The 57671-nt window shown below is 57.6% G+C and carries 48 protein-coding genes and 1 pseudogene (2 of these 49 cut by a window edge); 15 read left to right on the top strand and 34 right to left on the bottom strand.

Annotated elements, in window-relative coordinates; genetic code table 11:
• The 5 genes in view from ACIOMO_RS06650 to ACIOMO_RS06630 are tightly spaced (at most 21 nt apart) and all read right to left on the bottom strand, a layout consistent with a single transcriptional unit that may run on beyond the window.
• A protein-coding gene (locus ACIOMO_RS06650; RefSeq protein WP_053119138.1) for a polysaccharide biosynthesis/export family protein crosses the window boundary here: on the bottom strand, nt 1–957 show its 5' portion. It extends 69 nt beyond the left edge of the window; the window shows 957 of its 1026 coding nt (coding positions 1–957); it begins with the start codon at nt 955–957; its stop codon lies beyond the left edge, outside the window.
• Nucleotides 958–978: 21 nt separating this feature from the next.
• Nucleotides 979–1626 (bottom strand): CpsD/CapB family tyrosine-protein kinase, encoded by a 648-nt coding sequence (locus ACIOMO_RS06645; RefSeq protein ID WP_008084477.1) that lies wholly within the window; start codon nt 1624–1626, stop codon nt 979–981.
• Complete coding sequence (locus tag ACIOMO_RS06640; RefSeq protein WP_053119140.1) at nt 1626–2372, bottom strand: sugar transferase; 747 nt, start codon at nt 2370–2372, stop codon at nt 1626–1628. Before ACIOMO_RS06640 ends, ACIOMO_RS06645 begins: the two co-directional genes overlap by 1 nt.
• Before the next feature lie 18 nt (nt 2373–2390).
• Complete coding sequence (locus ACIOMO_RS06635; protein ID WP_401239185.1) at nt 2391–3428, bottom strand: NAD-dependent epimerase/dehydratase family protein; 1038 nt, start codon at nt 3426–3428, stop codon at nt 2391–2393.
• The gene (locus tag ACIOMO_RS06630) at nt 3425–4777 is read right to left on the bottom strand and encodes a UDP-glucose dehydrogenase family protein (protein ID WP_401239182.1); all 1353 of its coding nucleotides are present in this window, start codon (nt 4775–4777) and stop codon (nt 3425–3427) included. Before ACIOMO_RS06630 ends, ACIOMO_RS06635 begins: the two co-directional genes overlap by 4 nt.
• Nucleotides 4778–5167: 390 nt before the next feature.
• Between ACIOMO_RS06630 and ACIOMO_RS06625 the strand changes: the two genes are divergently transcribed.
• Complete coding sequence (locus tag ACIOMO_RS06625) at nt 5168–6874, top strand: sulfatase-like hydrolase/transferase (RefSeq protein WP_401239179.1); 1707 nt, start codon at nt 5168–5170, stop codon at nt 6872–6874.
• A 109-nt stretch (nt 6875–6983) separates the two neighbouring features.
• Here ACIOMO_RS06625 and ACIOMO_RS06620 read toward each other — a convergent pair whose 3' ends face one another.
• Complete coding sequence (locus ACIOMO_RS06620) at nt 6984–8000, bottom strand: helix-turn-helix domain-containing protein (RefSeq protein ID WP_401239176.1); 1017 nt, start codon at nt 7998–8000, stop codon at nt 6984–6986.
• A 71-nt stretch (nt 8001–8071) separates the two neighbouring features.
• Here ACIOMO_RS06620 and ACIOMO_RS06615 point away from each other — a divergent pair, with 71 nt between their 5' ends.
• Nucleotides 8072–9007 (top strand): LysR family transcriptional regulator, encoded by a 936-nt coding sequence (locus ACIOMO_RS06615; protein ID WP_400646226.1) that lies wholly within the window; start codon nt 8072–8074, stop codon nt 9005–9007.
• Nucleotides 9008–9269: 262 nt separating this feature from the next.
• Here the strand turns inward: ACIOMO_RS06615 and ACIOMO_RS06610 are convergent, their stop codons facing one another.
• Nucleotides 9270–10190, bottom strand: a complete 921-nt coding sequence (locus ACIOMO_RS06610; protein ID WP_053119153.1) for a LysR family transcriptional regulator — start codon at nt 10188–10190, stop codon at nt 9270–9272.
• Between the two features lie 96 nt (nt 10191–10286).
• Here ACIOMO_RS06610 and ACIOMO_RS06605 point away from each other — a divergent pair, with 96 nt between their 5' ends.
• From ACIOMO_RS06605 to ACIOMO_RS06585, 5 genes are all read left to right on the top strand, one after another.
• A complete protein-coding gene (locus tag ACIOMO_RS06605; protein ID WP_401239171.1) occupies nt 10287–11129 on the top strand; it encodes an AraC family transcriptional regulator ligand-binding domain-containing protein in 843 nt (280 codons plus the stop codon).
• A 98-nt stretch (nt 11130–11227) separates the two neighbouring features.
• Entirely contained in the window at nt 11228–13054 is a 1827-nt protein-coding gene (locus ACIOMO_RS06600) for a DUF1302 domain-containing protein (protein ID WP_401239169.1), read from the top strand.
• A gap of 11 nt (nt 13055–13065) precedes the next feature.
• On the top strand, nt 13066–14403 hold the full coding sequence (locus tag ACIOMO_RS06595; protein WP_053119160.1) for a DUF1329 domain-containing protein: 1338 nt from the start codon (nt 13066–13068) through the stop codon (nt 14401–14403).
• A 137-nt stretch (nt 14404–14540) separates the two neighbouring features.
• Nucleotides 14541–15890: a DUF1254 domain-containing protein gene (locus tag ACIOMO_RS06590; protein WP_401239166.1), complete on the top strand. Its 1350-nt coding sequence runs from the start codon at nt 14541–14543 to the stop codon at nt 15888–15890.
• Complete coding sequence (locus tag ACIOMO_RS06585) at nt 15887–17263, top strand: DUF1254 domain-containing protein (RefSeq protein ID WP_401239163.1); 1377 nt, start codon at nt 15887–15889, stop codon at nt 17261–17263. Before ACIOMO_RS06590 ends, ACIOMO_RS06585 begins: the two co-directional genes overlap by 4 nt.
• An 84-nt stretch (nt 17264–17347) precedes the next feature.
• Here the strand turns inward: ACIOMO_RS06585 and ACIOMO_RS06580 are convergent, their stop codons facing one another.
• Complete coding sequence (locus tag ACIOMO_RS06580; protein ID WP_401239161.1) at nt 17348–19330, bottom strand: alkyl/aryl-sulfatase; 1983 nt, start codon at nt 19328–19330, stop codon at nt 17348–17350.
• Nucleotides 19331–19468: 138 nt separating this feature from the next.
• Here ACIOMO_RS06580 and ACIOMO_RS06575 point away from each other — a divergent pair, with 138 nt between their 5' ends.
• From ACIOMO_RS06575 to ACIOMO_RS06550, 6 genes are all read left to right on the top strand, one after another.
• Nucleotides 19469–20122, top strand: coding sequence for an ABC transporter ATP-binding protein (locus ACIOMO_RS06575; protein ID WP_401239158.1), 654 nt, complete (start codon nt 19469–19471; stop codon nt 20120–20122).
• The gene (locus tag ACIOMO_RS06570; protein WP_401239155.1) at nt 20119–22590 is read left to right on the top strand and encodes an ABC transporter permease; all 2472 of its coding nucleotides are present in this window, start codon (nt 20119–20121) and stop codon (nt 22588–22590) included. Before ACIOMO_RS06575 ends, ACIOMO_RS06570 begins: the two co-directional genes overlap by 4 nt.
• Nucleotides 22580–23647 (top strand): lipocalin-like domain-containing protein, encoded by a 1068-nt coding sequence (locus ACIOMO_RS06565; protein ID WP_401239152.1) that lies wholly within the window; start codon nt 22580–22582, stop codon nt 23645–23647. Before ACIOMO_RS06570 ends, ACIOMO_RS06565 begins: the two co-directional genes overlap by 11 nt.
• Nucleotides 23648–23813: 166 nt before the next feature.
• Entirely contained in the window at nt 23814–24056 is a 243-nt protein-coding gene (locus ACIOMO_RS06560; protein ID WP_053119173.1) for a hypothetical protein, read from the top strand.
• An 11-nt stretch (nt 24057–24067) separates the two neighbouring features.
• Complete coding sequence (locus ACIOMO_RS06555; protein WP_053119175.1) at nt 24068–24247, top strand: hypothetical protein; 180 nt, start codon at nt 24068–24070, stop codon at nt 24245–24247.
• 85 nt (nt 24248–24332) lie between these two features.
• Nucleotides 24333–24917, top strand: a complete 585-nt coding sequence (locus tag ACIOMO_RS06550) for a hypothetical protein (protein ID WP_053119178.1) — start codon at nt 24333–24335, stop codon at nt 24915–24917.
• 322 nt (nt 24918–25239) lie between these two features.
• Here the strand turns inward: ACIOMO_RS06550 and ACIOMO_RS06545 are convergent, their stop codons facing one another.
• The 13 genes and pseudogenes from ACIOMO_RS06545 to ACIOMO_RS06485 all read right to left on the bottom strand — a co-directional run bounded on the left by ACIOMO_RS06545 (nt 25240) and on the right by ACIOMO_RS06485 (nt 39493).
• Nucleotides 25240–26067, bottom strand: coding sequence for a glycosyltransferase family 2 protein (locus ACIOMO_RS06545; protein ID WP_053119180.1), 828 nt, complete (start codon nt 26065–26067; stop codon nt 25240–25242).
• A 300-nt stretch (nt 26068–26367) separates the two neighbouring features.
• A complete protein-coding gene (locus ACIOMO_RS06540) occupies nt 26368–26757 on the bottom strand; it encodes an Imm50 family immunity protein (RefSeq protein ID WP_082341418.1) in 390 nt (129 codons plus the stop codon).
• A gap of 309 nt (nt 26758–27066) precedes the next feature.
• Nucleotides 27067–27564, bottom strand: coding sequence for a hypothetical protein (locus ACIOMO_RS06535; protein ID WP_401239146.1), 498 nt, complete (start codon nt 27562–27564; stop codon nt 27067–27069).
• Between the two features lie 397 nt (nt 27565–27961).
• Nucleotides 27962–28354, bottom strand: a complete 393-nt coding sequence (locus ACIOMO_RS06530) for an Imm50 family immunity protein (protein ID WP_082341419.1) — start codon at nt 28352–28354, stop codon at nt 27962–27964.
• On the bottom strand, nt 28351–28569 hold the full coding sequence (locus ACIOMO_RS06525; RefSeq protein WP_401239452.1) for an HNH/endonuclease VII fold putative polymorphic toxin: 219 nt from the start codon (nt 28567–28569) through the stop codon (nt 28351–28353). Before ACIOMO_RS06525 ends, ACIOMO_RS06530 begins: the two co-directional genes overlap by 4 nt.
• A gap of 152 nt (nt 28570–28721) precedes the next feature.
• Nucleotides 28722–29066: a hypothetical protein gene (locus ACIOMO_RS06520; protein WP_156316135.1), complete on the bottom strand. Its 345-nt coding sequence runs from the start codon at nt 29064–29066 to the stop codon at nt 28722–28724.
• 685 nt (nt 29067–29751) lie between these two features.
• Nucleotides 29752–30198, bottom strand: a complete 447-nt coding sequence (locus ACIOMO_RS06515) for an SMI1/KNR4 family protein (RefSeq protein ID WP_401239143.1) — start codon at nt 30196–30198, stop codon at nt 29752–29754.
• An 89-nt stretch (nt 30199–30287) separates the two neighbouring features.
• Nucleotides 30288–30675, bottom strand: a pseudogene (locus ACIOMO_RS06510) (IS21 family transposase); the annotation flags it as partial.
• 142 nt (nt 30676–30817) lie between these two features.
• Entirely contained in the window at nt 30818–31129 is a 312-nt protein-coding gene (locus tag ACIOMO_RS06505; protein ID WP_053119199.1) for a hypothetical protein, read from the bottom strand.
• Nucleotides 31129–36117, bottom strand: a complete 4989-nt coding sequence (locus ACIOMO_RS06500; RefSeq protein WP_401239140.1) for an RHS repeat-associated core domain-containing protein — start codon at nt 36115–36117, stop codon at nt 31129–31131. Before ACIOMO_RS06500 ends, ACIOMO_RS06505 begins: the two co-directional genes overlap by 1 nt.
• On the bottom strand, nt 36114–36854 hold the full coding sequence (locus ACIOMO_RS06495) for a DUF4123 domain-containing protein (protein WP_401239138.1): 741 nt from the start codon (nt 36852–36854) through the stop codon (nt 36114–36116). The genes ACIOMO_RS06500 and ACIOMO_RS06495 overlap by 4 nt, the downstream gene beginning before the upstream one ends.
• Complete coding sequence (gene tssI / locus ACIOMO_RS06490) at nt 36844–38886, bottom strand: type VI secretion system tip protein TssI/VgrG (RefSeq protein WP_401239135.1); 2043 nt, start codon at nt 38884–38886, stop codon at nt 36844–36846. Before tssI ends, ACIOMO_RS06495 begins: the two co-directional genes overlap by 11 nt.
• Before the next feature lie 91 nt (nt 38887–38977).
• Nucleotides 38978–39493 carry an Hcp family type VI secretion system effector gene (locus tag ACIOMO_RS06485; protein ID WP_007919523.1) on the bottom strand — a complete coding sequence of 172 codons (516 nt, stop codon included), beginning with the start codon at nt 39491–39493 and terminating at the stop codon, nt 38978–38980.
• A 410-nt stretch (nt 39494–39903) separates the two neighbouring features.
• On the opposite strand from ACIOMO_RS06485, the gene ACIOMO_RS06480 reads away from it, so the two are divergent.
• Nucleotides 39904–40581, top strand: coding sequence for a type 1 glutamine amidotransferase domain-containing protein (locus ACIOMO_RS06480; protein WP_400647787.1), 678 nt, complete (start codon nt 39904–39906; stop codon nt 40579–40581).
• Between the two features lie 92 nt (nt 40582–40673).
• Here the strand turns inward: ACIOMO_RS06480 and ACIOMO_RS06475 are convergent, their stop codons facing one another.
• From ACIOMO_RS06475 to ACIOMO_RS06450, 6 genes are all read right to left on the bottom strand, one after another.
• On the bottom strand, nt 40674–42059 hold the full coding sequence (locus ACIOMO_RS06475; RefSeq protein WP_401239132.1) for a VOC family protein: 1386 nt from the start codon (nt 42057–42059) through the stop codon (nt 40674–40676).
• Nucleotides 42060–42147: 88 nt separating this feature from the next.
• On the bottom strand, nt 42148–43368 hold the full coding sequence (gene glcF, locus ACIOMO_RS06470) for a glycolate oxidase subunit GlcF (protein WP_401239129.1): 1221 nt from the start codon (nt 43366–43368) through the stop codon (nt 42148–42150).
• Nucleotides 43369–43370: 2 nt separating this feature from the next.
• A complete protein-coding gene (gene glcE / locus ACIOMO_RS06465; RefSeq protein ID WP_401239127.1) occupies nt 43371–44411 on the bottom strand; it encodes a glycolate oxidase subunit GlcE in 1041 nt (346 codons plus the stop codon).
• Nucleotides 44411–45910 carry a glycolate oxidase subunit GlcD gene (gene glcD / locus ACIOMO_RS06460; RefSeq protein ID WP_053119213.1) on the bottom strand — a complete coding sequence of 500 codons (1500 nt, stop codon included), beginning with the start codon at nt 45908–45910 and terminating at the stop codon, nt 44411–44413. The genes glcE and glcD overlap by 1 nt, the downstream gene beginning before the upstream one ends.
• Nucleotides 45911–46136: 226 nt before the next feature.
• Nucleotides 46137–47063 (bottom strand): alpha/beta fold hydrolase, encoded by a 927-nt coding sequence (locus ACIOMO_RS06455; RefSeq protein ID WP_053119215.1) that lies wholly within the window; start codon nt 47061–47063, stop codon nt 46137–46139.
• Nucleotides 47064–47084: 21 nt separating this feature from the next.
• Nucleotides 47085–48539: a flavin-containing monooxygenase gene (locus ACIOMO_RS06450; RefSeq protein ID WP_401239122.1), complete on the bottom strand. Its 1455-nt coding sequence runs from the start codon at nt 48537–48539 to the stop codon at nt 47085–47087.
• Nucleotides 48540–48811: 272 nt separating this feature from the next.
• Between ACIOMO_RS06450 and ACIOMO_RS06445 the strand changes: the two genes are divergently transcribed.
• Nucleotides 48812–49885 (top strand): diguanylate cyclase, encoded by a 1074-nt coding sequence (locus ACIOMO_RS06445; RefSeq protein ID WP_053119219.1) that lies wholly within the window; start codon nt 48812–48814, stop codon nt 49883–49885.
• A 170-nt stretch (nt 49886–50055) separates the two neighbouring features.
• Here the strand turns inward: ACIOMO_RS06445 and ACIOMO_RS06440 are convergent, their stop codons facing one another.
• The 7 genes from ACIOMO_RS06440 to ACIOMO_RS06410 form a co-directional block, all read right to left on the bottom strand.
• The gene (locus tag ACIOMO_RS06440) at nt 50056–50925 is read right to left on the bottom strand and encodes an oxaloacetate decarboxylase (RefSeq protein WP_053119221.1); all 870 of its coding nucleotides are present in this window, start codon (nt 50923–50925) and stop codon (nt 50056–50058) included.
• A gap of 435 nt (nt 50926–51360) precedes the next feature.
• Nucleotides 51361–52395: an arginine N-succinyltransferase gene (gene astA / locus ACIOMO_RS06435; RefSeq protein WP_053119223.1), complete on the bottom strand. Its 1035-nt coding sequence runs from the start codon at nt 52393–52395 to the stop codon at nt 51361–51363.
• Nucleotides 52396–52429: 34 nt separating this feature from the next.
• Nucleotides 52430–53446 (bottom strand): arginine N-succinyltransferase, encoded by a 1017-nt coding sequence (locus ACIOMO_RS06430; protein WP_401239118.1) that lies wholly within the window; start codon nt 53444–53446, stop codon nt 52430–52432.
• Between the two features lie 118 nt (nt 53447–53564).
• A complete protein-coding gene (locus ACIOMO_RS06425; protein ID WP_159812482.1) occupies nt 53565–54914 on the bottom strand; it encodes an APC family permease in 1350 nt (449 codons plus the stop codon).
• 79 nt (nt 54915–54993) lie between these two features.
• Nucleotides 54994–55746, bottom strand: coding sequence for an N-formylglutamate amidohydrolase (locus tag ACIOMO_RS06420; RefSeq protein ID WP_401239116.1), 753 nt, complete (start codon nt 55744–55746; stop codon nt 54994–54996).
• Nucleotides 55730–57061: a glutamine synthetase gene (locus ACIOMO_RS06415; protein ID WP_401239114.1), complete on the bottom strand. Its 1332-nt coding sequence runs from the start codon at nt 57059–57061 to the stop codon at nt 55730–55732. Before ACIOMO_RS06415 ends, ACIOMO_RS06420 begins: the two co-directional genes overlap by 17 nt.
• On the bottom strand, nt 57058–57671 hold the 3' portion of the coding sequence (locus ACIOMO_RS06410) for an isochorismatase family cysteine hydrolase (protein WP_401239112.1). It continues 31 nt past the right edge of the window; the window shows 614 of its 645 coding nt (coding positions 32–645); its start codon lies beyond the right edge, outside the window — the gene reads right to left on this strand; the stop codon is at nt 57058–57060. The genes ACIOMO_RS06415 and ACIOMO_RS06410 overlap by 4 nt, the downstream gene beginning before the upstream one ends.

Below are 57671 nucleotides of genomic sequence, written 5' to 3'. Positions count from 1 at the left end.
CACGTCGGCCAGTTGACGGGCGAGTTCGCCGGCGCTGGCCAGTTTGGTTTTCGGCACGTAGAGCATGTCGTCCGGTTGCAGGTAGGCGATTTGCGGCGCCTCGCCCGACAGGGCCTTCTCGACGTCGTAACGCACGGCCTGCACCTGATTACCGTTGCGGCGCATGATCACCACCGAATCAAGGCGTGCCTTGACGTTGGTGCCACGAGCCAGGGTCAGCGCTTCAAGCACCGAGACCGGCCGGCGGATCGGGTAGGAACCCGGTTGGCCGACTTCGCCGAGCACATAGATTTCGTTGCCGGCGGTGGATTTCAGCAGCACGTCCACGGTCATCCGGCCCGGCAGTTGCGCGTACTTCTTGTTGAGGAAGGTTTCCAGTTGATTGACGGTCATGCCTTGCAGCGGCACAGCACCGATTTCCGGGAAACTCGCGTAGCCGTCAGTGCCGACGGTGATCTCGCGGCTCATGCCGGTGGCCGGATGGTTCAGCGCGCTTTTCAGATTCTGCTCATTGGTCAGCGGGCTGATGATCTGCACGGTCAACTGATTGCGGTTGGGCTGAAACAGTTGTTTGCGCTGATAGGCACGCTGGATTTCTTCGCGAGCCTGATCACTGGTCAGCCCGGCGATTTTCACCGAAGTGTTGGCGCCCGGCAGTTCGATGCTGCCATCGGGCAGCACCAGTTGATTGCCGTTGAGCTGGCTGGCGGCGGTGAAGTTCAGGCCGATCTGGTCACCCGACTGCACGCGGTAAGCGTCCGAGCCACTGGTGCTGATATGGAAGATTACGTCGAGCACATCCTGCGGGCGCAGGGTTTGCTCGATCTTCGGCATATCCGTCGCTTGGGCGTTGGCCGGCGCGGCGGTGAGGATATTCACCGGCATGTTTTGCGTTTCAGAATTGCTGGAGCAACCCGCAAGCGGCAGCAACAGCAGGACAAGCATTTTGGCGTTCATGGCGTCATCCTTCGCGGTTGCTTACAGGTTTTTGTAAAGCCATTTGGGCATGTAGTACTTGCGCCGGTTGAACACGCTGCCGACCACTTTCGCGCCAGCCTGCGTCAGCCGTTGCACGGCGGCCTGAGCGACTTCCCAGCGGGTGTCTTCAGCGCGAACCACAAACACCACGCCATCGACCTGAGTGCTGATCACCAGGGTGTCGGCGGCGGAATACACCGCGTCGCCATCGATCACCACGAAGCGATACTGGCTGCCCAGTTGATCAAGCAACGGGCTCAGACGCTCGGCGGTCAGGTGCTCCATGGTGCGGATCGGCCGGCCATTCGGCAGTACGTGGAACGGCAGGCTTGAGACCTGCACCACGCAGTCCTGCAACAGCGGCGGGTTGTCCGGGTTGAACAGCAAGTCACGCAGGCCGCGCTCTTTGCTCAGGTTCAGCTGCTGGGTCAGATTGCTCGCCGACTGGCTGGCGTCGACCAGCAGCACCTGGCCGCTGCTCATTTGCGCCAACTGGCTGGCCAGCGCCAACGCACTGGTGGTGGTGCCGGCGCCCGGGTTGGCGGCGGTCAGGAACAGGATCCGCAGATCAAGATCCAGCACGGTCGAGGTCAGGTTCGATTCGCTGGGGTTGGCAATGCTCAGGCTTTTGTTGGTTGAACCGTCCATTAGCTTGCTCCGTGGCCGCTGAATACTTTGAAGGGGGTTTTCAACAGAATCTTCAGATCAAGCAAAAGGCTCTGCTCGGCGATGTAGCTGAGGTCCAACTCAACGCGCTGGTCGAAGTCGATGTTGCTGCGCCCGGAGATCTGCCAGAGGCCGGTCATTCCGGGATAAATCGCCAGACGGGCGAGGTGACTGTCCTTGTAGCGATAGGCGTTGAACGAGGTCGGACGCGGGCCGACCAGGCGCATGTCGCCGGTCACTACATTGATCAGGTTGGGCAGTTCATCGAGGCTGGTGCGCCGCAGAAAACCGCCGATACCGGTGATGCGTGGATCCTGATCAATCTTGAAGTCGATGGCGTCGGCACCGTGCTTGTTCAGGTGGCGCAGCGACTCTTTCAATTCTTCGGCGTTGGCGACCATGGTGCGGAATTTGTACATGCCGAACTTGCGACCGCGATAACCGGTGCGTTTCTGCACGAACATCACCGGGCCTTTGCTGGAGTACTTGATGGCCAGCGCCAGCCCGAGCAGCAGCGGCGAAATCAGCAGCAGAATCATCAGCGCGCCGAGGCAGGCAACCACGCGGTTGGTGCGCGACAGTTGCCATGGGCGACCGCCGTCACGGCCGGTGAACCAGCCACGGCCCTGACGGTGAATCGCTGCATCGAGGCGCATTCGTTGTTCCGGATCCATGCGTTTATCACGCTGCAGTTGTTGGATCGGTACACCTTTTTCATGTCCAGTCATAAAGTCCTCCGCTGATGTTCAGCCGCGAGCGGCGCGTGGGCGATAGGCAGTCGGGTAGTAATCGCGAAACCATGCGATGAAGCGTCCAAGTCCTTCGTCCAGCTCTATGCGTGGCTGGAACCCGGTGGCCTGGGCCAGATCGCTGGCGTCGGCACAGGTGTTGAGCACGTCGCCCGGTTGCAGCGGCAACAGCTCGACAATGGCGTTCTGGCCGAGGTGTTTTTCCATCAGCGCCAGATAGGTTTTCAGCTCGACCGGGTGTTGCCCGCCGATGTTGAACAGTCGCCACGGCGCCATGCTGCTGGCCGGGTCAGGCTGCTCGCGATCCCACTGCGGTTGCGCTTGTGGTGGGCGATCGGTGAGGCGGGCAATGCTTTCGATGATGTCGTCGATGTAGGTGAAGTCGCGTTGATGCTCGCCGTAATTGAACAGCTTCAGCGGCTCGCCTTCGCTGATTGCCCGGGCGAACTGGATCGGCGACATGTCTGGCCGGCCCCAAGGGCCGTACACGGTGAAAAAGCGCAGGCCGGTACAGGGAATGCCGAATAGATGGCTGTAGCTGTGCGCCATCAGTTCATTGGCTTTTTTGGTGGCGGCGTACAGCGACAGCGGATGATTGACGCCGTCCTTCACGGAGTAGGGCGTGTGCTGGTTGGCGCCGTACACTGAACTCGACGAGGCGTAGATCAAGTGCTCGACCGGGTGATGCCGGCAGCTCTCCAGAATGTTGAGGAAACCATTGAGGTTGCTGTCCAGATACGCCCGTGGATTTTCCAGCGAATAACGCACCCCGGCCTGCGCCGCGAGGTGAATCACCACCTGCGGGCGTTCACGGACAAACAGCGCGTCGACGGCTGCGGCATCGGCCAGGTCAACCGTCGCGAGCTGGAAATCGCCGACCTGCTCGCGCACCCATTGCACGCGGTCGTGCTTGAGTTGCGGGTCGTAGTAGCTGTTGAAATTATCCAGGCCGACCACCGAGTGGCCGTCGCGCATCAGCCGCAATACGCAATGAGCGCCAATGAAACCGGCCGCACCGGTGACCAGCACCTTCATGGCCGTGGTCCTTCGGGCGCGATATGGCGCAGGCCGATGCCGCTGTAGTGCAGGCCGGCGGCGGCGACGTGTTCCGGGTTGTAGAGGTTGCGGCCATCGACGATGACTTTCGAGCGCAGCTTTTCGGCGAGCAATTCGAAATCGACCACGCGGAAGTTTTTCCACTCGGTGCAGATCACCAATGCATCGGCGTCTTCAAGGGTGTCGTCGCGGGTGGCGCACAGGTGCAGATCGTTGCGGTAGCCATAGAGGCGCCGGCATTCGGACATCGCTTCCGGGTCGTAGGCCTGCACGCTGGCGCCTTCGGCCCACAGTGCATCCATCAGATAACGGCTCGGGGCTTCGCGCATGTCATCGGTGTTCGGTTTGAACGCCAAACCCCAAATGGCGATGGACTTGCCGGCCAGGCCTTGCGGAAATTGCGCTTTGAGTTTGCTGAACAGGATGTGCCGCTGCAGGTCGTTGACGTCGGTGACGCTGCGCAGCAATTTCAGCGGCATGCCGTTGTGTTCGGCGGTGTGCAGCAGGGCGCGCAGATCCTTGGGAAAGCACGAGCCACCGAAGCCGCAGCCCGGATAGATGAAGTGGTAACCGATGCGCGGATCAGAACCGATGCCTTTGCGCACGGCTTCGATATCGGCACCGAGCAGTTCGGTGAGGTTGGCCAGTTCGTTCATGAAGCTGATACGCGTGGCGAGCATCGCGTTGGCGGCGTACTTGGTCAGCTCGGCGCTGCGGTTGTCCATGAACATCAATTTTTCGTGGTTGCGGCAGAACGGCGCGTACAACTCGCTCATCTGCTCGCGGGCCGCTTCGTCGCGGGTACCGACGATGATCCGGTCGGGGCGCATGCAATCGGCGAGGGCGCTGCCTTCCTTGAGGAACTCAGGGTTGGAGACCACGCGCACGTTCAAAGCGGTTTTGTCGCGTCGCTGCAGTTCACTGTTGGCTGCGGCGAGCACCTGATCCGCCGTGCCGACCGGCACCGTTGATTTGATGATCAGCGTACGATCGGCCTCCATGTGCGAGGCGATCTGGCGAGCGACATTGAGCACGTGGCTCAGGTCAGCAGAGCCATCCTCATCGGCCGGCGTGCCCACGGCGATGAAGATCAGCTCAGCATGTTCAACCGCATCACTGGCCTGGGTGCTGAACAATAAGCGCCCGGCTTTGATGTTTTCTTCCAGGGTGCTGGATAAACCCGGTTCACTAATCGGAGGAACTGCTTGTTGCAGTTGCTTGATTTTATTCGGATCAATATCCACGCATAAAACGCGGTGTCCAACATCGGCAAGTGCTGCTGCTTGTATCAGGCCAACATAGCCCGTACCAAATACGCTCACGTCCATATTGGCGTGCCTCGTAAGACGGTGGAAAGAGTTCGAAATGAGACTGTCAAAAGGGGTATAGCGCAGGGTGAGAAAAGCGTGTCAGCAAAATGACATGTTGCACCTGTATAACAGGCCCATTTTTGGGGGCGAATGGCCATCAAGTGCTTGCTATTGCTGGATTTGTCCCGTTCTTGACGCTTTTTTCACAATTCCATTAATGCGATAAACGGTCGCAGGCCGCGAAATTAGAGGCTTGCAGCAACTGGAGTGTGTCAGATTTGAGTCAACGTTTTTTTGACGCTTTAGGGAAAAGTCAGCCATTTCTTGCGCTTTGATGGCCGGGTGCTAGTGTCAGTTTTTGACCGACAAAACCTTGACCCTTTGCCGTTTCGAGTGACCGGAAAAGCCATGTTTCGATACCTGAAAGAACTGCTTTTAATTATTTATCTGCTGCTTTATTGCGAATATTACATTGAGCGGTTAAATGCTATCGGCCTCGGTTTTCCTGTACTTCTTTTTGGCGCGATGTTTTTGGCGCTTACTTTAGCGTTATATCTAACGGCCTATATACGCCAGACACTCATACGACATCTATTCGCATTGGCAATGTTTGCCTCGGCGGTATTTTTTGATGTGTATACCCGCGTTACCGCGGACTACCTGAACTACAGCAGCTTCGTCTCGCTGGTCTATTCCGGCGGCTTTATTCAGGAAGCGGCGTATCAGTACCGCGATGCGATCCTGCGTGGGGTGCTCAGTGGGCTGTTGTTACTGTTCGGCATCGGCCTCAAACCTCGGCATGCGCTGGTGGTGCCGAACGCCTTGCGCGTGGCCGCACCGATTTGTGGGGTTTTGCTGCTCAGCGCCGTGCTGTTTTTACGCGCGGGCGAGGGCGCCCGTGGCTTGCCGATCATGTACACGCCGCTGGCCTATCTGAACCTGTTTGCCTATGAGGCGCTGCACAACACCGTCGGCCCGCGTGAACCAGTGACGCTGGCGCGCGTCTCGCAACCGGTCGGCCATGACATCGTGCTGATCATCGACGAAAGCATCTCCGGCAATTATCTGGACATCAACGCGCCTTTTGGCGTGCACAGCAACCTCAAGCAGGCGCACGCTGGCGTCGACGTTTTCAATTACGGCTACGCCGCCTCCATCGCCAATTGCAGCGCCGACACCAACGTCACCCTGCGCTACGGCGGCACCCGCGCCGATTACATGCGCATCAACAGCACGCTGCCGTCGATCTGGCAGTACGCGAAAAAGGCCGGGCTACGCACGGTGTACATCGACGCCCAGCGCACGGGCGGCAATCTGCAGAACCTGATGACCGACACCGAGAAAAAGGACATCGACGAATTTGTGCAATTCGATAAAACCAGCGTGCGCGACCGCGACATGGCGGCAGCGGCGAAGCTGATCGAGCTGCTCAACGACGACAAAGCGGAGCTGGTGGTGATCAACAAGGTCGGCGCGCATTTTCCGGTGCACGACAAATACCCCGACGCATTCATGGCGTACCGCCCGACGTTACCGCGCGGTCAGTTCACTGAAGTGGCGGACACTGGTGAGCGCACCGGTTTCAATGGTCAGCCCGATGATTGGGTGCTGTACCGCAATGCCTACAAGAACACCGTGCTGTGGAACGTCGGCGAGTTTTTTGCGCGGGTGTTTGCGCAGGCCAATCTGAACAATGCGTTGCTGATTTATACGTCTGATCATGGCCAGGATTTGCATGAGCGCGGCAATCCCGGGTTGAACACCCATTGCGGTGGCGATCCCGTAGAGGAGGAGGGCTTGGTGCCGTTGGTGGTGATTCAGGGCAGCGATCTGAAAACGCTGGATTGGTCGGCGCAGTTGGAGGAGAACAAGGATCGCTCCAGCCACTACAACATTTTCCCGACGCTGTTGCAGTTGATGGGGTATGACCTGGCAGGGGTTGAGGCGGTGTATGGCAAGCCGCTGAGCGTGGCGACTGGCGATGAGTTCACGTTTAACTACCGGTTTAATGCGCGGTTAGGGGCGAAGCCGGAGTGGAAGCATATTGATTTGGGCAGCATTGTCACGCCGACACAGGCGCCGGCGAGTGTGGCGGCGGGGCAGCCCTCACGGTAAGGCTTCTGAGGTCTGCAGCCTTAAAAGATCGCAGCCTTCGGCAGCTCCTACAGGAGAGCGCATTTCCATGTAGGAGCTGCCGAAGGCTGCGATCTTTTGATCTGGCTTTTCAATTTTGCCAGCGAGCCCGATAAACCCCCGGCGCACACCCCAACCATCTCAAACACGCGCGGTTGAAACTCTGCACATCGCTATAACCCAACCGATCCGACACCTCGACCAGCTCCAGCTCTCCGGCCTGCAATAAATCCTCAGCCCTATACCGCCGATACTCATCCAGCAATTCGGAAAAACTCCAGCCCAACGCCTTCAAGCGTCGCGCCGCTGTGCGTTCGATCAAATGCTGCGCCGCACAAAAGTGCTTCCAGTCCGCCGCCGCGAGATCCTCGATCAGGTAATCGCTGAGCTGTTCCAGCAAGGTCGATTCACTGTTACGCCGCGTTTGCTCCAGCAACTCCACCAGCGTCTGTTCCAGCCCCTGATTGCCCGGCGTCAGCGCCGCGACAAACAGCTGTGGATCCAGCCGAATCGCCAGATAAGCCTGCTCGCCCAGCACCGGCGCCCGAAAGGCGCGCTCATGTTCCTCGCTAGTCGCCGAAAGCAGCGACACGCCCACAACAGGATCACGCCCCAAACCGCTGGCGAGCAATTTGCGCCGCAACATGCTGCACAGGCTGACCAGAATGTAATCGGCAATCGGCGCTGCTGCGCGCAGGCTGCCGGTTTCGACCAGACGCAATTCCACGCGGTCATCCTCACGCACAATCTGCGCGTGGAAATGGCCGTTGAAGAAAGGGAAGAACCGCACGAAATAAGCGCAGGCGCTATCCAGCGACACCGCGACATCGAACAGATAGGTCAGGCCATTGGTGGCCGTCGAGACAAAGCGCCGTCCCGCCGCCAGACCGATCAGCGGGTCGCCGGTCTGCTCCAGCGCGAACGCCCAGAAGCGTCGCGACAGCACCAGCGGAATGCGCATGAACGGCGTGCGCAAATCGAACAGGCTGCGATGAAATTGCGCTTCGATGGCGTCCTGCGGGATGCCGCGCGCAAGCAGTTCTTCGATGGCCGGCAGCAGGGTCGGCGCGTAAAAGGCGTTGGCGGGCGGCTGATTGATTTTTGTCATGTAGGGCTCACCGCTTGATTCGGGACACTGGTTAGGCTGGCCGACGTTAAGCGATTTGCCGGAGCAAGACCATGCTTGATTTACGCCAGCTCGACCTCAACCTGTTGCTCGCCTTCGACGCGATCTACCAACAGCGCAGCGTCACCCGCGCCGCCGATGTGATGAGCCTGTCGCAACCGGCGATGAGCAATGCGCTGCGGCGCCTGCGTGAATTGTGCGGCGATCCGCTGTTTATCAAGAGTCGCTTAGGCGTGACGCCGACACTGGTCGCGCATCGGCTGGCGGACTATGTACGCGCGGCACTTGAGTCTTTGCGTGATGGGTTGCGGATGATCCCGGCGGCGCGGCAGACCAATCCGTTGCTGCGCATCAGTTGCCTGGATTGCCTGCAACCGGTGCTGCTGGATGCGCTGCTTGAAGCGCCGCATGCCGATTGGCAAGTGCGCTATTTCCAGCCGCGCCGGCGTGATGCGTTGCAGGAACTGGCCAGTGGCAAGCTGGATATTCTGATCGACATTGATCAGCCGTTGGCCGGGTTGAGCGGCTTGCATAAACGCACGTTGGCGGCGGATCACTATGTGTTTGCTTACGGTGCTGCGTTGAAAGAGCCGCCGCGCACTTTGCAGGCATATTTGCAGCAGCCGCAGATTCAGGTCTCGAGTCGTAGGGACGGCTTGAGTCCGGTGGATTTGCAACTGGGGCTTAAAGGACTGCGCCGTACGATCGCGGTGACCACACAAAGTACCCTGGCGGCGAAGCTGATTGCTGATCGTCAACCGTTTGGCTTGAGTTTGCCAAGTCGGGTCGCCAGCGCATTGGGTTTGCAGCAAGCGCCGCTGCCGCTGGAGGATGCGGTGGAGCTGAAACTGGCGCTGTACATCGAAGCGCGATACCGCTTCGAGCGCAGTCGCGAAGAGGCCATGCATTGTTTGCTCAATGCCCTCGGCGAGACCCAGCAAATCCCCGCGAAAACCCAGCACTTGTGGGAGCGCGCGGGCTCGCGGTAGTGAGCCAGCCTCCAGTTTTCTTAATGCAAAAATGCGATCAACCTGTGGGAGCGAGCCTGCTCGCGAAAGCGGTATGTCTGGCAGCGCGAGGTTGAATGTGCCGGCCTCTTCGCGAGCAGGCTCGCTCCCACATTCTCCTGCCTGAATGCGATCAACTGTAGGAGCTGCCGAAGGCTGCGATCTTTTGATCTTGAAAAACAGATCAAAAGATCGCAGCCTTCGGCAGCTCCTACAGGTGCACGAACAGGAGATCGACGGTGGATTAGTGGTTGGCCGCGAGCAGGCGTTGGTCGACGCTGAGGATCGCGTCAACCATCGCCCGCGCCGCCGGGGTCATGGAGTAGCCGACGCGGCTGACGATGCCGTAACCCAATTGCAGCGCCGGGTCGTTGCGCGGCACATCGGTGAAATCGAGCAGATGAATCAGCCCCTGATCGACCTGCTCCCGCAACGCCTCAAGCGTCGCCAGACCAATCGCATCAGAGCGCAACACCACCCGTTGAATCGCATCAAACTGCGCGCATTCCACGCTCGGATTGAAATCCGGTTCACCCAAAATATCCGCGAGGATCTTGCGAATCATCGGCGGAATCCGCGTGCCCACCACTGGATAATCCAGCAGCGCGCGCAACTTCAAACCCTTCTGTCCGGCCAGCGGATGCCCGGCCCGACAGAAAAAGCGTCCCGGTCGCGTGCGCAGCAACTGCACGTGATACTGCGGATCGCCGACAAAATACCGCGCGTCCGCCACCAGAAATTCGATCTGCTGCTCACGCAACCACAGCGACAATTGCTGCCAGTCACCCTGATGAAAACGCGTGCGAATCGCCGGGTGTGCCTGAATGAATTCCGCCAGCGCTTCCGGCACCAGCACCTGCGCCGGGTACGGCCCGCAACCGAATTGCAGTTCGCCGCCGGTGAGGCCGTTGTACTGGGTCAATTCGTTGTGCAACGCCTGACTACCCGCGAGCAGACGCCGCGCATGCTGCAACACCAGTTCACCCTGGCCAGTGAGGCGAAACTCGCGGCTGCTGCGCTCGACCAGTTCGCAATCGAGGTCACGTTCCAGCGTCTGAATGCTACGGCTGAACGCCGGTTGGCTTAGGTTGATCGCTTCCGCCGCGCGGCCAAAATTGCGGTAGTCGGCGAGGGCCACGAGGTGGCGAAGCTGACGTAAATCCATCATGCGTCTCCTGCATTCTGCGGATACTTTTAATGCATTGGATCGATAGCACGATGGCTGGCATAAGTACACGCCTGTCCCTCGGTAATCGTCGCCATGTCGCATCCCATGTTCGCTTCCAGCGCCTTCACCCGCACCATTCTCGGCCACGCCGAACAGTCTGGCCTGTGCCCGCAAACCCTGCTGGCACGGGCCGGAATCTGCGCATCGGCTCTCGACGGTCACGACCAGCAAATTCCTGCGCACGCGGTCGAGAAACTATGGCTTGAATGCGAGCAGGCCGGGGCAGCGCCGACGTTCGGTTGTGAATTGGTCAACGGTCTGGCGACCACATGTCTGCAAGGCCTGAACATTCTGCTCGACTCTGCACCGACGTTGCGCGCCAGCCTCGATTGCTTTGTGGCGTTCGCGCCGCGCGTGACCAATTACGTCGCGGTCGAGTTGCAGGAGTCCGGCGATGACGCGCATTTGCACCTGCGTCCGGTGCAAGGCCAGGCCCATCACTTCGGCCTCGATGCAGCAACGATTACCTTGGTGCGCAACATCGCCCGTCGACTGGGCAAGACGCCCGACGCAGTGTTCGTCAGCGTCACCTTATGCCCCGCACAAGCCGCAGGACACTGGCTGCGCAACAACGGTATTCGTGTTGAACAAGGCGCTCATCCGCGCCTGACCTTGAAGCGTTCAACCCTCGAAGAACCACTGCTCGGCGCCAATCCGTTTCTGCATCAGAGCATGCTTCGCCATTGGCAAACCGAATCCTCCGCGCCGAGTCGCAACGACAGTCTGGAACTGGCGCGGCACTGGCTGACCGCTGGCGATCAACCGATCGAACGCATCGCCGAACGCCTCGGTTATCGCCAGCCGAGCAACTTCATCCGCGCCTTCCGCAAACAGTTCGGCATCACGCCGAAGCAGTTCCGCCTCAATCCGCTGTAAGCACGCCGATGATTGGTTTTTGTCAGCCATCGCTTGTGTGTCAGCGCTGAGGGTTGGGCACCGTGTCAGTGCTGAGCAAACCTGACCGGAGCCCAATAATGATAAGAAAAAGCTCGGTTACGCCCCAAGTCCGTCCGCGACTTGCCCGGCGTGGCCACCCCCGTACGCAACCCTTGACCCTGGCGATTCTCGCCGCCCTGTCGAGCCCCGGCTACGCCACCAGTTTCGACCTCAACGAAGACTGGAGCCTGTCGACCAAAACCACCCTGACCCTGGGGAGCAGCTGGTCGACGCAAAACTCCGACAAAAGCCTGATGACCCGTGCCAACGCCCCGCAAGCACAAGGCGTGCGCGCCAATGGCACCAGCGTCAGCGCCGACGACAACCGGCTGAACTTCGAGAAGGGCGACCCGATCTCGCAGAACTTCAAAGGCCTGACCGATTTCAGTCTCGATGGCCAAGGGCAGGGCGCGTTCATTCGTTTCAAATACTGGTACGACCACGCCTACGAAACCCGCAATGGCCGCTTCAAGGATTTCGACGATTCGGGTTGGGATGACCTGAGCAAGTTTCAGGGTTTCAAAACCCTCGACGCTTACGTCTGGAAAGACTTCCAGATCGCCGATCACCCGCTGAACGTCAAGGTCGGCAATCAAGTGTTGTCGTGGGGTGAATCGCTGCTGATCCAGAACGGCATCAACGTGATCAACCCGTTGGACATTTCCGCCTTCAACCGTCCCGGGGTGGAAATCAAAGAAGGCCAGTTGCCGGTGGAGATGATCTCGTTCAGCTTCGGCCTGTCCGACACCCTCAACCTCGAAGGCTTTTATCAGTACAACTGGCGCGAAAGCGCACTCGACGGTTGCGGGACTTTTTTCGCTTCCAGCGATGCGATCCAGAAGGGTTGCGGGCCGCTGTACCTGAGCCAGGTGCAGACCGATCAACAGATGCAAGCCGCCGGTTTATACGCCTATTCGCGCGGCAACGAATCGCCGTCGGACAACGGCCAGTTCGGCTTCGCGTTGCGCAACATGATCCCGGCGCTGAACGATGCCGAAGCGGCGATCTACTACATCAACTATCACTCGCGGCTGCCGTATTTCACCCTCGATGCGCGCAACACCTCGCTGCCCGGCACCTTTCCCGGCGGCATTCAGGCGCCGAGCTACGCAGCGGCGTTTCCGGAAAACATTCACCTGTACGGCATCAGCCTCAATGGCGTGGAGCCGATCAGCGGCATCTCGCTCGCGGGCGAGTTGAGCTATCGGCCAAACATGCCGCTGGCGATCAATGCGCCGGACATCAACGTCGCGGTAATCTCCGGGCCGGGCGGCAATTCTTGGGTCGATCTGCCGCCGGGTTTCAACACCAATGCCGGCAGCCGTTACGACGGCTGGGTGCGCAAAGGCGTGTGGCAGATGACCGGTTCGGCGACGCAGGCTTTCGACAACATCCTCGGCGCCACGCGTTTGAGTCTGTTCGGCGAGGCCGGCGTTGTGCACATCGACGACCTCGGCGACGAACGTCTGGGCCGCAACGCCGCGTTCGGTCGCAGCGCCCCGCGCAATGGCTCAGCGTGCAACACCGTGGCGTCGGGCGTGACCAATCAGTACTGCACCGACAAGGGTTTCGCCACCGAGTGGTCGTGGGGTTATCGCCTGCGCGCGAGCCTTGAATACAGCGACGTGTTGCCGGGGATCAACCTGATTCCGGCAGTCAACTGGCGCCATGACGTCTCCGGTTATTCCTACGATCCGCAAGGGCCGTTTCAGGAAGGTCAGCAAGCCCTCGGCCTCAGCCTGACCGGCGTCTACATGAACGATTACAGCGTTGAACTGGCTTACAACACGTTCTTCGGTTCCAACGATTACAGCACCCTCGATGACCGCGATTTTGCCTCGGTCAGCTTCAAGGCCGACTTCTAAGGAGAACCCTCATGCGACTGCAATTGTGTGTACTGGCGCTGGCCTGCAGCGTTGGTCTGGCGCAAGCCAAAGGTAACGATCCGGCGCCGCTGGGCAAAACGTTGACGCCGATGGGCTCGGAGATGGCCGCGAATGCCGACGGCAGTATTCCGGCGTGGAGCGGTGGCCTGGCGAGCAACGCCGGTACCGTCGACAGCAAGGGCAGTTACAGCGATCCGTATGCGGCGGAAAAACCGTTGTTCACCGTCACTGCGCAGAATCTGGCGCAGTATCAGAAATTTCTCAGCCCCGGGCAGATCGCGTTGTTCAAGCGCTACCCGGACAGCTACAAGATGAACATCTACCCGACTCATCGCAGCGCCAATCTGCCTAAAGACGTGCTGGAACAAAGTCGCGGCAACGTCGCGAAAACCAGCATGGCTGACGGCGGCAACGGCTTGCACGACTATGCGCGCGGCATTCCATTCCCGCTGCCGACCGAAGGCCTTGAGGTGATGTGGAACCACATGACCCGCTATCGCGGCGGCAGTTACGAGCGCATCAGCAGCTCGGCATTGGTGCGCGAAAACGGCGCGACCAGTTATGTGCGCAACCAGTCGCTGATCAACTTTGCCGACACGGTTTCCGGGCTGGAACCGGGCGCCAACACGCTGTTCCTGTTCAAGAGCCGCGTGCTCGAGCCGGCACGGTTGTCCGGTGAAGCGGTGCTGGTGCACGAACCGATCGACCAGGTCGCCGAGCCGCGTTCGGCCTGGCAATACCTGCCGGGGCAACGCCGGGTGCGTCGCGCGCCGATGATCGCTTACGACAACAGCGCGCGCTACAGCAACGGCCTGATCACCGCCGACAACATCGACGGCTACAACGGCGCGCCCGATCGTTTCGACTGGAAACTGATTGGCAAACAGGAGCTGTTCATCCCTTACAACAGCTACAAGATCGGCAGCCACGCACTCAAATACGACGAGGTGATCAAGCCCAATCACATCAATCAGGATCTGGCGCGCTACGAGAAACATCGGGTGTGGGTGGTGGAAGCCACGCTCAAGCCAAACGCCCGGCACATCTATGCCAAACGCCGGTTTTATGTGGACGAAGACAGTTGGCAGATTGCTCAGTCGGATCAGTACGACAGCCGTGGCGAGTTGTGGCGCAGCGGTGAATTGCACGCGATTCAGCAGTACGACCATGGCTTCACCTACAACGTGCTGGAGACGTCCTACGACCTGATTGCCGGGCGTTATTACGCCGGCGGCCTGGCCAACGAAGAGACCCAGCCAATGCGCGTCGGGTTCGCGGCGAAGACCGACGACTACACCCCGTCGGATCTGCGGCGTTGGGCTAAATAACCAAAACCACCACAGAACCCCTGTGGGAGCGGGCTTGCTCGCGAAGGCGTCATCAGCTTCAACATTTTTGTTGCCTGATACACCGCATTCGCGAGCAAGCCCGCTCCCACAAGGAAGTGTTTCAAGGGAGATTGTTTATGCGTCACTGGATTTCTGCTCTAGCGGTCGGCGCCAGCCTCGGCACCGGTCACGCCGCTGACCTTGATGTGAGCCAGGCCAAAGCCCTCGCACAAGAGGCTTACGTCTTCGCCTACGCCACCGTCGAACACGACAAAGTACTCACCGCGATCAATGCCAAACTGCCGTTCAATCGTCTCTACAGCGAACCGCGTCTGCTCGGCCCGCAAGACAACAAAGTCGTCTCGCCGAATAACGACACCTTCTACTCCCGCGCCTTGCTCGACCTGCGCGCCGAGCCGATGGTGCTGCAAGTGCCGGCGATCGAGGATCGCTACTACAGCTTCCAGTTGGTCGACCTGCGCACCGACAACCTCGATTACATCGGCACCCGCGCCACCGGCAATCAGGCCGGACGCTATCTGATTGTCGGGCCGGACTGGAAGGGCGAAGCGCCGACGGGTTTCAACGGCGTGATTCGTTCGCCCAGCCGCGTGGTTTTTTTGCTTGGGCGCACCGAAGTCAAAGGCGAGGCCGATCAAAAAGACGCCGCCAAAGTGCTGATGGGTTATGCCCTGCAACCGCTGTCCCGCGCCACCAACAGCGCTGCACCCGACGCACCTGCGCCGTTGCATCTCCCGGCGTATCTGGACACCAAACACGGCGAAGCGCAGGCCCTGTTCAACACCTTTAATGCTTTGGCGCCGTTGCATCAATGGACGCCCAGCGAGCAGGCCAAACTCGCTCGATTCGCCGCGATTGGCGTGCTGCCCGGCAGCGCATTCGCCCCGGCCGATACCCTTCGCCAAGCCATCGCAGAGGGCGCTGAAGCCGGCCGCGAGCAGGTTCGCACCGCCTCCAGCCAACTGTCGAAAGAACAGAACGGCTGGTTTCCATCACCGACCAACATTGGCAAATTCGCTGACGATGACCTGACCCGTGCTGCCGTCGCATGGCGCTACATCTACGCCAACGACGCGGTCGAAGCGGTTTACCCGATGGCCCTGCACGATGCCGAAGGCCAGTTGCTCGACGGTCGCCAGACCTATCGCCTGCATTTCCCCGCCGGGCAGTTACCGCCGGTGAACGCCTTCTGGTCGCTGACCCTGTACGACGGTAAAACCCAGTTGCTGGCGAGCAATGCCATCGGGCGTTACGCCTTGGGCGATCGCAGCGCCGATTTGCACTACGACGCCGACGGCGGCCTCACGCTGTTGCTGCAAGCGGACGCACCGGCACAGGCCGAGCAAGGCAACTGGCTGCCGACGCCACAAGGCCCGTTCAACCTGCTGCTGCGTTTGTACCTGCCGAAAGCCGCTGCGCTGGATGGCAGTTATCAATTGCCGACGATTGCGAGGGTCGGGCCATGAGTCTGACGATCAATCGTCGCCAGATGTTGGGCGGCATGAGTGTGCTCGGAGGCGGGCTGATGATGCCGCGCTGGTTGCTGGCCGATGAAACGCAATCGGTCGCGCAAGAGGCGTGGATCTACGCTTTTCCGATGCTGATGCATTACCAGACGATGGAAAAACAACTGCTGGATCCGAGCGCGGCGGAGTACGTCGGCGGCTTCAATCGGTTTCGCCATTACAGCCAGCTCTACACCCCGGCCAATCGCGAAATCGTCACGCCGAACAACGACACGCCTTACTCCTGGGCCTGGCTCGATCTGCGCACTGAGCCGCAAGTGTTGAGCGTGCCGGCGGTGGATGCCGATCGCTATTACGTGCATCAACTGGTCGATCAGTACACGCATAACTTTGCCTATGTCGGCGTGCTCAGCACCGGACGCGAGGCGGGGGATTATCTGATCGCCGGGCCGAACTGGCAGGAGCCGACGCCGAAGGGCATCAAAGCCGTGCTGCGCAGTGAAACCGAGATCGTCATGCTGCTCGGGCGTACCGGGTTGAAGAGCGCCGACGATATGCCGGCAGTGCGCGCATTGCAGGAGCAATACCGTTTACGTGGGTTGCATGAATACAGCGGCAGCCCGGGCCCGCTGGCCGCGCCGGCGATTGACTGGCCGGCGTGGGAGAGCAAAACCGGGTTGGGGCCGTCGTTTATCGCAGTGCTTAATCAGATCCTTGCGCTGTGCCCGACCCAGCCTGCAGAACAAGCATTGCGCGAACGCTTCGCACGGATCGGCATTGTCCCGGGGCAGGCTTTTGATTTCGCCGCGTTGCCGGTCGAAAAGCAGCAAGCGATCGCCGCTGGAATCAAACTGGCGCAAGCGCAACTGCAAGAGACCGCCGCGCAAACACGCTCCACGCTTGGCCTGTTTGGTAACCGTGAGGCGATGCATGGCAATTATCTGAATCGCGCGGTCGGGGCGTATCTGGGGATTTACGGCAACAGTGTTGATGAGGCGTTTTACACCGGTAGCCGTCTGGATAATCAGGGGCAACCGTTGCAGGGCGGCCGGCGTTATCGCCTGCGTTTTGCACCGGGGCAATTGCCGCCGGCCAGCGAGTTCTGGTCGCTGACGTTGTATGACTTGCCGGATCGGCAGTTGGTGGCGAATCCGCTTGATCGGTATTGTTTGAGCAGTCGCGATCAATTGCAGCGCGATGCGGATGGTGGGCTGACGTTGTGGATGCAGGCGAATTCACCGGGGGCGGGGCAGGAGAGCAATTGGCTGCCGACGCCGCAGAACGGGGCGTTTAACGTGATTTTGCGCTTGTACGGGCCGAAGCAAGAAGTGGTTGAGCAGAAGTGGCGGATGCCGGTGGTTGAGGTTATTTAGAAGCAAAAGATCGCAGCCTTCGGCAGCTCCTACAGAGGAATGCAATCACCTGTAGGAGCTGCCGAAGGCTGCGATCTTTTGACCTTAAGGCGTAACGATATTGAACTGCGGCCCAAACGTATCCAGGCTGCCCATCAACTCGCCCAGTTTCTTGCCGTTCCCCTGCAACTTGATCAAGCCTTTCTGCATCGCCGTCGGGAAATCCAGTTGCTTGAGGCTGATCTTCTCCAGCGTGTCCTTGCTCAAACTGACACTCGCGTCCGCCGCCGCATTCAGCCCGGCCCGATGCGTCAGCACACCATTGCGCAAGGTCAGATTAAAGTCTTTCTGCAAGTCCTCGAACGTCCAGTTCAACGTCAGGTCATGATTCACAGCCTTGTCGCTGTCCAGCCGCACCGCCAGATAATCAAAGAACATTTCCGGGCTCATCGCCCGCACCATGTCCACCGACACCGACGTCCCCGCATGGGGCGGCACGCCGTTGCGCAGTTCCATCGCGCCAGTCAGGTACATGTTGCGCCAGGTGGCGTTCTCGCTTTGATAACCCAATTGCTCCAGCGTCTCGGCCTGCGCTTTGTGCGCCTCGGCGTTGTCCGGCTCGGCGAACAACAACTGATTGCCCAACTGTGCCGCCCAGCGATAGTCACCGCTGGCCATGGCTTTGCGTATTTTTTCCAATACCGCAGCGCCGCCGCCCATGGCCTCGACCGTGCGTTTGGCGGTGTCCACCGGCGGCAGCGGATTGAGGTTGGCCGGGTTGCCGTCGTAGAAACCCATGTAGCGCTGATACACCGCGCGGGTGTTGAAACTCAGCGAACCGTAGTAGCCACGGGTGTACCACTTCTGGTCGAGCGAGCCCGGCAGTTTGGTGATGGTGTCGGCGATTTCCTGTGGCGTCAGGCCCTGATTGAGCAGGTGCAAGGTGCGGTCATTGAGGAACGCGTACATGTCGCGCTGATCGGCAAGGAACGTGCGAATCCGCTCGCCGCCCCAGGTCGGCCAGTTGTGCTGCGCGAACAGCACGTCAGCCTTGTCGCCGTAGCGCGCCAGGCTGTCGTCGAGGTATTGCGACCAGGCCTTGGCGTCACGCACTTGCGCGCCGCGCGGGGTGAGGACGTTGTGCATCATTTGCGTGGCGTTTTCGGCCATGCACAGGGCTTTCAGCTCCGGCAGATACATGTTCATTTCCGCCGGCGCTTCGGTGCCCGGCGTCAGCTGGAACTCGAATTGAATGCCGGCGATGGTGCGGGTCTCCAGCTCCTTGGCGATCAAATCCGTCGGCGGGATCAGCGTGACCGTGCCGCCGGTTGGCGAGCTCTTGCCCAGACCGGCATCGACCTGACCGTTTTCACCGCGTGGCAACAGGCTGCCGAACTGGTACTGCGCGCGACGGCTCATGGCGTTGCCGGCCATCACGTTTTCGCTCATCACGTGCTCCATAAACCCGGCCGGGGCGAACACCTTGACCTTGCCAGCCTTCACATCCGCCTCGTCGATCACCCCGCGCACGCCGCCGAAATGGTCGACGTGGGTGTGGCTGTAAATGACGGCGACCACCGGTTTGTGCGGACGGTTGGCGTAGTACAGATCCAGCGCCGCTTTAGCGGTTTCGGCCATGGTCAGCGGGTCGATGATGATCAGCCCGTCGTCACCTTCGATGATGGTCATGTTGGCCAGATCGAGGCCGCGCACCTGATACAACTTCGGACTGACTTCAAACAGACCGGCATGCGCATTGAGCTGGGCTAGACGCCACAGGCTCGGATTCACCGATTCCGGCGCTTGATCCTTGGCGAGGAAGTCGTAGGCCTGCACGTCCCAGATGACCTTGCCGCTGGCGTCCTTGATCTGACCTTTGAACGGCGCGATCAGGCCTTTGCTGATGGATTCGAAATCGGTGCGGTCGCTGAAGGGCAGTTGCTTCAGAACAGCGGCGTTGCTGGCGATGGTCTGTGCGCTGGGGGCGACGGGGGCGACGGGCGCGTCGGCGGCGAGCACCGACTGGCTCAGACACGCGGTGATCAGGCAGGCCAACAGGCCGCGGGGGCTCAAAGTGAAACGTTGCATGGCGTCTCCGGTTTTTATCGTTATGGGTGAACCAGTTTCAGAGGGTAGGGCGGCGCTCTGGCGCGGCGGTGATCGTCAACGGACAAAAACCATTCAGGGCCGCTATCCTTGGCGCAGGTTCATTGATCAGGTTTTGCCATGCTTGAGGTTCGCAACGTCTTCAAAAGCTACGCCACCCCCCAGGGTTCCTTGCTGGTGCTGCAAGGCGTCGACCTGACGCTGGAGGCTGGCAGCAGCCTCGCGCTGATGGGCGAATCGGGCAGTGGCAAAAGCACTTTGCTGCACCTGGTGGCCGGTCTGGACAAGGTCGATCGCGGCAGCATCCGCAGCGGCGAGCATCGGCTGGAGGAAATGAACGAAGCGCAACTGGCGAACTGGCGGCGTACTGAAATCGGTCTGGTATTCCAGCAGTTCAACCTGATCGGCAGTTTGCGCGTTGAGGACAATCTGGCGTTTCAGGCGCGACTCGCCGGGCGTCATGAACCGCGCTGGCAGGCGCATCTGGTGCAGCGCTTAGGCCTTGGCGATCTGCTCAAACGTTATCCGGAACAGCTTTCCGGTGGCCAGCAACAGCGCGTTGCGTTGGGCCGGGCGCTGGCGTCGCAGCCAAAATTGCTGCTGGCCGATGAACCGACCGGCAGCCTCGACGAAGCGACCAGCGATGAAGTGCTGCGGCTGTTGCTCGAATTACTTAATGACACGCCGACCACTTTGTTGATGGTTACTCACAGTCAGCGGGTCGCGGCGCAATTGGCGCAGCGGGTGGTGCTGTCCAAAGGTCGGCTGACGTGATGGTTTTTCGCCAGACCCTGCGTGCGCTGCTCAGCCATTGGCGGCGCCATCCGGTGCAGTTTTTCAGTGTGCTGACCGGGTTGTGGCTGGCGACCAGTTTGCTGACCGGCGTCGAAGCGCTGAACAGTCAGGCCCGCGACAGCTATGCCCGCGCCAGCCAGATGATCGGCGGCGAACCGCAAGCCAGCCTGAGCACGCCGAGCGGCGCAACGTTCACTCAGCAATGGTTTGTCGATCTGCGTCGACAGGGTTGGCCGGTGTCGCCGCTGTTGCAGGGCCGCTTGATCCTCAAGGATCACGAAAATCAGCGGCTGCAATTGATGGGCATCGAGCCGGTATCGCTGCCGACGGACTCGGCGGTGGCCGGGCAGGCCATGCCGATCGAGCGCATCGTCGAGTTCTTCACGCCGCCCGGCAGCACGTGGATTTCCCCGGATACCTTGCAGGCCTTGAACCTCGCAGAGGGCGCCACGCCGCAGACGGTTAACGGCCTGGCATTGCCGCCGCTGCGGGTGCAAAAGGACATGGCGCCCGGTGTGTTGCTGGTCGACATCGGTATCGCGCAAACCCTGCTCGAACAGCCGGGGCAACTGTCACGGCTGTTGCTGCCCAAGGACTTTCACGCCGAGTTGCCGGCCTCGTTCACGGGTCAGTTGCAGCTGAAAAGCAGCGGCGAGGAAAACAATCTGGCGCGGCTGACCGAGAGTTTTCACCTCAACCTGGATGCCTTGGGGTTTCTCTCGTTTCTGGTTGGCTTGTTCATCGTCCATGCGGCGATCGGCCTCGCATTGGAGCAGCGTCGAGGCCTGTTGCGTACGTTGCGCGCCTGCGGTGTCAGCGCGCGAATGTTGATCCTCTGCCTGATCGTTGAGTTGGGCATGCTGGCGCTGATCGGCGGAGTGTGCGGCGTGATCAGCGGCTATTGGCTGGCCAGCGTGCTGCTGCCGGATGTCGCCGCCAGCCTGCGCGGTTTGTACGGCGCGGAAGTGGCGGGGCAGTTGCGCCTGAGCCCTTGGTGGTGGTTCAGCGGCATCGGTTTAAGCCTGTTCGGCGCCTTGCTCGCCGGCGGCAACAGCCTGCTGCGCGCGGCACGATTGCCACTGTTGGCCGTGGCCGATCCGCAAGCCTGGCATCAGCAATATGCGCGCTGGTTGCGGCGGCAAGGTTGGTTGGCGGCAGTGCTGCTTGCGATTGCACTGGCTGCGTTGATCTGGGGGGACAGCCTGGCGAGTGGCTTTGTGTTGATGGCCGGGCTGCTGCTCGGCGCCGCGCTGGCGTTGCCGGTGTTGCTCAGCGCGATACTCAATCAATTGCTCGGGCGCAGTCGTTCGGTGCTCGGTCAGTGGTTTCTCGCCGATTGCCGCCAGCAATTGCCGGCGCTGAGTCTGGCGCTGATGGCGTTGCTGTTGGCCCTCGCCGCCAACATTGGCGCCGGCAGCATGACCTCGGGTTTTCGCCAGACCTTCAACGATTGGCTCGAACAACGTCTGAGCGCCGAGCTCTATATCAACCCGAGCAATCCGGCGCAGTCCCGCGAAATGTACAGTTGGCTGCGGCAACAGCCGAACGTCGCAGCGGTGCTGCCCAACTGGCAGGTGTCGGTGACGCTGCAAGGCTGGCCGGCGGATGTCTTTGGCGTGATCGATCACCCGCATTATCGCGAGCACTGGCCGTTGCTCGATTCCAGCGGCAGCGATCCATGGGGCCATTTGGCGACGGACGATGCGGTGATGCTCAGCGAACAACTCGCCCGCCGCCTGAAACTGCAGGCCGGCCAGCACCTGACGATCCCCACGCCCAACGGCCCATGGTCGCCGCGCATCGTCGGCATCTACGCCGATTACGGCAATCCGAAAGGGCACCTGCTGGTCAACGTCAATCACCTATTGCGCGGTTGGCCGCAACTGACGCCGAACCGCTTTAACCTGCGTATCGAGCCGAAAAATATTCCAACATTGTTGAGCGCGTTGCAGACGCGGTTTCAGCTGGATGACAGCCGCATCGTCGATCAGGCGCGGCTCAAGGGCTGGTCGGTTCAAGTGTTTGAACGCACCTTCGCGGCGACGGCGGCGCTGAACAGTCTGACCCTCGCGGTCGCTGGCGTGGCGCTGTTTATCAGCCTGCTGACCCAGAGTCAGAGTCGCCTCGGTCAACTTGCGCCGCTGTGGGCGCTGGGCGTGACGCGCAAACAGTTGATGCTGCTCAACCTCGGTCAAACCTGGCTGCTGGCGGTGCTGACGTTGGTGTTGGCGTTGCCGTTGGGGATCGCGCTGGCGTGGTGCCTGGACGCGGTGATCAACGTGCAGGCGTTTGGCTGGCGCCTGCCGTTGCGGGTGTTCCCGTGGCAACTGCTGCAACTGATGGGGTTGGCGTTGCTGGCGACATTATTGGCGTCGGCATGGCCGCTGTATTCGTTGTACCGCACGCAACCGGCGGATTTGTTGAGGACGTTTGCCCATGAGGATTAACCGCCTGGTGCTGATGCTCGCGCTGCTGCTCGGCGGTTGCGATCAACCGGCGCCTGAGCAGAAGGGCTTTGCCGGGATGGGCGATAAAGCCGAGGCGTACACGGCGGTGGTGCCGGGGCGGGTGTTCAGTTTTCCGGCGGATCACGGCGCGCATGATGGATTTCGCATCGAATGGTGGTACGTCACCGCCAATCTCAAGGATCAGCAGGGCAATCAGTTCGGCGTGCAATGGACGTTGTTTCGCAGCGCCCTGAAACCCGTGCCGGAGCAGTCGGGTTGGAGCAATCAGGTGATCTGGCTGGGGCATGCGGCGGTGACGTCGGCGTCTGCACATCACGCCGCCGAACGTTATGCGCGCGGTGGCGTGGGCCAGGCCGGCGTTCGCGTGGCGCCGTTTGACGCGTGGATCGATGATTGGCGGTTTAGCAGTCAGGCTGCCGATCCCTTGAGCGATCTACAGCTCAGCGCTCGCGACAAAGACTTCGCCTATCAACTGCACCTCACCGCCAATCGCCCATTGGTGTTGCAGGGTGACAAAGGCTTCAGCCGCAAATCCGCAGAAGGGCAGGCGTCGTATTACTACAGTCAGCCGTTTTTTCAGGCCAACGGTACGTTGCAGATTGATGGGCAGACCTACACCGTCAGCGGCCCGGCGTGGCTGGATCGCGAGTGGAGCAGCCAACCGCTGAGCGCCAACCAGACGGGCTGGGACTGGCTCTCATTGCATCTGGACAGCGGTGAAAAGGTCATGCTCTTTCGCACCCGCCAGAAGGACGGCGCGCCTTACCTGACCGGCACGTGGATCGCTGCCGACGGCCAGACGCAAACCCTGAGCGGCGAGCAGATCACCCTCACACCGCAAGACACCGCCAACGTCGCCGGGCGCAAAATGCCGATCCGCTGGGTGATCAGCATCCCCGACAAACACCTCGACATCCAGATCAACGCGCTCAACCCCAAGGCGTGGATGAACCTGCGCATCCCCTACTGGGAAGGCCCGGTGAACATCACGGGCAGCCACCCGGGCCAGGGCTACCTGGAAATGACCGGCTACTAATTATCCAAACACCACAAACCCCTGTAGGAGCTGCCGAAGGCTGCGATCTTTTGATCTCGCTGGCTAAACAATCAAAAGATCGCAGCCTCCGGCAGCTCCTACACGGATCGGTTTGAACTCGGGTTGCTGTGGTGTCCTCTACAGAGAAACCTGTCGAGGATTGATCATGAGCGACGACCTGCAACCCCCAGACCTCACCACCTGGCAGCGTCTGTTCGACGACGAAACCTACTGGCAGCAATCCCCCGACGCTCATTACCTTGACCTGCAACGCATCGCCGACGACCTGCTCGGCCAAGGCGCCATCGACCTTGAGCAATGGCAGATCCTCCGTGCCAAAGCCGCCGACCTGCACAAGGATTCGCCCGCCATCAACGTCGCCCGCGAACTCGACGACCCCGAAGCCTGAGGACACCCACCATGAAACCCATCACCCCCAGCGAACACCCCGACGAACCGCGTCCCGCCGGCGAAACCGAGCGCGACAACGACGCCCTGCGCCCCACCGATCCCAAGCAGCGCCAAAGCCACGGCAAAGGCACCCCTAGCGGCGAATCCACCGCACAAGACACCGCAAAACAATCTCAAACCAAGCCCTGAACAGCGTCTATGCTCAATCGGACATCCGTCGCCAAAAACGTTTTGGCGACGGTGGCTGCCATTCATCACAGGGAAAGTATCGCTTATGAAGCTCCACGCACTGGCCAAAGCCATCACCCTCGCAACCGTACTGTCCGCCACCAGCTTCGGAGCATTTGCCGCCGATATTCCGCTGTCCGCCACCATCGAAGCGGATCAGGTCACCACCAAAGTCGTCACCGTCGATCCCGCCAACCATCAGGTTGTGCTCGAAGGCGCGGAAGGCCGTCAGGTTCACGTACAACTAACCGACAAGGCGAAAAACCTCGCCAACCTCAAGGTCGGTGATCTGGTCAAAGTCCAAGTCCAGCGTTCTGTCGCCGCTTACCTGGATACCGACGTGGATAAAGGTCTGCCTGGCACGACCGAACGCACCGGCGAACTGCGCAAGGCGCCGGGCACTGATAACCCCGGCGGCGAAGCGTTCCGTCAGGTTCAGGTACAACTGAAAATCACCAAAATTGATTTGAAGAAGAATCAGGTAACCCTGGAAAACCCGTCGGGCCAATCGAAAACACTCGACGTGAAAAAGCCTGAAATTCAAGCCAAACTGAAAGATCTGAAAGTAGGGCAGAGCGTCATCGTCACTTACACCGATATATTAAAAGTGACCAGTCAGCATGAAAGCTGAGTATTAACTCTACAGAATGATTGTTCTTGTACAGCTTTGTGTATGAGAACAATCATATAAAAGATTCTGTAGGAAGTTTGTCGGTAAATATCCGAGTGACGGAGTTTTAACTTTCCAGTACATAAATTTCACAATTCTTCATGACGACATAAGCGCCAACTTCAATTAAAATCCCTTCCGTTCGCCCAGTGTCAGGGCTCTTTACCGGTGCATGGATTGCCAGGCCATAACACTGGGCGAACACTTTAAACGAAGCGTATGTATACAAAATTCGGCAACAAAAAAGGGCGACTGAATAGTCGCCCTTTTTTGTGTCTTTAAATTATGCCGATGCTTGCATCCCGGCCTTGCCTCGCTGCTGCTCAAGACGCTTGATCGACGCCTCGTACATTTTCGTACGCCGATGATCCTTGCCGTAGGTGCCCGCGGCCGCGACCGTGCCTGACTGGATGTGATCCAGATAGCTGAAGATCTTGCGTGGCGACAGAAACTTGATGCCATAGCCCAAGCTCACCATGCGATCCTGCAGCGTATATCCAGGCACCCGATCATCCATGCAAAAGTGCAAACCATGAGACTTGGCCAGACGAGCATTCCACAACGTGCAAAAACTCTTCAGATGAGTTTCCCGATACGGCTTCGGCTCTTTGGTTTTCAAACCCAACTGAGTTTTAGCGCGACGGACATAATGCTTGCAGAAACGCGAAGTTAATCGCCATGTCTCTCTGAGCATTCCGCGATTGATTTGCTCGACACAACCGACGGCAGCCATGTCCGGTTTATTCGCGCACTCACGCATCATCATCGCAAACACCTCTTTGTCATAAACAAAGGTATCGGTGTGTAACAGAAACAGATAATCGGTTTCAACCTTGTCCAGCACCAGATCCAGCGCCTTGCCATGCGCGATATGACCGGCTTCACCTTTCACAGAAGGGCGCTCGATCAGATTGATCCAGTCGAGCGTACGCAGGTAATCGAGACTGGCGTCTGCGGAATCGTTGTCCACCACCCAAACCGGAATGCGCTGCTCCTGAACGTGCTCACGCAGCAGCTCAAGGCACATTTTGGTCAAGTCCGGCGTTTTGTAATTCACCAGCACAACGCTGAAATTCGCCTGCTGCTGGGCTGGAAAATCTAAGGCTTTCATATCAGAAGGTCTCATCCGCGACTCATGGGCGACAGTGGTTCATGGGGCGGGATGGTAGCGATGGAACCTTAGGTGAACCTTAATTTTGGGGTTAAGGAAGGGGCAAGGTTTGTTGGGGGGCGGCAGGCTGGTAGGTGAGCAAGAGAACAGTGGTGCCATCGGGACGTTGCTATGGATGAAGTGACGACGCGACAGCATTGAAGGCGATTGAAAAAGAAGTACCAGGAGCGGGTTATTTTTCTCAAGTCACAGTGCTTTTTATTGAAAGTTAGGATTGGGGAAGTTTTAGCGTCAGTAGGTCTAAATGGCACCATCGTTGCGGTAGGCCTTAATGTTAGCGATAGTAATGCTTTCTGCTTTAAATGTGGCGCTGCATGAGTCATTGATCTCAAGTTTAAATTTGTAGATTTGATCATTTTTTGTGATCGATATGCGTGCCACTCCAGTAAAACTGAAATTTTCTACCTTGATGTCTTTGACATTATTAATATAGATACCAAATTCATACTCGTTATATTGTTTTTCTAGCCATTTTTTGGGTGCGAATGCCTGCTCTATTTCACTATGTAGTTTTAAATAAATGCAATTGCTTTCTAACCGTGCATAGGCAATACACATTTTTGCTGGCGAGTGGCTCTCCCCAAAAATAGAAGTCCACTGTTTTTTATTAGAAATTGAAGATGTCCACATGCTTTTTCACTCTGATAAATTCCGGTATCCAATTTTTTCACTCGAAGGCTATCAAAATTGCCCTCTTAGAGAAAATAGCGGTATTACGTGCAAGAAGCATTATTTTGTTTGATTTCGTGAAAACAATGTCGAGCTTCTTGAAATTAGTTTTTTAATATGTTGGAAGATTCTTTTTTTGTGTTGGATGGGAATATTGGTTCTTGGATCGGTTTAATAAATGCTGAATTTATTGTCGAGAATGTGTGAAATTAATTCCACGCTGGGAGTGTATTGGTTCACTATTTGGTTGGGTATTGATGATTGTCTTTTTTATTCGGTATCCATAATTTTTCTATGTTTTTTAAAGATATCAATGCAGGTTTTGTTCTCGTCAATTAATTTTTCGTAGAAGCTCTCGTCGTCAGCCCATTCGGGAAATACAAGTTGAGTTTTGTTTTTATGATTATGGGTTTCTCGGGATTTTAGGATCCATTGTGCTGAGAGTGTATTGTCCGATATTTTGAAAAAATCTGATGCGTATGGCTTCGGATATTCGTGATAGGATTCGGAACAAATATATAGCCAAGGGCAGTTATCCCAGAATTCTACTCCGTAAACTACGTATTCTTTTCCGGGCTCGATGTCGAGCTCATTGTTCCCGATTGATATATAGCGCTTTAGCCTTGAAACAGTGTCAGGGGTGAAGCTGTTGTCTATTTTGTTTTTTCTGCAAATTATTTTCATTTTTAAAGTGTCCTGGAGATACATCGGGGAGATTACCGCACGGCCAACTTTGAGTGAGCGAGTCTCCGATGAAAATAATTTCATTAATTTCAAGATCTTTTGTTTTTTTGATATTTCTAACAATGCTTTGTCTGCGTTATTTTTTGAGTAAGATATGCTATCTAGAAAAGAGCTCCAGGCAATTTTAGAACCTGTAAATTGGAATTTCTGACTAATTCGTACGACAAGTCTGTCATGATCGGTCTACTCCAGCTTTTCATAATAAATGCCGAAGGTTACTAAGTTCTTTTCGATTTTATCATCGAAATAGCTCATTTTTTTAATGCCCTGAATAGTTTTAACGTTGTTTTTCGATTACTTTTAAAGGGAATTATGGTGCCGGCTTTTCCCTGCTTTTACATGTCCCAAAGAGTGCTCGAATTGTCACTGTTCGGCCATGCTGCGGCCGGAATTCATAAGCGCGACTCATTAACCGGTCGGTTTAATCTGATGAATTGAAATAGGCGGAGGGGCCACATAATAAAGGATGTTTTGTTGTAAATTCTATTAGTGAATCGTCGCTTATTGCACGAATCCTATAACTTCCAAATTCATTTGATATTGTGATGGTTAGGCTTTGTTTGATAGGGATGTTTTTTATTAGAAATTCGTCAATATTACTGCAGTTGAGGCCGATTCGACAGGTGTTGAAACCAGACTGGATCCACTTCGTTGGAGGTGATTCTGGATACTCCATGATGTCAAATTCAAGGATTACTGCTGATCTGTTGTTGTCTATGTTTAAAGAAAAAAGCGTTACCTCTCCAATAGAAATTGGAGTTGTGAAAATTCTGTTGAAGAACGAGCTTCCGTCTAATTCATTCCAGTATTTCATTTTTTTTCCTTGAAGTAATAGCTTTCTTTTGCACCAGGTATTTTGCCTGTTCTTGGGTTTTTAATCTGTCTCAGATTGAAGTGAGCTGCCAGGTAGCCCTTATTTCCTGGTTCGTGGTATTGATGCCCTGCTGAGTGATCTTGGTTAATTACTTTGGATCCGTCATTACGTGTGAATTGATATTCTCTTGTAAAAAACGGTTTCCCTCCACTTATTTTCCGCGCCGTTGTAACTCGTCGCTACCTAGCACCAATTTAACCCAGGAGTATAAAAGTGACAGATTTGTTTTTAAGGTGTAAGAGTGGGTATATTTTTTTGATTTGGATTATTTGGAGAATAAATTTTTCTGAAAACAATGCTTGATTGTTTAGATTTCAATCATGAGGTTTTCAATTTTTTCGATAAATTCGAGTTTGCTTTTTGTTCTGAATTCAAAAAGAAAATTTTCGGAGTTTTTAATCGGTTTTCCTTTTTTGTCGTATTCGATTGTCAGGAAATCAATCACAAATTCTCCGTTAGGGTCACCTTCTGGCTCCACTCTCGAGTCAAAGCAATGCCCGGTACTGCGTCGAACACCGCCAATCAGCACTGAGCTGGAAAACCAGTCGCTGGTCTCCGGTGTTAACTCGACTTCAAATAGATTGTTGATTGTTATTGTCCAGCCGCTTGGCACTCGAATAGGCTGCAGCTTGTAGTCAAGTTTTGATCTCATTTACGTTGCTCATATTTTTTTTAACTTGTTTGGGGGCGGCGGGAAACTTGGATTACAGACTCGCTGGCTTTTGAAAGCTCAATTCTTATCCAGTTTATTAGTTTTCCGTTGTTGAAGCAGATCGGGGTTTCTGACCTGTAAGATTTATATTTTGAGCCACCGTGATCAAATACATTTCCATCGCGCACTGCGGAGTAGGCGGCTTGTTTTCATATCCACTGATCTTATTAGCTATGTCAGGCAGGTAGGATACCTTCGGTTTCCGTAACCTTACTATTTAGACTGTCTGTAGCAAAGTTCCGCACTGCTTGGCCTTCTCTTTGTCGTCCATTGTGTGAAAAATCTTTTATCTATTCTTTGTATTTGTTAGGGGCGGTTTTTTCTATAAAAAATCAACCGCCATCTCTCCCATCATGATCAATCATGTATAAAGTGTCTTGTTTTTTACGCTCAATACTCAAGATAAAAAATCTGAATGATTGGAAAAATAATGACGACCAGTCCATTGATTTCCGCATGTTGTAGATGTGGCATTGATTAAAGTTGTGTTGCCAATTGATTTTTTTCCGCTTGTGAACGGTGATAGATTCATTTTAATGCCTTCGAAAATGAATCTATATTATTTTTCCGTGGTGAATATTTTGTTTTTTTGTTGGGTTGGTTGCTTTTTAAAGTTATATGGGTGTTATGTTCTAAGTTCGACATATTCTTTGAAAAAAGAATAAAAATTATCGGCTATTTTTTTTGATGGTTTTTTCTTAAACAAGTCATAGCTAATGATTTTCCCGGTTTCAGATGGGCTGCAGTCAATTGCCCAGCAAATTTCATCGTCCTTGAAGTAGATGACTGCATATTGCCCTGGTAGTTCGAATTCTGCTCGGCAGCGCGTGGTGCTGTAATTTACTGTTCCGCCATTGTCTATAGTTGCATCGTTGTCCTCAATTCCGCATATTTCTGAATCCGCTGCGCCACCACCACCGCATACAACCAAAAAATCAAAAAAGTCTTGAGGCAATTTTAGTCCAAGAACATTTTCGAGTTTTTCAATTTGCTCGGTACTTGTTGGGCCAAACCAAAAGGTTTTTTCATCCGAATTGTCGAACTTTGTTATAAGGTCTTGATAGTAATGCATGACTATACTCATTCAAGGTCTTTGGTTCGTCCTTTCTATCATGCTTTTCGTGCATTTTTAAGAGACGGGTTTATGTATCCGTGAAGTACAGCCACGTTGCAGAAGCCCGAATCGAATAGGTAGTGGGCACACATGACGACAAACCGGGCATTGACCGTGGACCTTTGCCTTTGTTGACCTTGTCGACAGCCGTTTTCATGTTGTCTTAGATGCCGCGACGCGGCACCCCGCCTTACGCGCCAAACGAGCGAGTATGGGCATCTAACAGCATCTCGTGTGGGATACGCAACCAAGCAAAATTCGCGACTGGCGCTGGGAGACCTGGATGCGTCGAAACAAGCCACCGATCAGCAGACCTTCTTCGCTCCAGTCAAACTGGAAGTACTCTACGAGTGCAAACGTCAGCGGTACAAAAGCGCGTAAAGACTTGCCTTGCTCACCTCACCACGAACGTACAAGCGCTGTGAGCTGGCTGTAAAAACTATAAGTTGGAAGCGAAGCTGTAAGTCCTATGCTACAGAACACCAGTAGAGTTCAATAACACTTGATAATGGTGTTCTGTTGGTGGCTTTGAATGTTTTAACCTTTCCGTGTTATATTAGTTATTATTATGTTGTTTTCAGAAGTCTATCGTGTCTACACTGCCGAGCATTGTCGTTATTCTATCAAAAAAATCTTTTTCGCTTGTGAAGTTTGTGTTGTCGATTAAATCTAAAAACCAGAACGCATCTAGGGCTGAAAATATTTCAAGCCACTCTGGCCTCTTCGCTTTTGATTCAGGCATGTCGTTCGCGGCGAATCCATGGCCTTTGCCCTCCGATAGATAAAAATACTTATCTGCGAATGAGTAGCCTATAACTTTCGGCCAGCTTGAGCTATGCGGAAAATTTGGCTCCATATCTTTTTTGGCAATTATGTAAAAGGTTCTCATTACTTCTCCGGGAGTATATCAACTTTATCGAAGTTCACTTTTTGACCATCAAGATGAAGTTGTTGCGCTCCCCCATCGCCGTATTTTCTATAAGCCTTAGCTAACGGCTCTAATTGGGATTTGTCAGTATCACCCTTCCAAAAAGGAACTCGTGCTCTCGGCTTCCCGTCAGCGTAGAGCTGCAGAGTATCAAATTCAGCCCTGATGCGCGCATCGCTCCATGAGCCAGGACCATTTTCGTCGGGTCCATGTTCAGGCCCTTTAACCTGAAATGCATTTCTTGCGTCCTTACCTGATTCATGTTTTTCGAATCCGAAGTAGGTTACCCCCTGACTCTTCGTTTCTATTGCGTCCTGACCCCATTTGTTGAGAGTGCCATCATCATTTTTGTATCGAATATAGCGATATCCAGTTGAGGGCATTGTGGAGTCCGGGCCCGAGGGACCTACGTAGAAATCTGGTTTTGGCTGCGCTAGCTCAGGGGCTTTAGTGAGGTCGTCTACGCTCGAATTGGATATAGGATCTTCGATGCCGGTGGGGGGCTTGCATCCATCTCCACCAGGACAGGTATTTAGGCCCAAAGGATCCACCCATCCTGTCGGGTTAGGTACGTATTGGTAGTTATTCAATCCTCCTGCAAGTTTGATTGGATCCGGCGTCAGAAAACGTGCTGTGTTTGGATTGTAGTAACGGTGCCGGTTGTAGTGTAAGCCCGTCTCGGCGTCGAAGTACTGACCTTGGAAGCGCAGCGGATTGTCGATTTCGGCGACGTCCAACGCCGCCAAGTTGCCGTAGGCACGGTATTTCGCCGACCACATGATCTCTCCGCTGTAGGCGGTGAGTTCTTGAGGGGTGCCTAGGTGGTCGAGTTGGTAATAGAACGGCGTTGCCTTTATGGGGCCTTCGCCATCGAGCATGGCCAGTGGGCGGAAGCTGCCGGGTTCGTAGATGTAGGTGCGATATCGATTCTCGGCGCTTTCGGCGATCAGGCGTTCACCTTGCCAGAGGAACTCGGTGGTCTGACCATTAACGGTTTTCTCAATGCGACGGCCAAAGGCGTCGTATTTGTAGCTGGCATTGCTACCACCGGGCAGGCTGACACCAATCAAACGGTGCTGGCAGTCGTATTGGTATTCGGTGACGATTTTTTGTCCGGCACCGCGGCGTTCGCGGGCGAGATTGCCGTAGGCGTCGTAGTCGTAATGCCGGTCGCCTTGCATGAGCAGGCGATTGCCTTTGACGTTGGCGAGGTTGGCAGCCGGCAGGTCACTTTGACCCAGCAGGTTGCCGGCGGGGTCATGGGCGAAGGTTTCGGGTGTGGCGCCGCGAACGCTGATCAGCCTATCGAGCGGATCATAATGGTAGCTGCGATTGCCTTTGCGGCTGTCGTCAATGCCGGCGAGGTTGCCGTTGGAGTCGTAGTTGTAGCGACGCTGGAACAGATTGCGATCCTGCTGACCTACGGTGTGCGCCTGAAGCCTTCCCTGTTCGTCGTATTGGTATTGGCTGAGCAGAACGCCTTGTTGGCGCTGTTGTTCACGGCCAGCATCGAACTGGTGCGTAGTCAGGCGCGAACCATTGAGGTCGATACTGCTCAACCGACCGCCGGACAAGTGGCGATAATCGAGCGTGCTGCCGTCGGGGAGTCGGCACTGGCTCAGTTGGCCGACGCTGTCGTACTCGTAACGCGTGGTACCCCAGCCCTGGTGTTCCGTGATCAGTCGGTCTTGTACATCGTATTCATAGGCGAGGGGCCAGAGGCCATCGTTAACGTTTACCAGGCGACCCAATGCGTCGTAGCTGTAATGGATTTCTTCGCCGTCAGCGAGGGTTTTGACCAGCAAGCGGCCAGAGGTGTCGCGCTGATACGCGGTAACCAGCTCACTGCCATCGTCGCCGAATTCAGTTTTCTTCAGCAGCTTCCCGTTGAGATCGTACTCGTACGCGGTGCGGCGCCCGTCGAAACCGGTTTCCTGCTGGATCAGGCCGTTGGCGTAGTAATCAAGGTGGTAATTTTCGCCGCGTTCGTTTTCGATCTCAGTAAGCAGCAGGCGCGCATTGTCGTAGCGATAACGAAGTTGGCTACCATCCGGGTTGATTCGACGACTGACCAAGTGGAGATTGTCGGCGTATTCATAGCGAGTAATACGCCCAAGCTCGTCGCGTTCTGCGGTGACGCGCCCGTACGGGTTGTATGTGAACGCGCGGTTAGCGCCTCCCGGCAGGGTGATCTGTGCCAGACGGTTAGCGGCATCCCATTGGTAATGAGTGATCGCTCCGGTTTCTTCCTGACGCGTAATTTGCCTGCCGAGGGCATCGTAGCGGTACTTGCGCTGGCCACCGTCGGGCAGACGTTCCTCCAGCAATTGGCCGAGGTTGTTCCAACCTAACTGGTGGCGGCTGCCGTCGGGATGACGGATCTCCAGCAAGCGGCCTTGGCGGTCGTAGCTGTAGTGTGTCGAGTTACCATCAGGGTCGATTTGTTCGGTGATATCGCCTTGGTCGTTACGCCAGTAAATCCACTTGGCAGTACCGCGATTCACGACTCGGACAAAGCCGTTGTAGTACTCGTAGGTGGTTGGCGCGTCTTCTGGCGGAATCACCGCGACCAAGCGACCTGCTTCGTTGTACTGATACTCGGTGACCGCACCCATCGGATCTTTTTCTGCGATCAATCGGCCCTTGTCGTCGTAGGCCTTTAAGTGCTCAGCACCATCCGGATCTACTTTGGCGACGAGTCGTGCCTTGTCATCGTGGGTGTAGACCTCTTCGCTGCCATCGGCATTGGTAACCGTGACGCTGCCTTTGTCATCCCAAGCGTAGTGCGCATCCATCTGAGAGAAACTTGCCCAGTGATGAATGCAACGCGCGGACTTGCCTTCCTTTTCCCATTCCCAGTAAAAACTTGCGCCGCCGGCGAGTTGCCGCTCAAGAATGACGTTTTGCTCGTTGTAGGCGTAACGCTCGGACTCTCCCAGCGCGTTAGTGGCTTTGATCAAGCGATGTTGAGCATCGTATTCATAAGTGGTCAGCGTCTGGACGGTGTTCCAGGCGTCTTCAAGATTGTCAGCCGGAATAAATTGCTGATAATCGATGGCGACAATGTGCTTGCGGTCGTAACGGACGAGTAGGGCGCGGCCGGCCCCATTATCCACGCGCTTGATACGCCCATGGATGTCTCGCGTGATATGCAGGCGGTTGTCGTAGTGGTCGCTTATGGCGATCAGCGTCGCGCCTTTGCTGTTGAAGCGGAAGTGATAGAACTGCGGTTTATCGCCAGCTTGTGTCAGCACGAGTTCGGATGGATCGTCGCCAAGAAAGATCGCGGCTTCCGAAAGGCTGTTAGTGATCGCCGGCCGTTGTACGCTGGGCAGTGGGAAAGTGGTGACCCGGTTTTCGTGATCGGTCCATACAACTTCATCGCCGTTGATGTCCACTCGTTGTGCGAGCGCATGACTCCAGCCATAGCCCAGGCCGCAGTCGATCTCAGCTGCACTGGTTCGGTAAAGGCGAGTCCAACTGAACGGCAGCAAGCCACCGAGCTCACCATCAGTAATTGTCAGCAACTCTTCGCCCGTAACCATAGAGACAGGGCAGCCATTGGTGCAGGTCTTTTTGGCGCACGTAGCACTTTTGTCATCGGGTGTTTTGGACTGATTAGACGCGTCGTCGACTTTTTCTTTCGGTTGTAACGAGCCGCTATGTTTTTTGTCTCGTGGAAACGAGGAGGCATCCTTGACCTCTTGCTTCGGAGTGTCCGCCGTTTTAGGTAGCTGCTTCTGGGGAGGCTTTTGCGCCACTTGGTTGCGCGGAGCCCCTTTCGGCGCTTCGGCAGCGGCTTCATCGATCTTCAATGCAGCCGTTTTAGCAGGCTTCATCGGGACGTTTTTGGCGCTAGCGATGACGGGTTTCGACACTTCCGCGTGCGCTGGCAGGCTGTGCTTGTTGCTGAGGGTCATCAGCGTTGAGGCGAGATCCTCAAGGTACTTGACCGCTTCGCCGGACTTCACGGTAGACAGGGCTTTCGTTCCCAGTCGAATGGCGAGACCAGCGCCGCCAGTGAGGCAGATACCGAGTACTACGTTGATCAGAAACTCCGAGGCGATCCCTCCGATGACATCAACCACAACTTGTGGCGGCAACATACCGACCCACGCCACGATTGCCGATACGTAGATGAACATCAGGGGTTCGTCGCTAAGGATCAGCAGCCCCGAGGCGATCGACTCTTTAGATGCCGCGTAAAGTTTGTCGATCTCAATATCTGTCAGGTAGTTCTTCAGCTTTTGATAGTTTTTCTCCGGATGCGCTAGCAGCTCGAAGAGACTCTTGATGTCATCCCAGAGTCGCAGCAGGGCTTCTTCGAAAGTTTTCAACGCTCTTTTGAGCAAAATCTCCGAACGTCCGATACGATCCGCTGCCGAGTAACTGGCCCACTGTGGCTGGAACTTGCCCGACCATTCACTTTGCAGCCAGCCGCCAAGTTTGCCGATGACACCTTGATACGAATCATAGAGCGCCTTCACATCGCTCTGAGATACGTTGGGGAAAAAGGTGATGCGATAGGTTTGCCCTTTCTTGGCGCCTTCGATCACTTTGATACCGCTTGGGCCGATCATGGTTTCGATAACCGGGCCGGTGACGTCGTCGTAGAAGGTGCCTTTGGTGACAGGCTCCAGTTTGACGGGGGTATTACCAATGGGCACGAAGCGCGCTGACTCGAACATGTGAATCAGCGTGAAGTCACCTACCAAAGGGCAGGTAGCATAGGTTTTCACCGCGCCGGTTTCGGTTTTCCGTTCGGTGATAGTCACTTCGTTACCGACCTTGAAGGTCTGGTCGACATCGAGCGCCCAGCCAGTCCAGAAGCCGTCTGCCCATTCCTTGTAATCGCTCAGGCAGTTTTTGAAGTCATTGAGAATCAGGTTCACGTCAGGCGCTTTCGCGTCCAGCACGCGCAGAACCAAGGTACCAATTGGGTCGTTCATGACGTGACTTCCTTTGTCAGCTGTGCAGCGAGACGCTCTGCCATATCTTCTGTGTTTGGGTTCTGGCGCACGAAGCGCTCAACCTTTCTGCGCAAGTTGGCTTCAGGGAATTCGAAGTACAACTGCGGGCAATCCTCTGATAGCCACTGCATCAGGTTCTCGACGACGGTGGTGTGATCCTTTTGCGCGAGGGTATCCAACAGCGATTGGGGCACCTCCCACCACGGCCACTGTTTTGCGGGAGGCACAGTTCTTATGCCGACCTCAAGGGTTTGTCCGTTGATCAAATAGCGTTGGAATACCGGGAGCAACTCGCCTGCTGAGGCGCCTAAACCTTCGATGATCGGGTAGATGTGTCGACCGTCCCAGAACCTGAAAAACACCTCAGTAGCGTCCGGCATTTTTACCTGAGTCAGGCTGCGCAAATGCTCCAGCACCGTTTCCGGCGCGCTGGTGGATACCGCCAGCCAGCCCCAATCCAATGCATCGGTTTCGGCCACCCATTCGAGGAAACGCGTACCGGCCGTGATCTCAGCGAGATAAGGCATGACCGGAAGCCAGTCGGCGTAAGGCGTTCCGCTCCAGATGGGCAATAGTTGTGGCGCGGCATTTTGCTGATAAAAAGGTTTTAGCGGCGCGCCATCGCTCGCCGCGCTGATCACCAAATACAGTCGCTCACCAGTTTGCAGCGGCTGTTGTGCCAGCCAGTCCTTGGGTGTCAGTCGATCAGATGGCACAGGCACCTGCCTTGCATTTTTCGCACTCTTCGCAGAATGGCGCGTTGCGTTTGAGGGTGTTGATTTGCGCCGGGGTCAGGACTTGGCCGGCCTTGTCGGCATCGGCCTGTTTGAGGATGCCGGGCATCAGCGGGGCGGCGCCGGTTCCGGTGCCGGGGCTGCCGCCGGAGTTCATGTTGATCACCGGGCCGCTCATGGTCACGCCGCCGGCGTCGATTTTGATGAAGCTGCCGCCGCCGATGAGGGTCAGTTCGGCGCCGGCTTCGAGCACGACTTTCATGCCGCTGCTGAGGTGGATTTCCTGGCCGGCGTCGATGAATTGGCCGGTGCCGATTTTGATGTGCTGGTTGACGCCCACGGTGAGGTGGTCGTTGGCGCGCGCTTCGACTTTGCGGTCGGCGTAGACGGTGTGGTGTTCTTCGGCTTTGAATTCGCTGTAGCTGTTTTGCTCGACGGTGTCGTGGCGCTCGTTGCCGACGCGGATTTTCTGGTCGTGCTCGATGTTCTCGTCCCAGTCGCGCTGGGCGTGCAGGAAGATCTGTTCCTGACCTTTTTTGTCTTCGATGCGCAGTTCGTTGTAGCCGCCACCGCCCATAGAACTGAGGGTCTTGAACGTGCTGCGGGTTTTGTTCGCCGGCAGCTCATACGGGACGGTGTTTTCCTTGTGGTACAGGCAGCCGCTGATCAGCGGTTGATCGGGGTCGCCTTCAAGGAAGGTGACCAGCACTTCCATGCCGATGCGCGGGATGGCGATGCCGCCGTACTGGGCGCCGGCCCAAGCGCTGGAGACACGCAGCCAGCAGCTGGTTTTGTCGTCAGCCAGGCCTTCGCGATCCCAGTGGAATTGCACTTTGACGCGGCCGTATTCGTCGCAGTGGATCTCTTCACCTTTGGGCCCAGTGACCACGGCGCTCTGACTGCCGAGGATGCGCGGTTTAGGGTGGTTCAGCGGTGGCCGGTTCGGCACGTCCCACGGCGTGGCCTGAAAGCGGTTGCGGTAACCCTGATGGAAATCGTCTTTCAGCGCGGTGGTGTCGCTGGTCACCGACTCTTCCAGCACTTGCGGCTGCTTGCCTTCGTGGAGGACTTCGGTGAGCAGCCAGAGATCATTCCATTTGGCTTTCGGGTGTTGCGTCAGCGCGAGAAAGTGGCCGCTGACCAGCAATGGCTGATCGCTCTTGCCTTCGGCCAACTGGAAGTCGCTGCGATGGCGTTCGAGGGCGCGTTTGGCCAAGTGTTTGCCGCCCTCGCGATCGATGAAACGGCCTGGGTAGTCGTAGTCTTCGAGGTCTGGCAGGGCGTCGCCACGGTTTTCGCTTTCGAGGGTGAGGCGCGGTTTTTCGAAGTCGTAATCGCGGCGGGTGGTGCGACTGGTGCGAGTTTCCAGGCGCAGGTCGAAGCGTTTGATTACCGGATCGCTGGCGACCATGCCGGAGTCTTGCTGATAGGCCACGGGCGCGAGTTTCGGGAATATCGTCTGGTCATCGCCGAACAGCAGTTTGTGGCCCATGGCGCTGTGCTGGAAGTGGTAGTGAATGCCTTCTTCTTCGCACAGGCGCTGGATGAAATGCAGATCCGATTCATCGTATTGCACGCAGTAAATGCGCTCGGGATAAATCGAACCGGTCTTGAATTCGTAGGCGTTGCCTTGGATACCGTGCTCTTCAAGCACCATGCCGATGATTTTCGGCACTGTAAGGTTCTGGAAGATGCGCTGGTTGACGCGGTGCGCGAGGTACGCGAGTTGCGGGCGCAGGGTCACGGAGTAGCGAGTCAGGCGTTTGCCGGAATCGCCTTGCGCGGCGCGGTAGATCTGGCCGTGAATGCCGCTGCCGTCGGGCGACAGTTGCAGAAAGGCCGGTTTGTGCAGCAGGGTTTCGAGATCCAGCGACGGCTGCTCACTGACCAGCTCCACCTCGAAGACAAAAGGCAGGCTGATGGCTTCCCGGCCTTGCAGGGTAAACACCTGAAAGTCAGCGGAAAGACCTTCGATGGTCAGGGCAAAGTGGGTTTCATTGGCCGGCGCGAACATCCCTTGTTCCTCGTGCTGTCACAAAAATCTGGAGTTGCGAAAACAACATCGACCAGCAGAGCTGGCCGATGCTTGTAACAATCAGCCGTAATTAAACGACTGGAGCACGCCAGTCATCGGAACCCGAAGTACCGGATACTTCGTGGGTCCAGGTGATTTTGCGGTAGGTGAACTGCACTTCTTCCAGGTGGGTGAAGTGCGAGTTGCCTGGATCCTGGCAGTTGTGCATTTTGTTGTTGATGGCGACGATGATCGCGTCTTCCAGTTTGGTGGTGTAGTAGTGCTCTTGGGTACCTTGAGCAGAAGTACGGAACCACTGGATAACGATTTCGCTCATGCGCTCGCCGGAGGTCAGAGCAGCTTGCAGCAGAGGCGAAGCCTTGTCGTAGACCTTGGTGATCACAACTGGCTTGTGAACGCGCTGACCGGTTGGCTGACCGGATTGTGGGTCACGCGGGATGATCACGTCGTGGCTGAAAGCCTGAACCATAACCTGGTCTTCGTGGCCTTCCTGGTAGGTGTTGCCAACGGAGTCGGCGGTGAAGGCGCCGGCAGTGATCAGGCCTTGTTTTTCGCCGGTAACCGACATGTACGCTGGTGTTGCCATGGGGTGCTCTCCTTGCGGAATAAAGTTTAGGTGCCCGGAGGCGAAAACGCCCGGTGGGTGCCTGACAGTTATCAAGGAGCGTGCCAACAGGTTTTAGAGCCAGTGAAACCGGGGAGTTCGCTAATGCGCAGAGCTGAATTCAGGATGACTTACGGTGATTCATGGCGAATGTGCGCAAGAAGTTGCGCAGTGGTGCGCAACTTCTTGCGCACTCGCCTGAAGCCCTTGTCGCCTCTGGTGTGTAGCGGGATTGATGGCCGCGGATCATCAACAAGTGCGCAACTTCTTGCGCATCAAGGCCTGATGCCATCACCCGCTCATTTGAAACGATCCTGCGTTACTGAGGGTCAATCACTCACACCCGCAGACCTGCGTCTGAAAATTCCTCAAACCGAGTGAGACCGAACGACATGAAAATTCTGATGGTTCTGACCTCCCACGATCAATTGGGCGACACCGGCAAGAAAACCGGCTTCTGGCTGGAGGAGTTCGCTGCCCCGTATTACGTGTTCAAGGATGCCGGCGCGCAGCTGACACTGGCCTCGCCCAAGGGTGGTCAGCCGCCGCTGGATCCCAAGAGCGACGAGCCGGATGCGCAGACTGAAGCGACCGGGCGCTTTCGCAAGGATTCTGCGGCGCAGTCGGCGTTGGCTTCGACGGTGAAACTGGATTCTGTGAAAGCGGCGGATTTCGATGCGGTGTTTTACCCGGGCGGTCATGGGCCACTGTGGGATCTGGCCGAGGATCGTCATTCCATCGCGTTGATCGAGGCGTTTTATAACGCGGGCAAACCGGTGGCGGCGGTGTGTCATGCGCCGGGCGTGTTGCGCCATGCCAAAGGCCCGGACGGTGAACCGCTGGTCAAGGGCAAGCAGGTGACTGGGTTTACCAACAGTGAGGAAGAGGCGGTGCAGTTGACGAATGTGGTGCCGTTTTTGGTTGAGGATGAGTTGAAGGCCAAAGGCGGGATTTTTTCGAAAGGGCCGGATTGGTCGGTTTATACCCGTGAGGATGGGTTGTTGCTGACGGGGCAGAATCCGGCTTCTTCGGAAGAGACGGCGTTTGCGTTGCTTTCAAGATTGCGCTGAGGTTTTTTTAAGATCAAAAGATCGCAGCCTTCGGCAGCTCCTACAGGGGAGTTCACACCCTAATGTAGGAGCTGCCGCAGGCTGCGATCTTTTCAGCGGTTACCCGAAAGTGCGGCCAGGCTCTCATCAATTGAGCGCTTTTGGGTTTCGGCATATAAGCCCAACTCGTCGATGGTCGCGCGGCCCAGTGCCTGTTCGAATGCCTGTCGGTTGGAATGCTCGCCATAGTGCGTTTGCGCGGCATCGCCAAGGTTCGACTGAAAAATCCCCGCCGCGCTAACCGGCAGGAAATCTTCGTACACCAGCGGTTCTGCCTTCACGTAGCCATCGCGCAGTAATTGCTCCAGTGACGCGTCGCCAAGTCCTCCCGCCGCCAGTCCTTTTTCCGTAGCGAAATAGCGAAAATACGCCAGCTCTTGTTCGCGCATGCCCTCGACGCTGTCAGGAAATTCGCCAAAGTGCTGAGTCATCAGCGCGTTGTAGTGTGCGGCGTTGGCTTCGTTGGGGAAGTCCCCCAGTTCATCGCGAGCAGCATTCAACAGTAAGTCATACAGTGCGCGACCCTTGGGTGTGAGTGCTGCACCGCGCTGTTCGATTTCGCCGAAACGCGCGCTGTGGCTGCCTCGGATTTCGTCCTGGTCGGTAAAGGCGATTGGCTCATCCAGCGCTTTGAAACTGGTCTGGCGCAGCAGGATCGGGCACTGCCGGCGCGGCGGGCCTTCGATCACGGCTTTCGGGGTGATGCCATGGGTGGGCATTTGCTCTTGCACACGGTCGATGTCCAGCGTGCGCGGGGTCAGATGGTTGATGTGCGGGCCTTTGAAGGCGACCACGTCGGCGATCAATCGATGTTGAGCGCTGAGCGTCTGGTACTGCGCGGCGGTGACCGTTGCGCTGTGATGCCAGCGAAAGGTCTCCAATGCCTGTAGGACGAATTCCTGCGCTTCGCTTTCCGTCAGTCCGCCAGCGGTTTCTGCCTGGGAAATCAGACGCAACGCTGTAGGCGTAAAGATCGAACGCTTGGCCAGCACGGATTCAGCGAAGGTGCGCAGCTCAGGGTCTTTGATCAACTCCAGTCGCAGCAACGACGTGAAGACCCTGAACGGGCTGACTTGCAGCGAATCCTCATGCACCGCGCGAAACGCCGTGGAATGCACCGGCACACCCGCCGGCGTCAGATCGTAATAACCCACCGGTTGCATGCCCATCACCGCAAACAGGCGGGCGAGGGTGGCCAGTTCGGTCGCGGTACCGACGCGAATGGCGCCGTGACGTTCCATGTCCAGCCGTTCGATTTCGCCGGTACTTTCCAGTTGCCGGGCAATTTGCGTGTCCCGGTCAAGAACGCTGCGATTAGTCTGTTCGACCAATTCCATCAGCGCGCCGTACAGCGGCACTTCTTCTCGGTACATGTCGGACATCGCTTTGGAGAAGCGTTGGCGGATCAGGTCGGGGCTGACGAACGGCTGCACGGTCATGAAAAAAATTCCTGCCACGGTCACGTATTGGATAGATGAAAAGATCGCAGCCTTCGCCTACGTCGGCAAACGAAGAATCCTACGAACTTCATTCTGCCAACGACTGATCCACCAGTTCGATCCAGTGCATGACTGGCGTGCGGCCGGCGCTGGCCAAGTGGCTTTGGCAGCCAATGTTTGAGGTGACGATCAGCTCAGGACGGCCGCTCTCCAGCGCATTGAGGCGGTTGTCGCGCAGTTGCCGGGCCAGCACCGGTTGGGTCAATGAGTAAGTCCCTGCTGAACCGCAGCACAAATGGCCATCGGGGACAGCGGTGAGGTTGAAACCGATGCGGGACAAGACTGCTTCGACGGCGCCGCCAAGTTTCAACGCGTGCTGCATGGTACACGGGCAATGCACGGCGATGCGTCGTTCGCTGGCGGCGCACACTTGCTCCAGCGGTTGCTCGGCGAGGATCTGCACCAGATCCAAAGTCATTTCGCTGATGCGCTGCGCTTTCGCCGCGTACAGCGGATCGTCCGCGAGCAAATGCCCGTAATCCTTGATAAACGCGCCGCAGCCGCTGGCCGTTTGCACAATTGCTTCGGCGCCGTTTTGCAGATGTGGCCACCACGCGTCGATGTTCTGTCGGGCGCGGGCGAGGCCTTTGGCTTGGGCGTCGAAGTGATAATCCAGCGCACCGCAACAACCGGCCTCGGCCACCGGCGTGACGCTGATGCCCAAGCGATCCAGCACCCGCGCCGTCGCGTCGTTGGTGTTCGGCGACAAACCCGGTTGCACGCAGCCTTCGAGCAACAACACACGGCGAGCATGCCGAGGGGCAGGGCGCGAACCGTTGACCAACAGATGCTGCGGCAGTTTGCTCTCAAGCAAGCGCGGCAGCAGCGGGCGAAACGTTGTGCCCACTCGCAGCAGTCCTTTGAACAGTCGCGGATTCGGCGCCAATGCGCGTAGGCCTTCGCGCAATAGACGTTGTGCGGCCGGGCGCGGCACCGCGCCGTCGACCACCGCGCGGCCGATGTCGAGCAAGTTGTGATAGTCGACGCCGGACGGGCAGGTGGTTTCGCAGTTGCGGCACGACAGGCAGCGATCCAGATGCAGTTGTGTCTGCGCGGTTGGCGGCGCGCCCTCGAGCACCTGCTTGATCAGGTAGATGCGCCCGCGCGGGCCGTCGAGTTCGTCGCCGAGCAATTGATAGGTCGGGCACGTCGCGTTACAGAAACCGCAATGCACACAGGTGCGCAGGATTTTTTCCGCCTCGGCGGCGCGGGGCAACTGTCGCGATTGTTCGCTGAGGGTGGTTTGCATGGCTAGAACTCCGCGTACATCCGCCCGGGGTTGAACAGCCCTTGCGGGTCAAGTTGCGCTTTGAGCTGGCGGTGGTAGCGCAGCAATGTCGCAGGCAAAGGCTGAAACGGTGATTCGCTGGCACCATGGGTGAAGCAGGTCGCATGGCCACCGAGTGACTGGGCGAGGGCATGAATGTCGGCGCTGGAGGATTTCAGCCAGCGTTGCGCGCCGGCCCAGTCGATCAGTTGCTCGCCGGGCAAGTCCAGCGGCCCGAGATTGTTTGGTAGCGACAGGCGCCACAACGGTTGGCCTTCGTCGAAAAAGCTCAGGCGCTGTTCATTTAAATTCCGCCAGAACACGGAGTCCAACGCCTCGCCACCGAGGCGTTGATGCGCCGCCGTCACCGAGCCTTCGCCGCCCTCAAGACGCAAATAAAGACTTTCGCCATCGTGACACGCAGCGCTGATCGGCAACGGTTGCTGGCCCCACTCGGCCAGTTTGGCCAGCGCCCGCGCACAGTCGATATCGAGGCGAATGCTCAGGCATTGGCGGGGTTTGGGCAGGACTTTCAGCGAGACCTCGGTGAGCACGCCGAGGCAGCCGAAACTGCCGGCCATCAGCCGCGACAGGTCATATCCGGCAACGTTTTTCATCACTTCACCGCCGAAACGCACATGCTGACCGAGGCCGGTGATAACGCGCGTGCCAAGCACGAAATCCCGCACTGAACCCGACCACGGTCGCCGAGGCCCGGACAATCCTGTCGCGATCATTCCGCCAACCGTGGCGCTGTCGGCGAACGACGGCGGTTCGCATGGCAGCATTTGCCCGTTTTCATCCAGCGTCGCGAGTAGTTCGGACAACGGCGTGCCGGCGCGCGCAGTGATCACCAGTTCGGTGGGATCGTAAGCCACGATGCCGCGATGCGCGCGAGTGTCGAGCACTTCACCGGCCACCTCGCGACCGAGAAACGCCTTGCTGTTGCCACCCTGGATTTTCAGCGGTGTGGCATTGGCCCGCGCTTCGTTGACCTGATCGAGCAAGGCGTCGACGTCAGCCATCAGAAACGCTCCAGTTCGGGGAAGGGCAGTTGCCCGGCATGAATGTGCATCGCACCGAATTCGGCGCAGCGGTGCAGAGTCGGAATGTTTTTGCCGGGGTTGAGCAGGCCTTTCGGGTCGAACGCGGCTTTTACCGCGTGAAACAGGCTCAGTTCGTCGCTGTTGAATTGCGCGCACATTTGATTGATTTTCTCGCGGCCGACACCGTGTTCGCCGGTGATGCTGCCGCCAACCTGCACGCACAGTTCGAGGATCTTTCCACCCAAGGCTTCGGCGCGATGCAGTTCGCCGGGTTGGTTGGCGTCGAACAGGATCAGCGGGTGCATGTTGCCATCGCCGGCATGGAACACGTTGGCCACGCGCAAGCCGTATTCTTCGCCGAGGCGGGCGATGCCTTGCAAAACGCCGGGCAATTCGCGGCGCGGGATGGTGCCGTCCATGCAGTAATAATCGGGTGACAGCCGACCGATGGCCGGGAAGGCATTTTTGCGTCCGGCCCAGAAACGCACGCGCTCAGCCTCGTCGCGGGCCTGGCGCACTTCGGTGGCGCCAGCCAGATTCATGACCTCGCGCACTCGTTGGCAATCGTCGTGGACGTCGGCTTCGACACCATCGAGTTCGCACAGCAGAATCGCCTCGGCATCCACCGGGTAACCGGCGTGGATAAAGTCTTCAGCGGCGCGGATGGCGAGGTTGTCCATCATTTCCAGGCCGCCGGGAATGATCCCCGCCGCGATGATTTCAGCGACCGCGCGGCCAGCCTTTTCCACCGAATCGAAACTGGCCAGCAGCACTTTCGCCACTTGCGGTTTGGGCAGCAGTTTGACCGTGACTTCGGTAATGATCCCGAGCAAACCTTCGGAACCGGTGAACAGCGCGAGCAGGTCGAAACCTGGCGAGTCGAGGGCGTCGGAGCCGAGGGTCAGGCGTTCGCCTTCGATGGTCAGCACTTCGATTTTCAGCAGGTTGTGCACGGTCAGGCCGTATTTGAGGCAATGCACGCCGCCAGCGTTTTCGGCGACGTTGCCGCCGATGGAACAGGCGATTTGCGAGGATGGATCCGGCGCGTAATACAAACCGAACGGCGCAGCGGCCTGGGAAATCGCCAGATTGCGCACCCCGGGTTGAACCCGCGCGATACGGGCGGCGGGGTCAATGTGCAGGATGTTGTTGAAGCGTGCCATCACCAGCAGCAGGCCTTTTTCCAGCGGCAGGGCGCCGCCGGATAAGCCGGTGCCGGCGCCGCGAGCGACCACCGGGACGTTGTTTTGGTGGCAGAGTTTGAGCAGGGTTTGCACTTGCTCGATTCGCCGGGGCAGGGCGACCAGCATGGGTGTGGTGCGGTAGGCGGAGAGGCCGTCGCATTCGTAGGGTTTGAGTTCTTCTTCGCGCCACAAAATGTCGAGATCGGGGATGGCTTGTTGCAGGGTTTTCAACAGTTGGACTTTATTAACGTCCGGCAGCGCGCCGTCGAGGCGTTCGTCGTAGAGGATGTTCATTTCACCCAACCCTCTGCCAGCCTCAACTCTTTTGAGGATTGATATTTTTGGCGGTAAGGGGATCTATTGTGGCGAGGGGATTCATCCCCGATGGGCTGCGCAGCAGCGCCAGTTCTGTCATCCAGTTGCGTCAGACAGACCGCATTCAATGGATTGGGGCCGCTGCGCAGCCCATCGGGGATAAATCCCCTCACCACAAAAGTAGTCAGTGTTGCTGAAAGTGGGGTCATCGTTGATTACCCAAAAACTCCCGATACAACCGCGCGGTATTCGACGGCTGTTCGACCATCGGCATGTGCCCGACGTTATCCCACACGTCCACGCGCAAATTGGCGATGCCCTTGCTCCAGACCGGCACGCTGCTGACGTCGATCAAGCGATCCTTGCGTCCCCAGAGCAGCAGCGCCGGGCATTTGATGTCAGCGAGTTTCGGTTCCATCGGCGGGCTGGCGCGGAAGTCGCGAAAGATTTCTTCGAGGTCATCGCGATTTTGTTCGTAGCGCTGAGCGATCGCGTCGAGCACCAGTTTCGGCACCCACGGCGGCGATTCCATGGTCATCGCGTAGAAGTTTTTGAACTCTTCGCGAGAATTGATCAGAAACGGGTTATGCCCGCGCGCCAAGTGCCGCTCCATGTCGCTGGCCTGCGGTGCCGTGACGCCGGCCGGGTCGATCAAGGCCACCGAGGCGATGCGATCCGGGTACGTCGCCGCCAGCCACGCCGCAATGTAGCCGCCCATCGAGTTGCCGATCACATGGACTTTCTCCACGCCGCAGACGTCCAGCAACTGAATCATGCGTTTGGCTTGCAGCGGAATGTCATAACCGCCGCCAGCCTTGAAGCCGGTTTCGCCATGGCCCGCCAAGTCCGGAATGATCACTCGATACTGCCGGACAAAATGCCGGGCGAAGCGCAGCCACAAATTCTTGTCGGCGCTGTAGCCGTGCAACATCAGGATCGCGCTGGACGCTTCATAAGGCCCGCCCTGCCAGGTCGACACCGTCATCTCGGCGATCGGCACTTCGATTTTGTGCAACTTGTACAACTTGGCCTCGATGGCCATGTTCAGGTCGTACAACCAATGGCCGACCGCCGGGTAACTCAACCAGCTCCAGGCCACGAATACTGCGAGGGCGACAAACAGCAAAAGCATCGACGTCTTCCTTTTACGTGTTCAGGACAGAATGTGGTCGGCCGGTTTCAGCGCCCGGGTCAACCGGTAATAGCTGAAACTGAAGCCGGGAAACATCGCGATCACATGACCGCTCTTGCTTTGATACCAACTGTGGCAGCCGCCGGACTTCCAGACCGTGCGCTCCATCTCCCGATGGATCATCTCAGTGTAGGTACGTTCCGCTTCGGGGCGCACTTCGATGCTGCGCAAACCTTTGGTTTTGAGCGTTCTTATGCAGTCGATGATGTAGTTCATCTGCGATTCGATGATGAACAGCGCCGATGTATGGCCAATGCCGGTGTTCGGCCCAGTGACGATAAACAGGTTGGGAAAGTCCGGCAGGCTGGTGCCGAGGTATGCGCGGGGATATTCGGCCCAGACATCTCTGAGTTGCACAGAGTTTTTGCCGCTGACGGGGTAGGAAATAACACCGTCGGTGGCGTCGTAACCGGTCGACCAGACGATCAGATCCACGTCGATGTGCTGGCCATCAACCGTGTTGATTCCGCTTTCATCGATTGAGGCGATGCCATGTTCGCGGCTGTGCAGCGTCACGTTGGGGCGAGTCAGCGCCGGGTAATAGGTGCTGGAGACCAACACCCGTTTGCAACCGATGGTGAAGTCGGGCGTGAGTTTTTCGCGCAGCGCCGGGTCAGGCACCTGGCGTTTGAGAAACTTGAGAGCTTGCTTCTGCACCAGATGAATCGCCGGTTTCGAGTATTTGAAAGCGATGACCCGGGTTTCGAATTGCCAGTAGATCAGCCATCTCAGCAGCTTGTAGGCGGGTGTGAGGCCGAGCAGCCAACGTTGAAACGGCCCGAAAACGCGATCCGCGCGGGGTAATACCCAGTGCGGCGTGCGCTGGAAAACGTGTAGTTGCTCGACCTCCGGAGCAATCGCCGGAATCACCTGCGCCGCGCTCGCACCGCTGCCAATGATGGCGACGCGTTTACCGCGATAGTCGTAGTCGTGATCCCAATTATTTGTATGAAATGTCTTGCCCTGAAAGCGATCCTGCCCCGCAAAGTGTGGGATCACCGGTTGGCTCAGCGGGCCAGAGGCGTTGATCAGAAACTGCGCGTAGTAAATACCTTTGTCGCTGGTGTAAACCGTCCAGCGTTTTTCCAGCTCATCCCACTCGACACGCTCGACATTGGCCTGCAGTTCCACGTGCTCGCGGAGGTTGAATTGGTCGATCACGTGTTCGGTGTAACGCTGTAATTCCGCTTGCCCGGCAAACATCTGCGACCAGCGATACGGTGCAAACGACAGGGAATACAGCGGCGACGGCACATCCACCGCTGCGCCGGGGTAGGTGTTCTGGCACCAAGTGCCGCCGAAAAAATCGCGTCGCTCCAGCATGCGAAAATCGTCGATCCCGGCCTTGAGCAAATTGACCGCCGCGCACTGGCCGCCAAAACCGCTGCCGATGATCAACACTTGATAACTGCGCATGGGCCTCCTTCTTATAGTTGTTTTTCCGTTTTGCTCCTTTCATGTATAGCCAAATATTCGGCCTGTAGGAGCTGTCGAGTGAAACGAGGCTGCGATCTTTTGATTGTCAGAGCCAGGATCAAAAGATCGCAGCGTGCCGCAGCTCCTACGGGAGTGTGTTGTTGCCGTTTTGTGGCCGCTGGCCGGTGATGGCTATTTAACGTTGCCCTGATAGACTCCCAGCACATCTATTCAATGCTGTGCGCAGGTTCCGTCGAGTCATCGAGGCCCTTATGGGAAACACCGGGGGAAAAGGACTTTCATTGGCCAGGAGGCTTTATACATCGCGCACCATTGGGCTGGCGCTGGGGCTTGTTTGCGTCAGTGTGGCGATGTATCCGCTTGATCCGTCGGCCTGGGTGTGGGCGGTGATGTTGATCAACGGGGCCGTCTGGCCGCATCTGGCGTTTCAATGGGCGCGACGCTCACCCACGCCGTATCACGCGGAACACCGTAATTTATTGATCGATGCCTTTTTCGGCGGCTTTTGGGTCGCGGCGATGCATTTCAATCCGCTGCCCAGCGCCACCACCGTTTCGATGATGGCCATGAACAACGTCGCCATCGGCGGGGTGCGTTTTCTGCTGGCGGGCCTGGCGGCGCAGATTCTCGGGGTTGGCGTTGGTCTTGTGGTGTTTGCCCCGGCATTTGTTGCGGTCACTTCTCCCACACAACTTTACGCCTGCTTGCCGCTGCTGATGCTGTATCCGCTGGCGTTGGGCTGGATCTGTTTCCGTCAGGCCTACACGCTGGGGCAGCACAAACGCGAATTGCTGGCCCTGAGCCGCACCGACAGCCTCACCGGGCTGCTCAATCACGGCGCCTGGAAGGATCAACTGGACAGCATGTTTCAACGTTGCAAGCGGCAAACTCAGGGCGCGGCGATTGCCTTGATCGATATCGATCATTTCAAGTCGATCAACGACACCTACGGCCATGTGGCGGGGGATATTGTGTTGCGGCAGTTGAGCAAAATGCTCAAGCAGAACCTGCGCTCCACTGATGTCGCCGGGCGTTATGGGGGTGATGAGTTCTGTGTGATTCTTCCGGACTTGCCGCTGTTCAATGCCGCGCAGGCAATGGAGGCGTTGCGCGAGCGTTTTGCCACGATGGTTTATGAGCAGAATCCGGCGCTGAAGGTCAGTTTGAGTATTGGTCTGGCAGCGTACGACCCCGCGCATGCCGATGCGACCCGTTGGCTCAATGATGCCGATCAGGCGCTGTATGAAGCGAAGGCGGGCGGGCGCAATCGGGTGATCTGCAATTGCGATAGCAAACCGCGACACGAGTTGCTTGATTCGGTCTGATAGCTGCAGCGCATTACCCTTGTGGGAGCGGGCTTGCTCGCGAATGCGGTGGGTCAGACGCTCAAATAGTGCCTGACACGCCGCCTTCGCGAGCAAGCCCGCTCCCACAGTTGACCGCGTTGCAATGTGGGAGCGAGCTTGCTCGCGAAGGGGCCAGCCGACCCAGCGCTTTACTCTTTGACACTCATGTATTCCTTAGCCCACAGGATGTATTCCTCAGGCTGGGTATAGGTGTGCGTCAATTCGGTCGCGCTCAGATCCGATGCCTGAGTGAAAATCTGCCGCTGTTCGCGCAGGCTGTCGTACGTCGCTTTGATCGCCGCAAAGTACGCGCCATGACCGTCGATGGTCACGCGCACGCCGAGCTCGGCCAGACGCTTGTCGTCGCGCAGCGCCGGGTTGCCGTAGGTGACCAGCATCAGCGGCACAGTCAGGTGTTCGGCGATCTGTTCCAGTTGATCGAAGTCTTGAATGCCAACCATGCAGATGCCGTCGGCGCCCGCCGCTTGGTATTGCTTGGTGCGGCTGATGATTTCCTGGTTGGGCAGGATGCCGGCGTTGGTGCGCGCGATGATCGCCATTTCCGTGTCGACCCGGGCTTCCAGTGCCGCGCGAATCTTGCCGACGCCTTCGGCGACGGTGATCAGGTCGGTGGATTTGCGGCCGAATTGCGCGGGCAGCAAGGTGTCTTCGATGGTCAGGGCGGCGACGCCGGCGCGTTCCAGTTCAACGATGGTGCGCATCACGTTGAGGGCGTTGCCGTAGCCGTGGTCGGCGTCGGCGATTACCGGCAATTGCGCAACGCGGCCGATACGGGTGGCCTGTTCGGCGAACTCGCTGAGGGTGATCAGGGCAAAGTCAGGGGCACCGAGCACCTGCAACGAGGCCACGGAACCACCGAGAATCCCCACTTCAAAACCCAAGTCAGCGGCGATGCGGGCCGACATCGGGTCGAACACCGATGCTGTGTGGTAGCAAGTGTCGGAGGCCAGCAACTGACGGAAGTTACGGCGCAAATCTTGATGAGAAAGCCTGGACATACGAGTTCCACCAATACAAAGAAATGGAAAGGCTTGAGCAAATGTGTCAACGCCGAAGGTTTAAAAGGCTATCACGCGAATGGGTCAAGGATCATGACGAATTTGCGCGGGCAGGGTTGGCGAAGGACTGTTTGCTGAAAGGTATCACCTGTTGGGAGGGGATTTGTCTGTGCTCAGGCAATTTCTGAAGTGAGGAGATTTTTGAGGAGTGGAGATAACTGTGGCGAGGGGATTTAGCGAAACGTCGCACCGCCCCGATCGGCTGCGAAGCAGTCGCAAAATCCGGTAAATGCGGTACATCAGGGGAAAAGAGGTGGCTGGTTTTGGGGCCGCTTCGCAGCCCAGCGGGGCGGTGCGACGTTTCGCTAAATCCCCTCGCCACAGGGATCTCCTGGGGACAGGTGATCTTCATACCCACTCGAAAGCAGTGAGGGGTTAAGCAGCCACAGCCTGCTGCTGTTGATTCGGCAGCATCACCGCGCGTACCGAATTGCCCGGTTGCAGTTGCAAACGTTGCGCCGTCAGGCGATCAACCACCAGGCTGCTGCCGACGCGGCGACCACGGGCGACGGTGATGCGGCAGTTTTCCAGACGACGGTTGTGGATCAGCCACAACGGCGCCTGCTCATCTGGCGTGCCAAGGCTCAAGGTCAGTTCCAGGCTGTCGCGCACGGTGCGGATGTTGCGGATCGGCGCCTCTATCACCGGGCCGCCGTCAAAAATGTCGATGTAACCTTTGTGCGCAAATCCTTCGGCTTGAAGAATCTTCAGCGCCGGCTCGGTATTCGGGTGCGCCTGACCGATTGCAGCCTGCGCCTGTTCGGTGAGCAGGCAGGTGTACAGCGGCTGACGCGGCATCAGTTCGGCGATGAAGGATTTGTTGCCCAGTCCGGACAAGTGATCGGCATGGGTGAAATCCATCTGAAAAAAGTGTCGCCCCAGACTGTCCCAGAACGGCGAACAACCCTGCTCATCAGCGCTGCCGCGTAGTTCGGCGATCATCCTTTCACCAAACAGATGCGGAAACTCGGCGACGAACAGCAAACGCCCCAACGACAACAATCGTCCATTGCTGCCGGTGCGCTGATCATGGCGCAGGAACAGCGAACACAGCTCCGATTGCCCGGTCAGTTCGTTGTTGAGGAACAGCGTCGGAATCTGCCGCTGAATCCCCAGATCCGGTGCCGAACTCACAGTCAAACCAACGCGATAGTTGTACCAGGGCTCGCGCAAACCGACCGCGCCCGACATCGCGCTGACGCCGATCACCCGCTGGTCATCGTCTTCGAGCACGAACAGATAGTCGGCGTCGGCGCGTTCCACCTGTTCGGTGAACGCACGTTGCGCCCAGCGCACCCGGTGCGCCAGGCGATCTTCGTTGGCCGGCAGGGTGGTGAACCCCGGGCCGGCCTGTTGAACCAGCGTCATCAACGCAGGAAGGTCGCTGACTTTGACCGGACGGACAATCATGCGGTAACTCCTTTTACGCGCCTGTTCGGGCGGTTCACAGGGCAATCAACCGGATCGGGCTGCCTTCGCTCACGTTCAATGCGGCGCACAGGGCCGGGGTGAGGGCCAGTGGTTGCCCTGGCTGATAATCCAGTTCGGCGACAATCGCGCGGTAACCGTGCAGCGCGTCATTGCTCAGCAGATAACGGCCACGCGCATCGATCTGTGGTTGCGAATGGACTTGAGCGGTCTGGCTATGGGTGATCGAACGGATGTTCGCGGTGCGTGCATACAGCGTCGGACCAGCGTCGAACAGGTCGATGTAGCTGTTGGTTTCGAAGCCTTCGCGCTGAAGAATGTCGAAGGCTTCCTGACCGTCCGGGTGGACGCGACCGATACATTCCTGTGCCGCCAACGGCAGCATCGGCACGTAAATCGGGTATTGCGGCATCAGTTCGGCGAGAAAGCGCCGGCTCTGCAACCCGCACAGGCGTTCGGCTTCAACGTAGGGCAAGTCGAAGAAGTGCTTGCCCAGTGCATCCCAGAATGGCGAGTTGCCGTCCGCATCGCTGTAACCGACAATTTCGGTAATCACTGCCTCGGCAAAACGTTGCGAATGAGCGGCGATAAACAGCAGCCGCGCTCGGGAGAGCAATTCAGAAAATGGCGTGCGCTCCAGCGCCGCGTCGATGTGGAAACCGCGCAGCAGGGTGTGATCGTTGAGGTCGTGGCACAGCGATAACGCCGGCACGCCGTGTTCGATGTTCAACTCGCGCGAGGCACTGGTGAAGTGGCGGTTGCGCAGGCTGTAGAACGGTTCATCAAAACCCGCCGTCGAGACAATCTCGGAGCAACCGACGAGGCGCCGGTTATCCATATCTTCGAGCACGAAAAAGTAATTCTCCGGGCCGTGCGCGCTCGCATCGCGCTCGAACGACGCACAGGACGCGGCGATTTTCTCGCGCAACCGTTCGCTGTCATCCGGCAGGGAGGTCACGCCCACCAGACTGTCGCGGGCCAATTGTTGCAACTGAGGCAGGTCGGTTATCTCGACTGGGCGTAAGACCAGCATGGATGTACTCCTGTATCAAAAGATTCGGCGAATTCGCCGAACCTGACTATCACTGTCGGTTTCCACGCGCGAAATCAGCGGTCGCCTGATTTGTTGTCAGACGCCGCCCTTTTTTATGTCAGCCATTGCTCGGATCGGGCAGTGCGGTGCTGGCGCCGAGCTTGTTGAGAAAGAACAGGTACACCAGCCCCAGCGCGATCCAGATCAGGCCGAGTTTTTGTGCATCGACGCCCATGTTGTACATGATGGCCGCGACGATGATGAAGCCGATCACCGGGCAGATCAGGTGGCGGATAACCTGGCCGGATTTCTGCCGACGCCAGTAGTAGTTGATCACCGTCAGGTGCAGCAGCATGAAACCGCTGAGTGCGCCGAAGTTGACCAGCGAGGTCAGGGTGTCGACCGAATTGATGAACAGGTAGCAGATCAGCAGCGACAGCACGGCCACGAGATAGATACTCAAGTACGGCGTGTTGTGTTTCGGGTGCACCTTGGCCAGCACTTTCGGCAGTTTGCCGTCGCGGGCCATGCCAAACAGCAGACGCGACACGGCGGCTTGCGAGGTGATCGCCACAGCAACGCCCCACGCCAATGCAGTCGCTACGCCGGTGACGGTTGCCAGCCAACTGCCAGCGGCGATTTCGGCGATTTCATAGAAGGCGGTGTCGGCGGATTTGAAGCCCATGCCGGCTGCCAGATCGGTGGCAATCCAGGTTTGCGCGACGAAAATCACCCCCATCACGATCAGCGTGATCAGTGCGGCTTTGCCGACGCTTTTGCCCGGATCACCTTTGATTTCCTCGGCGAGCGTCGAGATCGCGTCGAAGCCGAGGAACGACAGCACGGCAATCGATACCGCTTGCATCAGCAGGGCGAAGTTGAAGGTTTCCGGGTTGTACAGCGGCGCCAGGGTCAGCTCGCCGTTACCGCCACCGTTGTGCAGGGCCGTCCACGCGTAGAACAGGAAAATGCCCAGCACGACCAACTGTGCCAGCAGAAAAATGATGTTCATCCGCGCCGTGAAAGTGATGCCGCGCAGGTTGACGAAAGTCGCGCTGACCAGGAACGCCAGAATGAAGCCGACTTTCGGAATGTCCGGATACAAATGATTGAGCGCCATCGCCGCGTACACATACAGCAGCGGTGGAATCAGTAGATAGTCGAGCAGCATCAGCCAGCCAGCGATGAAGCCGACGTGTTGATTGAGGCCGCGTTGCGCGTAGGAATACACCGAGCCGGCAATCGGAAAAGCCTTGGCCATACTGCCGTAGCTCAGCGCGGTGAACAGCATTGCCACCATGCCAATGATGTACGCCAGCGGCACCATCCCCGGTGCCTCGGCGTTAACGTAGCCATACACGCCGAACGGGGCGATGGGGATCATGAAGATCATCCCGTACACCACCAGGTCGGTGAGCGTCAGGCTCCGTTTCAACTCTTGCTTGTAGCCGAATTCTTCAATTTCCATGAAGCGCAACTCCTTGTCAGCCAATCGGTCGTTTTAGTTGTTATGTCGGTCCATCGTTTGCAGCTTCAGCGGTCTTTCGTTACAGCAATGGCGTGAGGTATCCGGCCCAGCGCGATACGGCTTCGGGGCTGCGCAGCAAATCGTTGCGCACCTCGATCAGCACCGAATCCAGGCCCCGCGCATCGCCGTGTACGGGCACGGTCATGTCACCCAGTGGATCAATCTTGTACGGCTGATTGCCCGCGACTTTCAGCGGATGTTCGCCGAGGCCATCGAGCAGACGTTGCGCGTACTCCTTTGCTTGACCGAACAGCACGCCAATTTCCAGTGGTCGTGGCTGGCCGTAATACACCGGGGTGAAACTGTGGATCCCCACCACGCGCACCGGTTGACCCTGTGCAACGCGTTCATCGATCAGCGTCTGCAAACGCGCATGAAACGGCTTGAACAGCGTCTGACGTCGGTATTCGCGCGTGGCTTCGTCGAGCTCGCGGTTACCCGGAATCTGATAAATCTCGCTCTGTGCCGGAATGCTGTCCGGCGCATGGCGTGGGCGATTCAGGTCGATCAGCAACCGTGAATAGTTTGCGCTCAACAGCGTTGCGCCCAGTTGTTCCGACAATTGCTCGGCCAGTTGCAGCGCACCAATGTCCCAGGCGATGTGTTCACGTGCGGCGGCATCGTCCAGGCCTAGATTATTCAGGGCCTCGGGGATGTAGCGGCTGGCGTGCTCGCACACCAGAATCAAAGGATGCGTCGAGTCGGCGCGGCTCAGGTTGTAGACCGGTCGGGTAAACAACCCCAGCTCGGCGGATTCAGTACAGGCGTGCATAGTGCTCACACAGGTCAGCGGGCGAGAGCTGTTCCGTCAGCGCCAGTTCCTCGGTTTTAAGGGCGTGGTATGTGTCGAGTAACGGCTTGGGCAGCCATTCGTTGAAGGCTGCACTGTTGCGCAGGCAATCCAGTGCCTGGGCCAGCGAGGCGGGCAGGGCGACAATGCCCCGAGCCTTGCGTTGCTCGTCGTTGAGTGAATCGGGAATTTCATCGGTGATCGCGTTCAGCGCCAGACGCTGTTCGATGCCCAAACGTCCGGCGATCAACAAGGCGGCCATGGCCAGATGCGGCGAGGCAGTGGCGTCCATGGCGCGGAATTCGAGGTTGAACTGGTGGGCCACGGATTTGCCGCCGAGAGTCACGGTCGGGCAGATGCGCAACGCCGCTTCCCGATTTTGCTGGCCGAGGCAGGCATAGGACGCGCTCCAGTGATGTGGCTGCAAACGCTCATACGAAACCGGCGTTGGCGCGGTGAACGCACACAGCGCTGGCAAGTAGTGCAGGATTCCTGCGGCCCAATGCTGACCGATGCTCGACAGACCGTTGCTTGTACCAGCGTCGTACAGCATCGGCTGGCCGCCCAGATCGAGCAGGCTGACATGCAGATGCACACCGTTGCACACCGCTTCCGCTGCAGTTTTCGGCGCGAAACTCAGGTCGAGGCCCATTTGCCGGGCGATCTCCCGGGTGATCTCGCGCACGTTCACCGCGCGGTCTGCGGCCGCTACGCCGAGCGTCGGACGGCAGGTGATTTCGTATTGATGCTTGCCGTATTCGGGCAGGAACATTTCCGGCTCGACGCCGCCAGCACGCAGGGCGCTGAGTAACCAGCCACCGAATTCAGCCCCCTGACGCTGGGCTTCGAGGGAGAACGCCAAGTGTTCGGCGAAACCGGCATGCAGGTTGAATTCGTGTTCAAACGCGGCGTTGACCTGCAAGCCTAACTCATCGCGATAACGTTCGATTTCATCACGCAGCAGCGTGCGTGGGCAGGCGCCCCACGGGCGACCATCGGTTTCGCGGATATCACCGTGAATGAAGTCCAGCGCTGGCGCATTCGCGTCCGGGCCATTGCTGACGGTGACGCGGCTGCTCAGATCCGGGATCAGCCGCAAGTCGCCATAAGCGCCCCATGGATTGGTCGAGGCGATAACGTCCTGTGGCGTCAACGCACTGTTGGCCGGCACCCAGCCGCAACCCGCCGCTTGATAATGCTCAAGCTCATCGGTGGGAAACGAGCGGCCACGGGTGATGCCGATCAAGTCAGTGGTGACGATGGTGGTCATCGGCAGCGGCGTCAGGCGCGCACTCATGGCTGCATCTCCTGCAACCGGCCGAGCACGGTTTGGGTGTCGGTGATCCAGCAATAACCTTTGATCGCGTTCAGGCAGGCGTTGTGCCGTTCGGCGCTGTAAGTGGCGCAGGCGTCTTCGACCAGCGTGACCAGATAACCGCGATCGGCAGCATCGCGCACGGCCATGTCGACGCATTGATCGGTGACGATGCCGGCGATGATCAGGTGGCGGGTTTCGAGGTTGCGCAGCACGTAGTCGATGTTGGTCGAGTTGAACACGCCGGACGAAGTTTTCGGCAGAACGATTTCGTTTTCTACCGGCGTCAGGTCTTCAATGATCCGCGCCTGCACGCTGCCCTTGGGCAGGTGCATGTCCGAAAGTTTGTGGTCGAGCGAACGGTCGCGACCATCGGCGGTGAGGCTTTCGATAATAGTGTGCAGCACGTTCTGCCGCGCTTCGCGAAAGGCACTGAGCAAGCGGCGTTGATTGGGCACCACCTGCATATGCGTTCGGGTCAGGAAGTACTCGGCGTCCGGATCGTTGAGGTGCGGATCGAACTGCGGTTCGAGCCAGGCACGCTGCATGTCCACCAGCAACAGCGCGGTGTGGTCGGTGACAAACGGCAAGT

This window comes from Pseudomonas sp. NPDC087804, assembly GCF_044742965.1.
In the GTDB taxonomy this organism is placed as follows: Bacteria; Pseudomonadota; Gammaproteobacteria; order Pseudomonadales; family Pseudomonadaceae; genus Aquipseudomonas; species Aquipseudomonas rustica.
Note: the sequence above shows the minus strand (reverse complement) of the source record. Positions and strands in the feature narration are given on the sequence as shown.

Excerpts from the sequence above, each read along its gene's own strand:
- ACIOMO_RS06645 (WP_008084477.1), bottom strand. The coding sequence starts at position 1,626 with ATGGACGGTTCAACCAACAAAAGCCTGAGCATTGCCAACCCCAGCGAA.
- ACIOMO_RS06640 (WP_053119140.1), bottom strand. The coding sequence starts at position 2,372 with ATGACTGGACATGAAAAAGGTGTACCGATCCAACAACTGCAGCGTGAT.
- ACIOMO_RS06635 (WP_401239185.1), bottom strand. The coding sequence starts at position 3,428 with ATGAAGGTGCTGGTCACCGGTGCGGCCGGTTTCATTGGCGCTCATTGC.
- ACIOMO_RS06630 (WP_401239182.1), bottom strand. The coding sequence starts at position 4,777 with ATGGACGTGAGCGTATTTGGTACGGGCTATGTTGGCCTGATACAAGCA.
- ACIOMO_RS06625 (WP_401239179.1), top strand. The coding sequence starts at position 5,168 with ATGTTTCGATACCTGAAAGAACTGCTTTTAATTATTTATCTGCTGCTT.
- ACIOMO_RS06620 (WP_401239176.1), bottom strand. The coding sequence starts at position 8,000 with ATGACAAAAATCAATCAGCCGCCCGCCAACGCCTTTTACGCGCCGACC.
- ACIOMO_RS06615 (WP_400646226.1), top strand. The coding sequence starts at position 8,072 with ATGCTTGATTTACGCCAGCTCGACCTCAACCTGTTGCTCGCCTTCGAC.
- ACIOMO_RS06610 (WP_053119153.1), bottom strand. The coding sequence starts at position 10,190 with ATGGATTTACGTCAGCTTCGCCACCTCGTGGCCCTCGCCGACTACCGC.
- ACIOMO_RS06605 (WP_401239171.1), top strand. The coding sequence starts at position 10,287 with ATGTCGCATCCCATGTTCGCTTCCAGCGCCTTCACCCGCACCATTCTC.
- ACIOMO_RS06600 (WP_401239169.1), top strand. The coding sequence starts at position 11,228 with ATGATAAGAAAAAGCTCGGTTACGCCCCAAGTCCGTCCGCGACTTGCC.
- ACIOMO_RS06595 (WP_053119160.1), top strand. The coding sequence starts at position 13,066 with ATGCGACTGCAATTGTGTGTACTGGCGCTGGCCTGCAGCGTTGGTCTG.
- ACIOMO_RS06590 (WP_401239166.1), top strand. The coding sequence starts at position 14,541 with ATGCGTCACTGGATTTCTGCTCTAGCGGTCGGCGCCAGCCTCGGCACC.
- ACIOMO_RS06585 (WP_401239163.1), top strand. The coding sequence starts at position 15,887 with ATGAGTCTGACGATCAATCGTCGCCAGATGTTGGGCGGCATGAGTGTG.
- ACIOMO_RS06580 (WP_401239161.1), bottom strand. The coding sequence starts at position 19,330 with ATGCAACGTTTCACTTTGAGCCCCCGCGGCCTGTTGGCCTGCCTGATC.
- ACIOMO_RS06575 (WP_401239158.1), top strand. The coding sequence starts at position 19,469 with ATGCTTGAGGTTCGCAACGTCTTCAAAAGCTACGCCACCCCCCAGGGT.
- ACIOMO_RS06565 (WP_401239152.1), top strand. The coding sequence starts at position 22,580 with ATGAGGATTAACCGCCTGGTGCTGATGCTCGCGCTGCTGCTCGGCGGT.
- ACIOMO_RS06560 (WP_053119173.1), top strand. The coding sequence starts at position 23,814 with ATGAGCGACGACCTGCAACCCCCAGACCTCACCACCTGGCAGCGTCTG.
- ACIOMO_RS06555 (WP_053119175.1), top strand. The coding sequence starts at position 24,068 with ATGAAACCCATCACCCCCAGCGAACACCCCGACGAACCGCGTCCCGCC.
- ACIOMO_RS06550 (WP_053119178.1), top strand. The coding sequence starts at position 24,333 with ATGAAGCTCCACGCACTGGCCAAAGCCATCACCCTCGCAACCGTACTG.
- ACIOMO_RS06545 (WP_053119180.1), bottom strand. The coding sequence starts at position 26,067 with ATGAAAGCCTTAGATTTTCCAGCCCAGCAGCAGGCGAATTTCAGCGTT.
- ACIOMO_RS06540 (WP_082341418.1), bottom strand. The coding sequence starts at position 26,757 with ATGTGGACATCTTCAATTTCTAATAAAAAACAGTGGACTTCTATTTTT.
- ACIOMO_RS06535 (WP_401239146.1), bottom strand. The coding sequence starts at position 27,564 with ATGAAATTATTTTCATCGGAGACTCGCTCACTCAAAGTTGGCCGTGCG.
- ACIOMO_RS06530 (WP_082341419.1), bottom strand. The coding sequence starts at position 28,354 with ATGAAATACTGGAATGAATTAGACGGAAGCTCGTTCTTCAACAGAATT.
- ACIOMO_RS06520 (WP_156316135.1), bottom strand. The coding sequence starts at position 29,066 with ATGAGATCAAAACTTGACTACAAGCTGCAGCCTATTCGAGTGCCAAGC.
- ACIOMO_RS06515 (WP_401239143.1), bottom strand. The coding sequence starts at position 30,198 with ATGCATTACTATCAAGACCTTATAACAAAGTTCGACAATTCGGATGAA.
- ACIOMO_RS06505 (WP_053119199.1), bottom strand. The coding sequence starts at position 31,129 with ATGAGAACCTTTTACATAATTGCCAAAAAAGATATGGAGCCAAATTTT.
- ACIOMO_RS06500 (WP_401239140.1), bottom strand. The coding sequence starts at position 36,117 with ATGAACGACCCAATTGGTACCTTGGTTCTGCGCGTGCTGGACGCGAAA.
- tssI (WP_401239135.1), bottom strand. The coding sequence starts at position 38,886 with ATGTTCGCGCCGGCCAATGAAACCCACTTTGCCCTGACCATCGAAGGT.
- ACIOMO_RS06485 (WP_007919523.1), bottom strand. The coding sequence starts at position 39,493 with ATGGCAACACCAGCGTACATGTCGGTTACCGGCGAAAAACAAGGCCTG.
- ACIOMO_RS06480 (WP_400647787.1), top strand. The coding sequence starts at position 39,904 with ATGAAAATTCTGATGGTTCTGACCTCCCACGATCAATTGGGCGACACC.
- ACIOMO_RS06475 (WP_401239132.1), bottom strand. The coding sequence starts at position 42,059 with ATGACCGTGCAGCCGTTCGTCAGCCCCGACCTGATCCGCCAACGCTTC.
- glcF (WP_401239129.1), bottom strand. The coding sequence starts at position 43,368 with ATGCAAACCACCCTCAGCGAACAATCGCGACAGTTGCCCCGCGCCGCC.
- glcE (WP_401239127.1), bottom strand. The coding sequence starts at position 44,411 with ATGGCTGACGTCGACGCCTTGCTCGATCAGGTCAACGAAGCGCGGGCC.
- glcD (WP_053119213.1), bottom strand. The coding sequence starts at position 45,910 with ATGAACATCCTCTACGACGAACGCCTCGACGGCGCGCTGCCGGACGTT.
- ACIOMO_RS06455 (WP_053119215.1), bottom strand. The coding sequence starts at position 47,063 with ATGCTTTTGCTGTTTGTCGCCCTCGCAGTATTCGTGGCCTGGAGCTGG.
- ACIOMO_RS06450 (WP_401239122.1), bottom strand. The coding sequence starts at position 48,539 with ATGCGCAGTTATCAAGTGTTGATCATCGGCAGCGGTTTTGGCGGCCAG.
- ACIOMO_RS06445 (WP_053119219.1), top strand. The coding sequence starts at position 48,812 with ATGGGAAACACCGGGGGAAAAGGACTTTCATTGGCCAGGAGGCTTTAT.
- ACIOMO_RS06440 (WP_053119221.1), bottom strand. The coding sequence starts at position 50,925 with ATGTCCAGGCTTTCTCATCAAGATTTGCGCCGTAACTTCCGTCAGTTG.
- astA (WP_053119223.1), bottom strand. The coding sequence starts at position 52,395 with ATGATTGTCCGTCCGGTCAAAGTCAGCGACCTTCCTGCGTTGATGACG.
- ACIOMO_RS06430 (WP_401239118.1), bottom strand. The coding sequence starts at position 53,446 with ATGCTGGTCTTACGCCCAGTCGAGATAACCGACCTGCCTCAGTTGCAA.
- ACIOMO_RS06425 (WP_159812482.1), bottom strand. The coding sequence starts at position 54,914 with ATGGAAATTGAAGAATTCGGCTACAAGCAAGAGTTGAAACGGAGCCTG.
- ACIOMO_RS06420 (WP_401239116.1), bottom strand. The coding sequence starts at position 55,746 with ATGCACGCCTGTACTGAATCCGCCGAGCTGGGGTTGTTTACCCGACCG.
- ACIOMO_RS06415 (WP_401239114.1), bottom strand. The coding sequence starts at position 57,061 with ATGAGTGCGCGCCTGACGCCGCTGCCGATGACCACCATCGTCACCACT.